The sequence below is a fragment of the Kribbella sp. DT2 genome (genome assembly GCF_049844575.1).
Lineage (GTDB): Bacteria > Actinomycetota > Actinomycetes > Propionibacteriales > Kribbellaceae > Kribbella.
In genome coordinates, this window is sequence record NZ_JBNCLH010000004.1 from 339,988 (window position 1) to 394,505 (window position 54,518).

At 69.3% G+C, this 54,518-nt stretch carries 62 protein-coding genes (1 of these 62 running past the window's edge); 30 read left to right on the forward strand and 32 right to left on the reverse strand.

Translation table 11 applies throughout. From position 1 onward, the window contains the following. Both ACLQ2O_RS19590 and ACLQ2O_RS19595 read right to left on the reverse strand, forming a co-directional pair. Positions 1 to 927 (reverse strand): hypothetical protein (locus ACLQ2O_RS19590; RefSeq protein ID WP_425833313.1); only part of this gene is annotated, 927 nt, incomplete at its 3' end. Then, positions 927 to 1,490, reverse strand: coding sequence for a hypothetical protein (locus ACLQ2O_RS19595; protein ID WP_425833315.1), 564 nt, complete (start codon positions 1,488 to 1,490; stop codon positions 927 to 929). The genes ACLQ2O_RS19595 and ACLQ2O_RS19590, both read right to left, overlap by 1 nt. A 357-nt stretch (positions 1,491 to 1,847) precedes the next feature. Here ACLQ2O_RS19595 and ACLQ2O_RS19600 point away from each other — a divergent pair, with 357 nt between their 5' ends. Together ACLQ2O_RS19600 and ACLQ2O_RS19605 are read left to right on the forward strand one after the other, a co-directional pair. Continuing rightward, positions 1,848 to 3,152, forward strand: coding sequence for a molybdopterin-dependent oxidoreductase (locus tag ACLQ2O_RS19600; RefSeq protein WP_425833317.1), 1,305 nt, complete (start codon positions 1,848 to 1,850; stop codon positions 3,150 to 3,152). Continuing rightward, positions 3,149 to 3,607, forward strand: coding sequence for a hypothetical protein (locus ACLQ2O_RS19605; RefSeq protein WP_425833319.1), 459 nt, complete (start codon positions 3,149 to 3,151; stop codon positions 3,605 to 3,607). Before ACLQ2O_RS19600 ends, ACLQ2O_RS19605 begins: the two co-directional genes overlap by 4 nt. Here the strand turns inward: ACLQ2O_RS19605 and ACLQ2O_RS19610 are convergent. Then, entirely contained in the window at positions 3,544 to 4,374 is an 831-nt protein-coding gene (locus ACLQ2O_RS19610) for a 3-keto-5-aminohexanoate cleavage protein (protein ID WP_425833321.1), read from the reverse strand. The two genes, ACLQ2O_RS19605 and ACLQ2O_RS19610, sit on opposite strands and share 64 nt — an antisense overlap. Positions 4,375 to 4,468: 94 nt before the next feature. Here ACLQ2O_RS19610 and dtd point away from each other — a divergent pair, with 94 nt between their 5' ends. Beyond that, a complete protein-coding gene (dtd, locus tag ACLQ2O_RS19615) occupies positions 4,469 to 4,894 on the forward strand; it encodes a D-aminoacyl-tRNA deacylase (RefSeq protein ID WP_425833323.1) in 426 nt (141 codons plus the stop codon). Between the two features lie 127 nt (positions 4,895 to 5,021). Here dtd and ACLQ2O_RS19620 read toward each other — a convergent pair whose 3' ends face one another. The 7 genes from ACLQ2O_RS19620 to ACLQ2O_RS19650 form a co-directional block, all read right to left on the reverse strand. Then, complete coding sequence (locus ACLQ2O_RS19620; RefSeq protein ID WP_425833325.1) at positions 5,022 to 6,245, reverse strand: choice-of-anchor P family protein; 1,224 nt, start codon at positions 6,243 to 6,245, stop codon at positions 5,022 to 5,024. Positions 6,246 to 6,465: 220 nt separating this feature from the next. Then, positions 6,466 to 6,762, reverse strand: coding sequence for a DUF1416 domain-containing protein (locus ACLQ2O_RS19625; protein WP_132189096.1), 297 nt, complete (start codon positions 6,760 to 6,762; stop codon positions 6,466 to 6,468). Between the two features lies 1 nt (position 6,763). Then, positions 6,764 to 7,612, reverse strand: a complete 849-nt coding sequence (locus ACLQ2O_RS19630; RefSeq protein ID WP_425833328.1) for a sulfurtransferase — start codon at positions 7,610 to 7,612, stop codon at positions 6,764 to 6,766. Then, positions 7,609 to 8,082 (reverse strand): DUF4395 domain-containing protein, encoded by a 474-nt coding sequence (locus ACLQ2O_RS19635; protein WP_425833330.1) that lies wholly within the window; start codon positions 8,080 to 8,082, stop codon positions 7,609 to 7,611. Before ACLQ2O_RS19635 ends, ACLQ2O_RS19630 begins: the two co-directional genes overlap by 4 nt. A gap of 300 nt (positions 8,083 to 8,382) precedes the next feature. Continuing rightward, entirely contained in the window at positions 8,383 to 8,832 is a 450-nt protein-coding gene (locus tag ACLQ2O_RS19640; RefSeq protein WP_425833332.1) for a thioredoxin family protein, read from the reverse strand. Between the two features lie 46 nt (positions 8,833 to 8,878). Next, entirely contained in the window at positions 8,879 to 9,328 is a 450-nt protein-coding gene (locus ACLQ2O_RS19645) for an HIT family protein (RefSeq protein ID WP_425833334.1), read from the reverse strand. A 72-nt stretch (positions 9,329 to 9,400) separates the two neighbouring features. Then, complete coding sequence (locus ACLQ2O_RS19650) at positions 9,401 to 10,624, reverse strand: M12 family metallo-peptidase (RefSeq protein WP_425833336.1); 1,224 nt, start codon at positions 10,622 to 10,624, stop codon at positions 9,401 to 9,403. A gap of 134 nt (positions 10,625 to 10,758) precedes the next feature. Between ACLQ2O_RS19650 and arfB the strand changes: the two genes are divergently transcribed. The 4 genes from arfB to ACLQ2O_RS19670 all read left to right on the forward strand — a co-directional run bounded on the left by arfB (position 10,759) and on the right by ACLQ2O_RS19670 (position 13,967). Continuing rightward, positions 10,759 to 11,184, forward strand: coding sequence for an alternative ribosome rescue aminoacyl-tRNA hydrolase ArfB (gene arfB, locus ACLQ2O_RS19655; RefSeq protein ID WP_425833338.1), 426 nt, complete (start codon positions 10,759 to 10,761; stop codon positions 11,182 to 11,184). Positions 11,185 to 11,197: 13 nt separating this feature from the next. Next, on the forward strand, positions 11,198 to 12,232 hold the full coding sequence (locus ACLQ2O_RS19660; protein WP_425833340.1) for a hypothetical protein: 1,035 nt from the start codon (positions 11,198 to 11,200) through the stop codon (positions 12,230 to 12,232). Between the two features lie 249 nt (positions 12,233 to 12,481). Beyond that, entirely contained in the window at positions 12,482 to 13,003 is a 522-nt protein-coding gene (locus ACLQ2O_RS19665) for a hypothetical protein (protein WP_425833342.1), read from the forward strand. Between the two features lie 187 nt (positions 13,004 to 13,190). Next, complete coding sequence (locus tag ACLQ2O_RS19670; protein ID WP_425833344.1) at positions 13,191 to 13,967, forward strand: class I SAM-dependent methyltransferase; 777 nt, start codon at positions 13,191 to 13,193, stop codon at positions 13,965 to 13,967. A gap of 732 nt (positions 13,968 to 14,699) precedes the next feature. Here ACLQ2O_RS19670 and ACLQ2O_RS19675 read toward each other — a convergent pair. Further along, complete coding sequence (locus ACLQ2O_RS19675) at positions 14,700 to 14,939, reverse strand: MoaD/ThiS family protein (protein WP_425833346.1); 240 nt, start codon at positions 14,937 to 14,939, stop codon at positions 14,700 to 14,702. A gap of 161 nt (positions 14,940 to 15,100) precedes the next feature. On the opposite strand from ACLQ2O_RS19675, the gene ACLQ2O_RS19680 reads away from it, so the two are divergent. After that, positions 15,101 to 15,814: a winged helix-turn-helix domain-containing protein gene (locus ACLQ2O_RS19680; RefSeq protein WP_425833348.1), complete on the forward strand. Its 714-nt coding sequence runs from the start codon at positions 15,101 to 15,103 to the stop codon at positions 15,812 to 15,814. Between the two features lie 218 nt (positions 15,815 to 16,032). Next, complete coding sequence (locus ACLQ2O_RS19685; protein WP_425833350.1) at positions 16,033 to 16,344, forward strand: hypothetical protein; 312 nt, start codon at positions 16,033 to 16,035, stop codon at positions 16,342 to 16,344. A 148-nt stretch (positions 16,345 to 16,492) separates the two neighbouring features. Here ACLQ2O_RS19685 and ACLQ2O_RS19690 read toward each other — a convergent pair whose 3' ends face one another. After that, on the reverse strand, positions 16,493 to 18,160 hold the full coding sequence (locus ACLQ2O_RS19690) for a bifunctional metallophosphatase/5'-nucleotidase (protein ID WP_425833352.1): 1,668 nt from the start codon (positions 18,158 to 18,160) through the stop codon (positions 16,493 to 16,495). 222 nt (positions 18,161 to 18,382) lie between these two features. On the opposite strand from ACLQ2O_RS19690, the gene mshD reads away from it, so the two are divergent. From mshD to ACLQ2O_RS19720, 6 genes are all read left to right on the forward strand, one after another. Further along, entirely contained in the window at positions 18,383 to 19,300 is a 918-nt protein-coding gene (gene mshD / locus ACLQ2O_RS19695) for a mycothiol synthase (protein ID WP_425833354.1), read from the forward strand. A 211-nt stretch (positions 19,301 to 19,511) separates the two neighbouring features. Continuing rightward, positions 19,512 to 20,117: a DUF6318 family protein gene (locus ACLQ2O_RS19700; protein ID WP_425833356.1), complete on the forward strand. Its 606-nt coding sequence runs from the start codon at positions 19,512 to 19,514 to the stop codon at positions 20,115 to 20,117. A 44-nt stretch (positions 20,118 to 20,161) separates the two neighbouring features. After that, on the forward strand, positions 20,162 to 21,004 hold the full coding sequence (locus ACLQ2O_RS19705; protein ID WP_425833358.1) for a PKD domain-containing protein: 843 nt from the start codon (positions 20,162 to 20,164) through the stop codon (positions 21,002 to 21,004). A 227-nt stretch (positions 21,005 to 21,231) separates the two neighbouring features. Next, positions 21,232 to 21,834 (forward strand): DUF6318 family protein, encoded by a 603-nt coding sequence (locus ACLQ2O_RS19710; protein WP_425833360.1) that lies wholly within the window; start codon positions 21,232 to 21,234, stop codon positions 21,832 to 21,834. 488 nt (positions 21,835 to 22,322) lie between these two features. Next, complete coding sequence (locus ACLQ2O_RS19715; protein ID WP_425833362.1) at positions 22,323 to 22,748, forward strand: PKD domain-containing protein; 426 nt, start codon at positions 22,323 to 22,325, stop codon at positions 22,746 to 22,748. Further along, entirely contained in the window at positions 22,748 to 23,320 is a 573-nt protein-coding gene (locus ACLQ2O_RS19720; protein WP_425833364.1) for a DUF6318 family protein, read from the forward strand. Before ACLQ2O_RS19715 ends, ACLQ2O_RS19720 begins: the two co-directional genes overlap by 1 nt. Before the next feature lie 171 nt (positions 23,321 to 23,491). Here ACLQ2O_RS19720 and ACLQ2O_RS19725 read toward each other — a convergent pair whose 3' ends face one another. Beyond that, entirely contained in the window at positions 23,492 to 24,550 is a 1,059-nt protein-coding gene (locus ACLQ2O_RS19725) for an alpha/beta hydrolase (protein ID WP_425833366.1), read from the reverse strand. Between the two features lie 87 nt (positions 24,551 to 24,637). On the opposite strand from ACLQ2O_RS19725, the gene ACLQ2O_RS19730 reads away from it, so the two are divergent. The 8 genes from ACLQ2O_RS19730 (at position 24,638) to pstB (ending at position 33,871) form a co-directional block, all read left to right on the forward strand. After that, on the forward strand, positions 24,638 to 26,797 hold the full coding sequence (locus tag ACLQ2O_RS19730; protein ID WP_425833368.1) for an RNA degradosome polyphosphate kinase: 2,160 nt from the start codon (positions 24,638 to 24,640) through the stop codon (positions 26,795 to 26,797). Between the two features lie 30 nt (positions 26,798 to 26,827). Further along, complete coding sequence (locus ACLQ2O_RS19735; protein WP_425833370.1) at positions 26,828 to 27,706, forward strand: NUDIX hydrolase; 879 nt, start codon at positions 26,828 to 26,830, stop codon at positions 27,704 to 27,706. A gap of 150 nt (positions 27,707 to 27,856) precedes the next feature. Beyond that, positions 27,857 to 28,330, forward strand: a complete 474-nt coding sequence (locus tag ACLQ2O_RS19740; protein WP_273482675.1) for a bifunctional nuclease family protein — start codon at positions 27,857 to 27,859, stop codon at positions 28,328 to 28,330. Positions 28,331 to 28,406: 76 nt separating this feature from the next. Beyond that, positions 28,407 to 29,639: a hypothetical protein gene (locus ACLQ2O_RS19745; RefSeq protein ID WP_425833373.1), complete on the forward strand. Its 1,233-nt coding sequence runs from the start codon at positions 28,407 to 28,409 to the stop codon at positions 29,637 to 29,639. 215 nt (positions 29,640 to 29,854) lie between these two features. Then, a complete protein-coding gene (gene pstS / locus ACLQ2O_RS19750; RefSeq protein WP_425833375.1) occupies positions 29,855 to 30,991 on the forward strand; it encodes a phosphate ABC transporter substrate-binding protein PstS in 1,137 nt (378 codons plus the stop codon). Between the two features lie 110 nt (positions 30,992 to 31,101). Beyond that, complete coding sequence (gene pstC, locus ACLQ2O_RS19755) at positions 31,102 to 32,157, forward strand: phosphate ABC transporter permease subunit PstC (RefSeq protein ID WP_425833377.1); 1,056 nt, start codon at positions 31,102 to 31,104, stop codon at positions 32,155 to 32,157. Further along, positions 32,154 to 33,074, forward strand: coding sequence for a phosphate ABC transporter permease PstA (gene pstA, locus ACLQ2O_RS19760; protein ID WP_425833379.1), 921 nt, complete (start codon positions 32,154 to 32,156; stop codon positions 33,072 to 33,074). The genes pstC and pstA overlap by 4 nt, the downstream gene beginning before the upstream one ends. 20 nt (positions 33,075 to 33,094) lie before the next feature. Further along, positions 33,095 to 33,871, forward strand: coding sequence for a phosphate ABC transporter ATP-binding protein PstB (pstB, locus tag ACLQ2O_RS19765; RefSeq protein ID WP_425833381.1), 777 nt, complete (start codon positions 33,095 to 33,097; stop codon positions 33,869 to 33,871). Between the two features lie 69 nt (positions 33,872 to 33,940). On the opposite strand, the gene ACLQ2O_RS19770 is transcribed toward pstB, so the two are convergent. Next, positions 33,941 to 34,384, reverse strand: coding sequence for a DUF2752 domain-containing protein (locus tag ACLQ2O_RS19770; protein ID WP_425833383.1), 444 nt, complete (start codon positions 34,382 to 34,384; stop codon positions 33,941 to 33,943). Positions 34,385 to 34,504: 120 nt separating this feature from the next. On the opposite strand from ACLQ2O_RS19770, the gene ACLQ2O_RS19775 reads away from it, so the two are divergent. Then, positions 34,505 to 35,353 carry an RDD family protein gene (locus ACLQ2O_RS19775; protein WP_425833385.1) on the forward strand — a complete coding sequence of 283 codons (849 nt, stop codon included), beginning with the start codon at positions 34,505 to 34,507 and terminating at the stop codon, positions 35,351 to 35,353. An 87-nt stretch (positions 35,354 to 35,440) separates the two neighbouring features. Next, positions 35,441 to 36,106, forward strand: a complete 666-nt coding sequence (locus ACLQ2O_RS19780; protein ID WP_425833387.1) for an RDD family protein — start codon at positions 35,441 to 35,443, stop codon at positions 36,104 to 36,106. A gap of 61 nt (positions 36,107 to 36,167) precedes the next feature. Here the strand turns inward: ACLQ2O_RS19780 and ACLQ2O_RS19785 are convergent, their stop codons facing one another. From ACLQ2O_RS19785 to thiC, 5 genes are all read right to left on the reverse strand, one after another. After that, positions 36,168 to 36,722, reverse strand: a complete 555-nt coding sequence (locus ACLQ2O_RS19785; RefSeq protein WP_425833389.1) for a hypothetical protein — start codon at positions 36,720 to 36,722, stop codon at positions 36,168 to 36,170. Between the two features lie 46 nt (positions 36,723 to 36,768). Next, positions 36,769 to 37,368 carry a transposase gene (locus tag ACLQ2O_RS19790; RefSeq protein ID WP_425833391.1) on the reverse strand — a complete coding sequence of 200 codons (600 nt, stop codon included), beginning with the start codon at positions 37,366 to 37,368 and terminating at the stop codon, positions 36,769 to 36,771. 176 nt (positions 37,369 to 37,544) lie between these two features. After that, positions 37,545 to 37,988, reverse strand: coding sequence for a hypothetical protein (locus tag ACLQ2O_RS19795; RefSeq protein WP_425833393.1), 444 nt, complete (start codon positions 37,986 to 37,988; stop codon positions 37,545 to 37,547). A gap of 122 nt (positions 37,989 to 38,110) precedes the next feature. After that, positions 38,111 to 38,353 (reverse strand): hypothetical protein, encoded by a 243-nt coding sequence (locus ACLQ2O_RS19800; protein WP_425833395.1) that lies wholly within the window; start codon positions 38,351 to 38,353, stop codon positions 38,111 to 38,113. 80 nt (positions 38,354 to 38,433) lie between these two features. After that, positions 38,434 to 40,062: a phosphomethylpyrimidine synthase ThiC gene (gene thiC / locus ACLQ2O_RS19805; RefSeq protein ID WP_425833396.1), complete on the reverse strand. Its 1,629-nt coding sequence runs from the start codon at positions 40,060 to 40,062 to the stop codon at positions 38,434 to 38,436. 325 nt (positions 40,063 to 40,387) lie between these two features. Here thiC and ACLQ2O_RS19810 point away from each other — a divergent pair, with 325 nt between their 5' ends. Both ACLQ2O_RS19810 and ACLQ2O_RS19815 read left to right on the forward strand, forming a co-directional pair. Then, positions 40,388 to 41,128: a lysophospholipid acyltransferase family protein gene (locus tag ACLQ2O_RS19810; protein WP_425833398.1), complete on the forward strand. Its 741-nt coding sequence runs from the start codon at positions 40,388 to 40,390 to the stop codon at positions 41,126 to 41,128. 192 nt (positions 41,129 to 41,320) lie between these two features. Next, positions 41,321 to 41,857: a hypothetical protein gene (locus tag ACLQ2O_RS19815; protein ID WP_425833400.1), complete on the forward strand. Its 537-nt coding sequence runs from the start codon at positions 41,321 to 41,323 to the stop codon at positions 41,855 to 41,857. On the opposite strand, the gene ACLQ2O_RS19820 is transcribed toward ACLQ2O_RS19815, so the two are convergent. The 9 genes from ACLQ2O_RS19820 to ACLQ2O_RS19860 all read right to left on the reverse strand — a co-directional run bounded on the left by ACLQ2O_RS19820 (position 41,854) and on the right by ACLQ2O_RS19860 (position 48,395). Next, the gene (locus tag ACLQ2O_RS19820; protein WP_425833402.1) at positions 41,854 to 42,090 is read right to left on the reverse strand and encodes a hypothetical protein; all 237 of its coding nucleotides are present in this window, start codon (positions 42,088 to 42,090) and stop codon (positions 41,854 to 41,856) included. The two genes, ACLQ2O_RS19815 and ACLQ2O_RS19820, sit on opposite strands and share 4 nt — an antisense overlap. Before the next feature lie 13 nt (positions 42,091 to 42,103). Beyond that, positions 42,104 to 43,249 carry an anion permease gene (locus ACLQ2O_RS19825; RefSeq protein ID WP_425833404.1) on the reverse strand — a complete coding sequence of 382 codons (1,146 nt, stop codon included), beginning with the start codon at positions 43,247 to 43,249 and terminating at the stop codon, positions 42,104 to 42,106. Between the two features lie 70 nt (positions 43,250 to 43,319). Further along, positions 43,320 to 44,318, reverse strand: a complete 999-nt coding sequence (locus ACLQ2O_RS19830; protein WP_425833406.1) for an anion permease — start codon at positions 44,316 to 44,318, stop codon at positions 43,320 to 43,322. Positions 44,319 to 44,320: 2 nt separating this feature from the next. Then, positions 44,321 to 44,953, reverse strand: coding sequence for a DUF47 domain-containing protein (locus ACLQ2O_RS19835; protein WP_425833408.1), 633 nt, complete (start codon positions 44,951 to 44,953; stop codon positions 44,321 to 44,323). Between the two features lie 138 nt (positions 44,954 to 45,091). Then, positions 45,092 to 45,400 carry a DUF202 domain-containing protein gene (locus tag ACLQ2O_RS19840; RefSeq protein ID WP_425833410.1) on the reverse strand — a complete coding sequence of 103 codons (309 nt, stop codon included), beginning with the start codon at positions 45,398 to 45,400 and terminating at the stop codon, positions 45,092 to 45,094. Then, complete coding sequence (locus ACLQ2O_RS19845; protein WP_425833412.1) at positions 45,397 to 45,732, reverse strand: YidH family protein; 336 nt, start codon at positions 45,730 to 45,732, stop codon at positions 45,397 to 45,399. Before ACLQ2O_RS19845 ends, ACLQ2O_RS19840 begins: the two co-directional genes overlap by 4 nt. Next, entirely contained in the window at positions 45,729 to 46,961 is a 1,233-nt protein-coding gene (locus ACLQ2O_RS19850; RefSeq protein WP_425833414.1) for a glycoside hydrolase family 3 N-terminal domain-containing protein, read from the reverse strand. The genes ACLQ2O_RS19845 and ACLQ2O_RS19850 overlap by 4 nt, the downstream gene beginning before the upstream one ends. A gap of 25 nt (positions 46,962 to 46,986) precedes the next feature. After that, on the reverse strand, positions 46,987 to 47,472 hold the full coding sequence (locus tag ACLQ2O_RS19855) for a MarR family winged helix-turn-helix transcriptional regulator (protein WP_425833416.1): 486 nt from the start codon (positions 47,470 to 47,472) through the stop codon (positions 46,987 to 46,989). Continuing rightward, positions 47,451 to 48,395 (reverse strand): DMT family transporter, encoded by a 945-nt coding sequence (locus tag ACLQ2O_RS19860; RefSeq protein WP_425833418.1) that lies wholly within the window; start codon positions 48,393 to 48,395, stop codon positions 47,451 to 47,453. Before ACLQ2O_RS19860 ends, ACLQ2O_RS19855 begins: the two co-directional genes overlap by 22 nt. A gap of 37 nt (positions 48,396 to 48,432) precedes the next feature. On the opposite strand from ACLQ2O_RS19860, the gene ACLQ2O_RS19865 reads away from it, so the two are divergent. Beyond that, the gene (locus tag ACLQ2O_RS19865; protein ID WP_425833420.1) at positions 48,433 to 49,065 is read left to right on the forward strand and encodes a TetR/AcrR family transcriptional regulator; all 633 of its coding nucleotides are present in this window, start codon (positions 48,433 to 48,435) and stop codon (positions 49,063 to 49,065) included. On the opposite strand, the gene ACLQ2O_RS19870 is transcribed toward ACLQ2O_RS19865, so the two are convergent. Both ACLQ2O_RS19870 and ACLQ2O_RS19875 read right to left on the reverse strand, forming a co-directional pair. After that, entirely contained in the window at positions 49,062 to 49,718 is a 657-nt protein-coding gene (locus ACLQ2O_RS19870) for an ion channel (RefSeq protein ID WP_425833422.1), read from the reverse strand. The two genes, ACLQ2O_RS19865 and ACLQ2O_RS19870, sit on opposite strands and share 4 nt — an antisense overlap. After that, positions 49,702 to 50,223, reverse strand: coding sequence for an acyl-CoA thioesterase (locus tag ACLQ2O_RS19875; protein ID WP_425833424.1), 522 nt, complete (start codon positions 50,221 to 50,223; stop codon positions 49,702 to 49,704). Before ACLQ2O_RS19875 ends, ACLQ2O_RS19870 begins: the two co-directional genes overlap by 17 nt. 118 nt (positions 50,224 to 50,341) lie before the next feature. On the opposite strand from ACLQ2O_RS19875, the gene ACLQ2O_RS19880 reads away from it, so the two are divergent. Beyond that, entirely contained in the window at positions 50,342 to 51,265 is a 924-nt protein-coding gene (locus tag ACLQ2O_RS19880; RefSeq protein ID WP_425833426.1) for a hypothetical protein, read from the forward strand. A gap of 25 nt (positions 51,266 to 51,290) precedes the next feature. Continuing rightward, positions 51,291 to 52,703: a pyridoxal phosphate-dependent decarboxylase family protein gene (locus ACLQ2O_RS19885; RefSeq protein WP_425833428.1), complete on the forward strand. Its 1,413-nt coding sequence runs from the start codon at positions 51,291 to 51,293 to the stop codon at positions 52,701 to 52,703. 28 nt (positions 52,704 to 52,731) lie between these two features. On the opposite strand, the gene ACLQ2O_RS19890 is transcribed toward ACLQ2O_RS19885, so the two are convergent. Further along, the gene (locus tag ACLQ2O_RS19890) at positions 52,732 to 53,400 is read right to left on the reverse strand and encodes a fasciclin domain-containing protein (RefSeq protein WP_425833430.1); all 669 of its coding nucleotides are present in this window, start codon (positions 53,398 to 53,400) and stop codon (positions 52,732 to 52,734) included. Positions 53,401 to 53,553: 153 nt separating this feature from the next. Further along, a protein-coding gene (locus tag ACLQ2O_RS19895) for a molybdopterin-dependent oxidoreductase (protein WP_425833432.1) crosses the window boundary here: on the reverse strand, positions 53,554 to 54,518 show its 3' portion. 583 nt of this gene lie beyond the right edge of the window; only the last 965 of its 1,548 coding nucleotides appear in the window; the start codon falls outside the window, past its right edge — the gene reads right to left on this strand; it ends in the stop codon at positions 53,554 to 53,556.

Sequence of the window (54,518 nt, forward strand, 5' to 3'; positions counted from 1 at the left end):
CTGCAACTCAGCAGCCGGCTCGTTCACACCCTGGCCATCACGGGCAGCCTCTGCTTCCGCGGCGGCCGTCGCCTCGTCCACACCCTGGCTAGCGCGGTCAGCCTCAGCCTGCAACTCAGCAACCGGCTCGTCCGCACCCCGGCCGTCCTGATCAGCCTCGGCCTGGGGGGCGGTCTCTGGCTGGTTCTGGCCGTCGCGGTCGGCGCCGGCCTCTGGCTGGCCTGCGTCAGGGCCGTCCAGGCCCTCTGCGGCTACGACTGCTGCGGCGGGGACTGCGTCGGCTGCGTCCGGGCCCTCGCGGCGTTCGCCGTCTTCTTCCCGAGCTTCGGCCTCGCGGGTCTTCTCGCGGTCCTCGGCGGTCTGCTCGGCCTCGTCGGCTTTGCGTTCGGCGGCCTCGGCGGTCCCTTCGGCCTCGGTGGTCTCGCGTTCGGCGTCGACCGCGCGGTCGACTTCGCGGTCGGCCAGGTCGCGCTCGCGGTCGGCCAGGTCGCGCTCGCGGGCGTCGGGGATGCGGTCGCCGTCGAGGTCGCTCGGGTCGGGGCCCAGCTCGTCGTCGGCCAGGGCGCGGTCGATCAGGCCGTTCATGAGCTCACGCCGCTGCACGTCGGTCAGTGAGTCGAGCTGGGCGCGGTGCTCCGGGTGGTTGCGCAGGTGGACGAGCACCGCCTCGGTCATCGCCCGGCGTTCGTGAAGGTCGAGGCGCCGATCCTGCTGCTCCTCGACGACGCGCTCGTCGACCTGGGGCCCGTTGTTCGACGGGCCGCTCCCGCCCGGCGCGTCGATCTGCGGCGCGCGGCCCGCCTGGCGGTCGCGACGCCGGCCCCGGAGCAACCTCCGGGCCAGCGCGAACGTCCTCCGCACTCCCCGCATGGCCCCCTTCACCGCGTGGTAGAGGTCCATGAAGACCTCTTCCTCGATCGACGCCATCAGGCCACCTCGCTCGCGTAGACGGAGTAGGCGAATCCGGCGGACGGATTCGCCTCACCCGGCAGCAGCCGGGTGGCGTACAGATGGATCTCGGCGCCGGGCCGCAGCCACACCGCCAGGTGCCGGCGCCGTTCGCGCCACTCGGCGGGGATCCGCGGGTCGTCGCCGGGCCCGACGAACACCGGGTCGCCCCAGTGCTGCCGCGCCAGCGTGAGCTGGCCGGGCCAGTGGTCGTCGACCAGGTCCTCCACGTCGGCGACCTCCTCGGCGGCGATGTCGTACGCCGACCAGGTGCCTCGCGGGCTCTCCGGCAGTACGGCGTCCGGCAGCACGAGCATGACGGTCTCGCGCGGCGTGACCAGCCCCCACGCGTACTCGTTCGGGTCGATGGCTCCGGGCGCCCAGGGCCGCCAGCCGGTCGCGGCGACCGCGCGCGCGACCAGTGCCCGGATCCCGGCCAGGCCGGTGTCGGGCGGGCCCCACAGCCGGCTCCAGTCGTCCACCTCGGCGAGGTCCGCCATCGCGCGCACGTCCTCGTCCGGCGACCGCAGCTGCGTCCTCACTGACCTTCTCCTCTCCGACCCCACGACTTCCATCGCCCTGTTCGGCATCCCCAGAGCTGGACCACTCTCAGGTTATGCCGAAACGGTGCCAGCCGTTCCGACGTATCCACAGGCTCCCCGGATCCCATTCCCGAGGGGCCTTCGCCGACCGGCGCCCCGGCCCGCGCGACCAACCACCCTTGCACGCTGTCCAGCCCCTCGCGACCCGCCAAAACCTGCAATCCGACAACAATCCGGCCGCGCCCCGCCAGCCCCGGCCCCGATCCGTCCACGACCCGTAAGCCGCCGTACAGGCCGTTCGCGGGCGGTAACCGCCACAGCACCGCCGAGCGGCACCGGACGCGTTCTGATGGAGAAATGAAGCTCCCGAGCCCTCCGCAGCCGGCGTTCAGGTCCGCGTTGCACCACCCCCGGGTCGCGACCGTGGTCGGCCGCTGGCTGGCGGTCGCCGTCGTGGTCTGCTTCCTGACCGGCCTGTTCAGCCACTTCCAGCAGGCGACGCCCGGCTGGCTGCACATCCCCACCCGCCCGGCGTCGCTCTACCGCGTCACGCAGGGCCTGCACGTGCTCAGCGGCACCGTGGCGATTCCGTTGCTGCTGGCAAAGCTCTGGACCGTCTACCCGAAGCTCTTCGAGAAGCCTCCGTGGCCGCCGAGCCGAGCCGCGCTCGCCACGCTCCTGGAGCGCCTGTCGATCCTGGTCCTGGTCTCGGCGATGGCGCTCGAGCTGTTCATCGGCTTCCTCAACACCCTGCAGTGGTACCCGTGGCCGTTCCCCTTCAAGGAAACGCACTACGCGCTCGCCTGGATCATCATCGGCGCCCTGCTCGTGCACCTGGCCGTCAAGCTCCCGCTGATCCGCGCCCACTGGAGCAGAACAGCAGCAGACCGTACGCCGTACGCGCCGCTGGAGGAGCAAGCCGCAGAGGCGCCGAAGCCGGAGCCGGCCGGCCTTCCGCCCGCGCCGGAGACGGACACGGCCGGCCTCCCGGCCGCGCCGGAGACGGAGCCGGACACGGCGCCGGCCGCGCCCGAGCCCGCGCACACCAGAGACTCCCTCCCCGCCGAGGTCACCGGGCTCAGCCGCCGCGGCCTCTTCCGCACCGTCGCCGGCGCCGGCGCCCTGGTCGGCATCGTCTCGGTCGGCCAGTCCGTCCCGGCCTTCGGCCCGATCGCCGTACTCGCACCCCGCAAGCCCAACTTCGGCCCCCAAAGCCTGCCGATCAACCGCACCGCCCATGACGCCGGCGTCGTACCGGTCGGCGACGACTGGCGCTTCACCATCAGTGGCCCTCAGCAACTTTCCTGGTCGCTCGCCGAGCTCAGGTCCCTGCAGCAGAGCCACTCCGACCTCCCGATCGCCTGCGTCGAGGGCTGGAGCCAGGGCGCCAGCTGGGAGGGCGTCCGGATCCGCGACCTGCTCCGCCTCGCGGGCGCTCCCGACCACTCGACCGTCCGCGTCGTCTCGATGGAGAAGGGCGGCTTCTACGCGACGAGCGAACTGCCGCCCCAGTTCGCCGCCGACCCGCTCACGCTGCTAGCGCTGAAGCTCAACGGCTCCGACCTCGATCTCGACCACGGCTTCCCGGCGCGGATCATCGCACCCAACCGCCCCGGCGTACTGCAGACCAAGTGGGTCCACCGCCTGGAGGTACTCGCATGAGACTCGTCCGCGTAGCAATGGCAGCCGTCGGTGTCGGACTCGGTCTCTGGGGGCTCCGCCTTCTCCTGCAGAGCCTCAGCATCGACGCCCTGATCCGCCTGCCGCTCTGGCTCGGCGGCGCCGTCCTGGCCGACGACTTCCTCCTGGTCCCGTTGACCGTCACGGCCGGCTGGCTCCTGACGCGTTGGTCGATCGGCCCCGGTCACCACCGCACGATCGGCGCCGTCCGCACGACCGCCCTGTACGTCGGGATCACGACCCTCGTCGCGATCCCGCTGCTGGTCCGCCAGGGCAAGGGCGTCAACCCGACCGTGCTGCCGCGCGACTACCTGCGCGACTGGTTGTTGCTAGAGGCCACGATCATCGTCGTCGGCGTGATCGTCGCGGTCGTTCAGTCCCGGCGGGCGACGTTCAGCAGCTCGCGCGCGGCGTCCGGCGACATCGGCGGCCGCTGAGCCAGCGTCGTCAGGGCGGCGGCGCGGTCCACGAGTTCCGCGTTGTGCGTGACCGGCTGCCCCTTCGCCAGGGTCAGGGTGTCTTCCATCCCGACCCGGAGGTGTCCGCCCATCGACAGCGCCGCCAGCGCGACCGGCAACGTCGTCCGGCCGACCCCGGTCGCCGACCACGACGTCACCGCCTCCGGAAGACCGTTGACCGCGGCAACCAGCGCCTGCGGCGTACCGGGCATGCCGCCGGGAACGCCCATCACCAGGTCGCAGTGCACGCGGCCGCCGTACGGCAGACCGAACTTGTCGAGCAACCGGTTCAGCGCGGCGACGTGACCCAGGTCGAACAGCTCGAACTCCGGTACGACGTGCCGCTCCTGGCTGAGCCGGTAGAGGTCGGTGACGAACGGCCACGGGTTCATGAACACGTCGTCGCCGAAGTTGACCGTGCCCATCGTCAGCGAGCAGGAGTCCGGTGTCGCCTCGAGGACGCGCAGCCGGTGCTCGAACGGGTCGGTGACGGCGCCGCCCGTGGACAGCTGGACGATCAGCGCGGTGTTCTCGCGGACCGCCGCGACGGTCTCGGTCAGCCGGCCGAGGTCGAGCGTCGGCCGGTGGTCGGCGTCCCGGATGTGGATGTGGATCATCGCGGCCCCGGACGCCTCGCAGCGCTTCGCGGTCTCGACCAGCTCGTCGAGCGTCGTGGGCAGCGCCGGGCAGTCCGCCTTCGCGGTCTCGGCACCGGTCGGGGCAACGGTGATCAGCGTCGACGTCATGGACGAATCGTGCCAGATGTCGGCGTTGAACGGGAGATTCGGTCGTGAATCACCCCGAGGACCGGACGATTTACGGAACGGCAGACTGGGATCCATGAGAGCAGTGGTGCAACGAGTCACGGACGCGTCGGTCGAGGTCGCGGGCGAGGCGGTCGGCGCGATCGATCAGCCCGGCCTGGTGGTGCTGCTCGGCGTCACGCACGACGACACCGAGGAGAAGGCCAAGGCGCTGGCCGCGAAGATCTGGACGCTGCGGATCCTGCGCGACGAACGCTCGGCCGCCGACGAGCAGGCGCCGATCCTCGCGATCAGCCAGTTCACCCTGTACGCCGACACCCGCAAGGGCCGGCGCCCGTCGTGGAGCGCGGCCGCTCCCGGCCCGGTCTCCGAGCCCTTGTACGACGCGTTCTGCGCGGCCCTGGAGTCGCTCGGCGCGAAGGTCGAACGAGGCCGCTTCGGCGCGGACATGAAGGTCCAGCTCACCAACGACGGCCCGGTCACGCTGATCCTCGACACCTGAGCACGGCGTACCGGCGTACCGCACAAGAAAACAGCCCCGGCGCGGATCCGAAGATCCGGCCGGGGCCGTTCTGGTGCCTGTCTGGATCGGTGAGGTTCGACTCAGTCAGGGAGGGTGTGTGGCTGGATCAGCCGATCACACCGGCGGCCGAGTGGCCCACGACAACCTTGGTGTTCAGGCTGTAGACGTCGATCACCAGGGCGTTGACGGAGATGTAGCGGCTCTGACGCAGGACCTGGTTGAAGGTCAGCTTGGCGATGCCGGGGATCTCCAGCTCGGCGTTCTCACCGGTCTTGACCGGGTAGACCTTGTTGCCGACCTTGATCGAGGCGATGGTCGAGTGCGAGTTCAGACCGACCTTGCCGTCCTTGGTCTTCCACGCGGACGCCGAGGACTCGATGGCGCCGATGGACAGGTTCGCGACCTTGACACCCGCGACGTGCGAGCTGAAGTCGACGTAGGACTTGTTCGGGCCGATGTCGCCCTTCTTGGTGGTGAACGCGGCGCCGACGTAGGCGACCTTCGGGATGTTCACCTCGCCGACCGCGACGCGGTCGGTGCGTCCGCCAGTGCCCTGGCAGGTGGCCTGGTAGGAGGTCGGGCCGGACTTGACCAGCTTGTCCACGTTCGCCTTGGTCGCGAACGCGTCACCGATGACCAGCGCGGTGGCCGGCTTGGTGACCTCGGCGCGGGTCTTCAGCACCGCGACGTCGACACCCTCGGGGATGTAGCGGTTCCTGACGGTCGCGTGCAGCACGACGGCCTGCGCGTAGGAGTAGATGCCGGCGTCGGTCTTCACACCACCGACCCGGTTCAGCACGATGTAGCCCAGGCCCGGAACGGCGACCTTGGTGTTCGGCTTGGCCTTGAGCAGCGACTGGACGTTCACGGAGCCGATCCGCACGCTGGCAAAGGTGGTGCTGCCGGTGTAGTACGTGACGCCGTTCTTGATCCACGCGGTGGTCGTGGTCTTGGCGCCCTTCAGGTGCAGCAGTGAGCCGACCCGGATGTCGGCCGCGGTGGCGGTCGAGGTCACACCGTTGCCGCGCTTCTCCGCGAAAGCGAAGGTGTCGGTGGTGACGGTCTTGGCGACCGTCTGGTTGTTGACGTTCGCGGTCGCCAGGTCGTTGCGCGACTTGCGGTTCGCGTCGGTGGTGCAGCTGATCTCGGCCTTGACCTGCGGGCCGCTGGCAACGATGCCGCCCTGCACGTCGGTGCCGATCGAGTAACCGTTGTAGCCGTAGACCGGTGACGCGTTCGCCGAGCCCGAGGTGAGCGCGATCGTCGAAGCTACGCCGACAACCGCGGCAACGCCCACGGCAGCGAGCTTCTTGTTGATGCGGGGCTTCATTAAGACTTCTTCTCCCTGAGTGATGACGTGACCCAAACTCCGGGCCAGGACACAGACACAACTCAAGTGGTCGCAGTAGGTAACGAGCCGCAGCAGGTCCGTTACCAAACCGTGACAAATAACCAGACATACCAAAGAACTGGAAACAAATTCTTTCAATAGAAGAAGGACCCGAGCGCGCAAGGCCCGGGCCCCTCAGGGTCGATCAATGTACAGAGCGTCAGACCGCGACGGCCACCTCGGCCACCTCGCCGTACTGCGCGACGACCTGGCGGTCGACCGGCTCGGCCTTCGGCGCGAGCGTGCGCAGCGTCCAGCTGCCCGGGGCGGCGAAGAACCGGAAGTGCCCGGTCGCCGACGTCGGGACCTCGGCGGTGAACTCGCCGGTGGAGTCCAGCAGCCGCACGTACGCGCCGCCGACCGGCTCCTCGCCGCGCAGGACCTGGCCCTGGATCACGGCTTCCTTGTCGATGTCGACGCCCTTGAGGTCAAGGCCGCCCTTCTTCGCGCCGCACATGTCAGGCCTCGCCCGGCTCGTCGCCGAGGGCAACCGGTACGCCGACCAGCGAACCCCACTCGGTCCACGAACCGTCGTAGTTCTTGACGTTCTCCTGGCCGAGGATCTCGTGCAGCACGAACCAGCTGTGCGCCGAGCGCTCGCCGATCCGGCAGTACGCGATGGTGTCCTTGCCGAAGTCGACACCGGCGTCCTCGTACAGCTTCTTCAGCTCGTCGTCGGAGCGGAAGGTGCCGTCGTCGTTGGCCGCCTTGCTCCACGGGATGCTGGCCGCGGTCGGGATGTGCCCGGCGCGCTGGGCCTGCTCCTGCGGGAGGTGGGCCGGGGCGAGCAGACGGCCGGCGTACTCGTCAGGGCTGCGAACGTCCACCAGGTTCTTGACGCCGATCGCCTCCTGCACCTCGTCGCGGAAGGCGCGGATGGTGAGGTCCGGCTCCTTGGCGGTGTACTCGGTGGCGTCGCGCTTGACCGCGTCGTCGGTCAGCTCGCGGCTGTCCAGCTCCCAGCGCTTGCGGCCGCCGTCGAGCAGGCGGACGTCGCCGTGGCCGTAGAGCTTGAAGTACCAGAACGCGTACGCCGCGAACCAGTTGTTGTTGCCGCCGTACAGCACCACGGTGTCGTCGTTCTTGACGCCGCGCTCGGACAGCAGCGCCTGGAACTGCTGCTGGTTGACGAAGTCGCGCCGTACCTGGTCCTGGAGGTCGGTCTTCCAGTCCAGCTTGATCGCACCGGCGATGTGGCCGGCGTCGTACGCCGAAACGTCCTCGTCGACCTCGATCAGCACGACGTTCTCGTCGGACTTGTGCTCCTCGACCCAGTCGGCCGAGACGAGAGCGGATTCCCTGCTCATGTGTGCTGCCTCTCAGTTGGTAACAGCGAAGTGTCACGGTTTGGCGTACGAATGCGTTGGATCAGCAGATAGGCCTCGCACCCGAGGCACAGCCCCACCGCCGCGTTCACGAACGCGGCGACCAGGGCGAATCCGGTGGCGACGATGCCGAGCAGCTCGGCGCCGCTGAGGTAGCCGATCAGGCCGAGCACGGCGAAGACCAGCCCCACCAGCTGGGCGAACCGCGGCGGCGCCGCGTCCTCCAGCTCCTTGGGCGGACCCAGCCTGGGCCGGACGAGTCGCTTGAAGAGCTGCCCGTACGGCGACGCCTGGACGCCGAACGCGACCGAGATCGCGAACACGACGGCCTGGACGGCCAGCGGCCACGGGTTGTTCAGGATCAGCGTCAGGGCCAGGACGACCGTCGTCAGCGCCGCGGCGAACCGGAGTCCGCGCGGGTCGACCTGTGGGGTGACCGGTTGCTGGGACATACGAACTCCTCGACAAGGAGCTGGATCGAGACTTGCCCGCCCGACGTTCTGCGGGAGGCGACGTACATCCGAACCGTGCTCAGCTGCCGGTTCCGGAGCGCTCGGGACGCCGCCTGGTCAGGGGCGGCGACACAGGGACGAGCGCATGCGGCAGTTGTCCACTGCCCTGCGCTTGGTCAGCCATGTCGTGTAAGCCACGTGTCGAGAGTACGGAAACGCCGAGGACCCGCCAGTCGTGGTCCCACTTCGTGAGACAACTGATCACGATGTGGAAGGGGTGAATCGGTTCAGTCTGGCTTCTCAGCCGGCCTGTTGGTCGACGGCGACGCCCAGCGCGGCGATCACGTCGGCCTTGCGCGGCGCGCCACTGGCCCGCGTGACCGTGCCGCCGGCGGCGTCGAGCACCAGGACGGTCGGCGTCCGCAGGATGTTGAGCCGCCGGACCAGCTCGAGGTTGGCCTCGGCGTCGATCTCGACGTGCCGGACGCCGTCGACCATGCCTTCCACCTCGGCCAGCACGCGCCGGGTCGCCCGGCAGGGGGCGCAGAACGCCGAGGAGAACTGCAGCAGCGTCGCCCGCTCGCCCAGCTCGGCACCGAGGTCGTCAGCCGTCAGCTGATCGCCGTTGTCCACCGCTTGCCTCTCCACCACCCGCGTCGCGCGGAAGCGTCCGTCGTACCAGGTCTTGAGCACGCTCAGCAGCACCCCGGCGACGACCGCGGCGGCCAGCACGACGATCCCTGTACTCACAGCATTCGAGAGTACGCCGCTGCACTTTGGGATCCACGGGCCTGTTTCAGCTCGTGGACATCAGCACCGCCGCCAGCAGGCTCCTGGGGTCGCCGTCCAGCTGGTGCGTGGACCTCCCCGTCGGCCACGGCAGGGTGTCGTCGCCGTCGCCGGGATACCTCGGTACGACGTGAAAATGCAGGTGATCGAGACTGCGCCCCGAGCCGGGCCCGGACGCGTTGAGCACACAGACCCCCGTCGCGCCGAGCGCATCGACCATCGCCCGAGCGACCCGCCGTACGAGCTCGCTCGTTGCCGCCAGGTCGTCCGGGCCGACGTCGAGCACGCCCAGATCACAGTGCCGGCGCGGTACGACGAGGGTGTGGCCGGGCGCGATCTCCGAGCCGGGCAGGGGTGAGAAGGCAACGGCAGCCTGCTCCTTCGCGACCCACTGGGCGGAATCGGTGGCGAGCAGGTCGCAGAAGACGCAGTCCATGGCGAGCAGTCTGGCGGTCACGCGACCGGATCGCGCGGGATTTCCAGGGCACGTCGCCGGTCTTCGCGGACCGGCGACGTGCTCGCGTCCGGACTACGCGCGGAACGCCGCGACGGCCGCGGCGCGGGTGGTGAGCACCCGAGCGTTGTCGTGCTTGCCGGCGGTGCCCATCCGAGCACCGTTGTAGGTGACGCGCGGGTTCGACCAGTAGTTGATCCGCGGGCAGCCGCCGGTGCAGTCGTAGGCCATCACCGTGCGCCAGTCGCCGGCGGTCCCGGGCTGGTGCTGGTAGCCGTGGCCGTACGGGTAGGCGGTGTTGGTGGAGTTGAGCGGGTCGTGCAGCGCGCCGAAGTTGTGGCCGATCTCGTGCGCGAAGGAGTAGTTGCCGGTGGCACAGGTCCAGTTGACGACCGAGAAGGCGAAGGTCGCGGCGACGTTGACGTACCCCAGACCGCAGTACGACGGCTCGACGGCGAGCAGCACCACCACGTCCGCGGCCGTCGCGTTCCGGGCCGCGTGCACCTCGTCCATGATCCCGTCGCTGGTCTTCTGCAGCCGGCCGAGGTGATCGGCGCCGGCCGTCTCGGCGTACTGGGTCTGGTGAATGCCGGCCAGCTCGAAGGTGACGGGGACCAGGCTGTTGGCCAGCCCGCGGTTCGACTCCTCGATCGCCAGGTCGGCCAGGGCGTTCACGTCGTCGATGCGCTCCGCGGCCGTGGCCGACACCGCGACCAGGACCCGGACGGTTGACGCCTGCGGAGCCTGCGCCTTCGGTGCCGGGGCGGGCTCGGGCGTCGCGCGGGGGTCGGCGCTGACGGGACTGCGCCGCTCGTCGACCTGCACGACCGCGTGCAGCCCGCTCCGCACCGGAACGAGGCGGTAGAGCTGACCCTCGACCCGGATGCTGCCGGTGACGCGATCACCGTTGCGGACCAGCGCGACGGCGTTCATCTCGTCGATCCGGGCCTCGGCCTTGCCGGACTGCTGGACGGAGGTGCTCAACTCACCGTGCCACGCGCTTCGGCCCTCGCCGGTCGGTCGGGCTTCGGTACGCCGGGCGACCACGTCACGGCCGCCGGGCAACGTGAGCTGCACGGTCTCGCCGGTCAGGGCGTCGGCGTCGACCTTGACGAGCTGGATCGCGGCGGTGTCGGGCAGCTGGGTCAGCGCCTGGAACGTGACGTCGCCCGGCACGGACTTCTGTGCGGAGGCCTGCCACAACGGGCGATCGGCGGGTGCTGCTTGTGATCCGAGGCTGCTGCCGACCAGGAGCGCGACGGCAACGGCGAGGAGGGAAAGGGCGCGCAGAAGTTTCATGGCAGGCCTCACGACGTGGGCGGACGGGGCGGGGTCGCGCTCGCTCACTGTAACTTTCTAACCACTCGATCTCATAGGGCTGGAAGAAACTGCCTAGATGAGCAATCGGGCAGGCCGTCGGGTTGAATGGGGCTGTGGACGGAGGGCTGACGGTGCGCGCCGGGGTGGTGATCCCCGAGGCTGAGCTGGGATGGCGGTTCTCCCGGTCGAGCGGGCCCGGTGGGCAGTCGGTGAACACGGCGGACAGCCGGGTGGAGCTGATCTTCGACCTGGCGGCGACGTCCGCGCTGGGCGAACCGCTCAAGGACCGGGCCCTCGAGCGACTGACGACCCGGCTGGTGGACGGCGTACTGACGATCGCCGCGTCCGAGCACCGGTCCCAGTGGCGCAACCGCGAGGCGGCCCGGGCCCGGCTCGCGAGCCTGCTGCGGGACGCCATCGCGGCACCGCCCCGGCAGCGCCGGGCGACCCGCCCGTCGAAGGGCGCCGTACGGCGAAGGCTGGACGAAAAGAAGCGCCGAGGGGAAACCAAGCGCCTCCGCGGGCGACCCTTCGACTGAGCGGAAGACCGGCGTGCTGGACGGCGCGTACGACCGCGACGCCGTGGTCGGCGCGGGCGGCGTGGGCGGCGCGGGCGGCGTGCTCGGCGCGGGCGGCGTGGCCGGCGTGCTCGGCGTGGCCGGCGTGCTCGGCGTGGCCGGCGTGCTCGGCGTGGCCGGCGTGCTCGGCGTGCTCGGCGTGGCCGGCGTGCTCGCCGTGGCCGGCGTGCTCGGCGTGCTCGGCGTGGCCGGCGTGGCCGGCGTGGCCGGCGTGCTCGCCGTGGCCGGCGTGGCCGGCGTGCTCGGCGTGCTCGGCGTGGCCGGCGTGGCCGGCGTGGCCGGCGTGGCCGGCGTGCTCGGCGTGGCCGGCGTGGCCGGCGTGCTCGGCGTGGCCGGCGTGCTCGGCGTGGCCGGCGTGCTCGGCGCGGCCGGCGTGCTCGGCGCGGCCGGCGTGCTCGGCGCGGTCGGCGTGCTCGGCGTGCTCGCCGCCGTCGCCGCCGTCGCCGACAGGCTCCTGCTGCAGCTCTTTCGGCCGCAGCGGCCGCAACCCCCGCGGCCTCCCCGGCCGCATCGCGAGCTACCTCAGCCCGCGCCGGCTCCAGACCTCGCACGGCCTCTGACGGAACCCCGGCGACCGGCGCCGGGGAGGTCGTCGACGCGGAACAGTTCAGCGTCCCCGTCCAGCGCATGGTCGTCGTCAAGGCTCTTCACCCCCGACAAGGGCGGCGTCCTGATCGCCGTCGCACTCGAGCTCGAACTGACCGACAAGACCGGCCTCGAACCGCCGTACGACCTGATCCGGCTGCTCGACGTCAACGGCGTCAAGCCGGCCGACCCGCCGAAAGGCACCACCAACCTGCGCGACCAGACCCCGAGCCCCCGTGATCGACGCCGTGGTCACCGCGAACCGCGAACCGATCCACCTGCAGAAGATCGGCATCCGCGCCGCCGACGGTACGACGTACGCGGCCGCGAACCGCAGCGGGCTGGACCGTGCCGACCTGAGCCACTTCCACTTCGCGCCCGGCATCCCGGTCGGCGGCCCGGTGGTGGTCGAGATGCCGGCTGATCAGTTGCCTGGAGCAACGTTGCCGGTGCTGGAGAAGAAGATCCTGACCGATCTGGAGCCGTAGGCAACGATCGCGCTGAGGTTCTCGAAGGATCAGCTCGACGGGCTGCGCGAGGACGTCGCGATCCTGAACCCGGCGGTCGAACGATGACGGCCCGGCCGGCGGTGGAACGGTGACCGCCCGACGCGCCCGGCCCGGCTGGATCCGGCAACACGATCGCGCCGACGTCGCTCGTCCTCACGATCCCGTTGCTCGGCTGGTCGTCGGTCCGCAGCGACTACAGCTCCTGGTACGACGCCGAGCCGCGCGACGCGGTGGAGGTCGCGGCCGGCGGTACGTCGTACCAGGACGCCACCTGGTTCGCGACGAGTGTCGAGACCGATCCCCGGGCCGGCCGGACCGGCACGCCGCTGCCCGACGGCACCCCGCGGATCCGCGTGTACTTCCGGCTGCAGGTCGACGACCTCGCCAAGCTGGAGTCGCTCGGCGGCTGCCAGATCCACCTGCGCGCGAACGATGGCCGGACCTGGGACGAGTCGATCCTGGACGACGAGTTCCAGGACCGCCCGACCGGCTGCACCGGCGGTCACGACGACAAGCCGCAGAGCTGGCGCGCTCCGCGGCTCGCGCCGTACTTCCTGAAGCCGGTGGCGGGCAAGCCGTACGAGACGGTCGCGGTGTTCGTCGTACCGGCTGCTGTGGCCGGCGAGGTGCGGCCGACGATCACGTGGGCGACCCGGCTTCCGCAGTACCTGGCACTCCCGAGGTAGCGGCGCTCAGGTCGGTGACGCCTTCCCCTCCGCCTTCGCCGACCGGGTGCACCGGACGGTTGTCGACCCACCGTGGTGAGTAAGGTCCCCGTGCCCTGTGCCACAGCCGCGCAATCTGCCGGGCCCGGAGTCGGCCCACGCCGCAAAATCGAGGTGGCCCCCGAGCGACGAGATGTCACCATCAACCGTGAACGAACGAGCCCTCAGCTTCGGATCCGTCGCAGCCGCCTACGAGCGCTACCGCCCGGGCTACCCACCGGAGCTGGTGGATGCGGTGCTGGAGTACGCACAGGCCTCCGGCTCGCCCAGTACGCCGGTCCGCACGGCCCTTGAGATCGGCGCCGGGACCGGCAAAGCGACCCGTGCGTTCACCGCCCGCGGGATCGCGGTCACCGCCACCGAGCCCGATCCCGCGATGCTCGCCGAGCTTCGTCGCCAAGTCCCCGCAGCGCCAACGCTGCAGAGCACCTTCGAGGACCTCCCCCTCGGCCCGACGTACGACCTGGTCTTCGCGGCCGCCTCCCTGCACTGGACCACCCCAGCAGGCCGATGGGACCGAGCCGCCGCACTCCTCAACCCCCAAGGCACTTTCGCCTCCTTCGGCGGCCCCCTCCACCTCGCCGACCCAGCCGTCGCACAGGCCGTCCTCATCGTCAGCCGCCGCTACCTGGCCGACAACGGCGTCCCGTCCCCCGACGGCACGCCGGAGAACAGCCCCATGCAATGGCCCGGAACCGAACTCCTCCGCTCCCCACTCTTCACCGACGTCCACCAGTCAACAATCGACCGCCGAGTCACCATGCCCGGCCACGAGTACGTCGCCCACCTGTCCACCATCTCGGCGTACCTGCAGCTCCCGGAACCCACCCGAATCCAGGCCCTCACCGAGATCCTCCAGGTCCTCCCCCTAGAGGTAACGATGAACGCCGACCTAACCCTCCACCTGGCCCACCGCACCACGTAGCCCCCGCCAGATCCCAAGCACGCAACACCCCCGCACCCCCTGCCGGTCCCCAGGCACGCCGCCCCGCACCCATCCGGGCTCCCCACACCGCCCAGACCAGAGCCGGGCCGGTTCCTCATACACGCAGCACCACACAACCCTCCACGGGCCCAAGCCCGCAGCACCACCCAGCCCTCGAACCGACAGCACCACGCCCCCGCGGGCCCCAAGCCCACAGCGCTACACAAACCCACCCGGGCCCCAAGCCCAGAGCGCCCACCCGCGCATGCGCAGCCTCCGGCCACGCGCATGCGGGCATCCACCCCCCGCCACCGGCCGCGCTGAGCAGTCCCCCAGCAAGCCTTTCATCGGCAGCCGCCGCCTCAGCCGAAGGCGACCTACCCGGCCGCATCGAAGCGGCCCGCAGCACCACACAGCCCACCCGGTCCTCAAGCCGACAGCACCACGCAACCCCACCCGGACCCGGCAGGCCCACAGCACCCGCCCAAGCACGCGCAGCACCCGGCTACGCAACCGGCATCCACCACCCCTGCACCGGCCGCATTGCGCAATCCCCCGGCAGCCTTTCCAACCGGCCGCCGCGACCTCAGCCGAAGGCGACCTACCCGGCCGCATCCAAGCGGCCCGCAGCTCAGCGTCGTACCGGCTGACTCAGCGTCATACCGGCTGACTCAACGCCGGCAACCAGCAGCACAGCACCACCGAACCCACCATCCAGCAGCGTGCCCTGACTCAGCCCCCAGCGAACGGCGGCAATGCATCGACCAAAGCCCCGTCCCGGAGCGTCGTGGTGAGCTCCACGCGCTCGCCGTCGACCAGGAACGTGCAGATGCCCAGCACCCGGGCCAGCTCCGGCCGGTCGGCCGACACGGTCCCTACGAGCTCCTTGACCGAATCGGCGCGGGCCGTCGCGGTCGACTCCCCGGCCGCGGCGCGCGCGGCGGCGAAGTATCTGATCGTCACTTCCGGCATGTGGAGACGCCTCACTCATCGACAGGTTCCTGGAGTATTATGTCAGCTTGCTGTTCCACACCAGTGTGTCTCGGGCCCCCGGCAATGACGCCGTTGGGGCCTGACGTGCTTCAGGACCGGACCGCTGACCCGCGATCCACCGACCCGCACAAGGAGACAGCGTGAGCACGTTGCTGCTGCTGACGAACGCGCTGCAGGCCTCTACCGAGGTGCTGCCCTCTCTGGCCCTGCTCCCGCACCAGATCCGGATCCTTCCGTCCGAGGTCGCGGCCTTGGTGGACGCGCCCGACGCCGACGCGGTCCTGCTCGACGCCCGCCGTGACCTGGTCACGGTCCGCGGTGTGGCACGGCTGATCCGGACCACCGGTATCGACGTACCGCTGTTCCTGGTCGTCACCGAAGGCGGCCTGACCGCGGTGAACGCCGACTGGGGCGCCGACGACGTCCTGCTCGACACCGCAGGCCCGGCCGAGATCGAGGCCCGCCTGCGACTGGTGATCGGCCGCCTGGCTGCGGCCCGCAACGAGGACCCCGAGACCACGCTGATCCGCAGCGGCGACGTCGTCATCGACGAGGCGTCGTACACGGCGAAGCTGAACGGGCGCGCGCTCGACCTCACGTACAAGGAGTTCGAGCTCTTCAAGTTCCTCGCCCAGCACCCCGGCCGCGTCTTCACCCGCGAGCAGCTGCTCCAGGAGGTCTGGGGCTACGACTACTTCGGCGGCACCCGCACGGTCGACGTCCACGTCCGCCGCCTGCGCGCCAAGCTCGGCCCGGAGCACGAGTCCCTGATCGGCACCGTCCGCAACGTCGGCTACCGCTTCGTCATCCCGCCGACCACCAAGGAGCGGGAAACGGCCGACGCCAAAGTCTGAGTCGAGCCGGTCGCGCACCGCCGGGACCGGCTCCCAGCCACGGCTGTCACCGCGTACGGCGTACCTCAGCAGTCACACCAGTCACACGCGTCCCACATCACCTACTTTCCCGCCCTGCAACGGATCTGACCCCCGACGGGCTGCACAAGATCGGGCTTGGACCGGCGTGTAGCCGGGGTGCTACCTTGCGTATTCGGTCTGTTCACGAAAGGTGACCGATGGCGCACGCTCCGACTTCGCACCGCCGCGGCGGTGCTGCCGCTCATGCATCGCATCGCAGTGATCCGTCCGACGGACCGATCCAGACGACCACCTGGCTGGGCCTGACCTTCGCCATGGCCCTCGGCCTGCTGCTCAGCAGCCGCGCCCACGTCGGCGTGCACGCGGCCGGCATCACGCTGCTGGTGATGCTGGTCCCGCTCACGCTTGCGGTCTTCGGTACCGGCATCCGCCGCGGCCTCGGCTCCGGCCGCGCCGCGCTTTCGACCGGCGTAGCCCTCGCCTTCGTCGTGCTCAAGTTCGTCCTCTGATCGAGGCCGAACCACCAAGGCACACAGGTACGCCGTACGCAGGCAAGCCGCACAACCCCGGGAAGCAACCGCCCGGATCACCTTCAACTGAACGCGATCCGGGCGGCCGCCGTACCGGAGCCTCACCTCACGGCAGGTCCGGACAACGTCACGAGATGCTGATCCGGTCGGTAGCGCCGGGGGTGTACGGGTCGTGCGCGGACAGGTACGACGCGAAGGCGTCGATGTCGAGCCCGCCGAAGAACTTGTCCGTCGCCGTGGTGAAGGCCGGGAACCCGTCGCCACCGTCGGAGAGGAAGTTGTTCGTGACGATCCGGTACGACGTACCGTCGACGATCGGCTGACCGGCGACCTTCACCGACGACGCGACCACCTTCGAGCCGGCCGGAGCGGCCGGGTTGTAGGTGTAGGTGATCCCGGCGACCTGCAGCACCTTCGCCGACGCCGCGTTGGCGCCCGAGAACTGCTGCTCGAGCAGCGCCTTGATCTGCGTCCCGGTCATGTCCATCGAGACCAGGAAGTTGTTGAACGGCTGCACCGTGAACGCCTGCCCGAACGACACCGCTCCACCGGTCGAGGCCAGGTCGGCCCGGATCCCGCCCGGGTTCATGAACGCGACCACCGGCGTCTTGCCACCGGTCACCACCGACGGGTCGGCCAGCTGAGCGTCCGCGATCAGGTTGCCCAGCGGAGACTCCTGCGAGTCGTCCGGCGTCTTGGTCACCGACGGCGTCGTGATGTGCCCGATCACCTTGGACTCGATCGGCGCGACCAGGCCCTGGTACTTGGTGATCAGCTTCGTCAGGTCACGGTTCTTCGGCACGTCCTGGGTGACGATCAGGTTGTTGGCCAGCGTGTTCAGCCGGTCGACGTCCTTGGTCTTGTTGTCGATGCTCAGCCGCACCTGGGTGACGACCTTGCCGAACGACGACGCGCTGGTGACGAGCCGCGGCTTGCCGGCCGGGTCGTTGATCGAGCAGTTGTAGGCGTTGTGGGTGTGGCCGGAGATCACCGCGTCGATCGCCGGGTCGAGGTTCTTGGCGATGTCGGTGACCGGGCCGGAGATGCCCGGGCAGCTGTTGAACGCGCGCGGGTCGCTCGGGAAGCCGCCCTCGTGCAGCAGCACGACGATCGACTCGATGCCCTGCTTGCGCAGCTTCGGCACCAGCGCGTTCGCGGTCTCGACCTCGTCGGTGAACGTCAGCCCCTCGACGCCGGCCTTGGTGACGATGTTCGGCGTCGCCTCGAGCGTCATACCGATGAAGGCGACCTTCTGGCCGCTCTTGAACTTCTTCACCGTGTACGGGTCGAGCAGGGTCTGGCGGGTGTTCTCGAAGAACACGTTGGCCGACAGGTAGTCGAAGTCGGCGCCCTTGAACTTGGCCTTCTTGTCCGGGCAGGAGTTCTGGTTGTTCTGCCCGTCGCCGTCGTTCAGGCAGCCGCCGGTCTGCATCCGGAGCAGCTCGTGCCAGCCCTCGTCGAACTCGTGGTTCCCGACCGAGGCGGCGTCCAGGCCCATCTCGTTCATCGCCTCGATGGTCGGCTCGTCGTGGAACGCGGCCGACAGCAGCGGGGACGCGCCGATCAGGTCACCCGCGGCGACCGTGACGCTCTCCTGGCCCTGCGCCTTCGCCGCGGCACGCAGGTTGTCCAGGTGGGTGGCCAGGTACTCCGCGCCGCCGGCCGGGGTCCCGTTCACGTTGCCGCCGGAACTGGTGGCCGGGTTGGGCGCGAGGTTGCCATGAAAGTCGTTCAGCGCCAGCAGGTTGATCTGGGTGTGCGTCGGCTTCGGTTTGGCCGGTGCCGCCTGGGTCACGGTTCCCCCCGTGGCCAAGCCGAGTGCCACCGCGGCTCCGGCGGCCAGTAGGGCAACCGCCCGCGGACCCCTGAACCACGTCTTGTCTCGTCCTGTGAAGGCCATGTCTACTCCGTTGTAGTTTCGGACCGCAGGGTGTGCGGTGCCGCGAAATTACCCGACACGGAGTGGACCGTCCAAGGACTTGAGGGTGAACTGGGTAGGACCTTTTACGGTATTCACGTGACCCTCGAAGCAGTTCCCTCACCGTTGCCCTCGGCCACCGCGGCCGCCGTCACCCAACTCGCTCGCTCGGCAGCACAGAGCGACGACGTCAATCCGCTGTCCGAGCAGACGCTGCTCCACCTCAACGGCGAGCACCACGGCGACCTGCACGTCCTCGCGTACGCCGGTGAGCCCGCGACCGTCGACGCCACCGGCCTGTCCACCACCTCCGGCGACCTGGTCGGCTACGCCGCCCTCGGCCTCGACGGCTCAGCCGAGCTCGTCGTCGCGCCGGACGCCCGCCGCGAAGGAACCGGTACGGCGCTGCTGCGCACCCTGATCGACCACGGCGGCGCCAAGCTCCGCGTCTGGGCCCACGGCCGCCTCCCAGGCGCCGACGAACTCGCGGCCCACTTCGACCTGGACGTCACCCGCGAGCTGTACTTCCTTCGCCGTACCAGCGCGCCTCTGCCCGCGATCACCTGGCCGGACACCATCGAGGTCCGCCCGTTCGTCCCCGGCCAGGACGACGCCGCCTGGCTGAAGGTCAACGCCGCCGCCTTCGCCAGCCACCCCGAACAGGGCTTGTGGACGGCCGCCGACCTCACCGACCGCTTCCAGCAGGACTGGTTCGACCCCGAGGGCTTCTTCCTCGCCGTCGACCGCGAAACCGGCGAGGTCGCCGGCTTCCACTGGACCAAGATCGAGCACAACGAGGGCGAGGTGTACGTCGTAGGCGTCTCCCCCACCCACCAGGGCTCCGGCCTAGGCAAGGCCCTCACCCTCCAGGGCCTCCACCACCTCCAGGAAACCCGGGGTCTGGAGGCCATCACCCTGTACGTCGACGGCACCAACACCCCCGCCCGGCGGCTCTACGAATCCCTCGGCTTCACCACTGCCACCTTGGACGTCCAGTACGCCCCCAAGCCCCTGTGAACGGTGTCACACCGAAGTCATCCGCTCACATCGCGTCATAGACCGGCCCGAGCCCCGTCCCACCCTCAACCAGGAGCCGTCCGAGCCTCTCACCCCCCAGCCGGGCGGCTCCTGGCCCCAACCCAGTTGTCCACAGGTTGCAGCTTTTCCCATCTCACCGTCCCCCACGGACAGTTACGATCGACCAGTCGACTACGGAGGGCTGACGAACGTGACATTCCGCAACAGGCTGGCGGCCACAATCACTATCGGCCTGCTCACCACAGCCGTGGCAGCCTGCTCCAACGGCAGCCCGGAAGCAGGTCGCCCCGATACGTCCCCACCGCCGTCAACGGTTGATACGACTCCCACGCCCACATCACCGGGCTCAGGTACCAACGCCGTCCCCAGTGCGCCTCCGTCTCGTCCCGCGCCGGCATCAGGCTCGGGCCTGGCCGCCGGGGAGGCCTTCATCGCCTACTACGTGGACCTCCTGAACTACTCGTACGCGACCGGCGACCCGACGCCGTTCATGACCGCAAGCGAAAAGGGCTGCCTCGGTTGCCAGGGCATCGCTGACTACGCCCGCAAGGTCAACGTGAAGAACGGCGGCATCAAGGGTAACTACAAGGACAAGTTGATCGCGGTGAAGGAGATCTACCGCGGCGCGTCAGGACGGCTGGGTGGGTCGGCGACCATCCGATCCGGGACCTACGAGGAGCGGCTGACGCCGAGCGCTTCGCCTGTCCAGCAGACGAGCAGCGACGGGACCATGGAGTTCACGCTCTCGACCAGCTCAGGCGACTGGGTGATGTACGAATTGCAGATCACCGAATGAGGCCGGCCCTTCGAGCTGGCTTCGTCGCGCTCTTCCTGGGGAGCTTGGCAGCGACTTGCACCCTGTTCTTCTCGGCGGGCACATCACTCGATGCTTCAGCGAAGCCGTCGAGCTCGGCGACCAAGGATCCGAAGGTCAAAGGCAAGAAGACGCGCTGGGGAGCAAGTCTCAAGGGACAGCAGCAGACCTTGCGGAGGGAGTTTCCACAGCCAGGTACGCCAGAACGCCAGCTCCCCAAGCCCGCCAAGAAGACCAAATTCGATCTGCCGTCATCATCCACTCGCCGAGTCCCCTTTCGCCTCAACATTGGGATCTGTGGCATGCCGGCTCCCGACGGGGGCGGCCGGATGGGACCGGCTCGCTGTGAGGAAGCTGAGCGGTTGGAGCCGGATCAGCCGACGCCCTCGGTGGCGGCCCGGAGGGATTTGCCTCGCCCCGAGGACGTGACCTGGGAGCAGGTGTTGAGCGAGACCAAGGATGTCGCATTCCCCGGATTGCGGGTGAAGGTGCAACCGGCCGAAAAGACCTTGGTGAACCTGGACACGATCGTCTACACCGACCAGGCAAAGGTTTCCAACACGACCGTGAGGTTGCTGGGGTTCCCGGTGGCGGTCGAAGCGACGCCGATGAGTTACACCTGGAGCTTCGGTGACGGGACGACGCTGACCACAACCACGCCAGGGAAGCCGTACCCGGCCAAGGAAATCACGCACAAGTATGCGAAGCGCGGCTCGGTGCAGGTCAGTTTGACGACCAACTACGGCGCACGGTTCAACGTGGACGGAACGGGCTGGCAGTACATCGACGGCACTGTTCCGATCACAGGCCCCGCCACACCCCTGCTGGTGCAGGAGGCCGTGCCCGTGCTGGTGGATCCGCCGAACTGAGGAGCGCCTCCCGCCGCCGGGGTTCAGGGGTTGAGGGCTGACTTCGAGTAGGCGTGGATTCGGACTTGCGCCGCTCGATCATGGCGCCCAACGCCAGCATGTTGGCGAAGCCGCGGAGCATGGCGGGTCCTGGCCCAAGCAGTTGTCCACAGGTTGCAGCTTTTCCCATCTCACCGTCCCCCACGGACAGTTACGATCGATCAGTCGACTACGGAGGGCTGACGAACGTGACATTCCGCAACAGGCTGACCGCCATCACCACCGGCTGCCTGCTCGCCGCGGCCTTGACCGCCTGCTCAGAGGGCAGCCCGGAAGCGGGGCGTCCGGACACCACCACGCCACCTTCGCCTAGCTCGCCCGAGGCACCGCCGAGCAACACCTCGTCACCGACGGTTGGAGCACCGAGTTCCCCACCTCCCCGACCGACGCCTGCCGCAGGTTCGACTCTTGCCGCAGGCGAGGCATTCATCGCCTACTACGTGAGTCTTCTGAACTACTCGTACGCGACTGGTGACCCGAAGCCATTCATGGCCGAAAGCGATCAGGGCTGCCTCGGCTGCAAAGCGCTCGCTGGCTACGTTCAGAAGGTCAACGCACGCAATGGCGGCCTCACGGGTGACTACGGGGACAAACTGCAGGCGGTCAAGGAGATCTACCGCGGTGAGGCCGGGAAAGTGGGCGGTTCCGCCACTCTTAAGTCGGGCGATTTCGTGGAACGGGCCAACCCCAGTGCGTCACCGGTGACCAAGAAGAGCGCGACCGGCATGTTGGAGTTCACCCTGGCGCCTTCGGGTGGCAACTGGGTGATGTTCGAAATGCAGATCAACTGATGCAGGCGCCACTTCGATCGTGGGCCGTGCTGACGTCGCTGGTAGTCGTCGGGACCGTGAGCATCGTCGTGGGGTCCGTAGAAGCTGCGGTCGGCACGCCCGCCGAGCCATCAGGAACGGCGACTAAGAAGCCCTCGGGGTCTTCCACCAAGAAAACTGACATCGACGCGAAACCGTCCCGGTGGGGAGTTGTCCTGGGCGGCCACGGGAAAGAGGCCGGGCGGCTTCCTGGAAAGCATGCGAAGCCTCCCCCCGAGCCTGAGAACGACTATCCGAGAAAGAGCCCGACCCAACCCGCTGGAGAGTCGAAACGGCGGGCTCCCTTCCGCCTGAACATCGGAATCTGTGGGATGCCAGCCCCCGATGGAGGCGGGCGGATGGGGCCTGCTCGTTGTCAGGAGGCCGAGCGGTTGGAGCCGGACGAGCCGACGCCATCGGTCGCAGTTACGCAGTTGCCTCAGCCGGAGGATGTCACCTGGGAGCAGGTGTTGAGTGAGTCCAAGGATGTCGCGTTTCCCGGGTTGCGGGTGAAGGTGCAGCCGGCCGAGAAGACTTTGGTGAACCTGGACACGATCGTCTACACGGACCAGGCAAAGGTGTCCAGCACGACAGTGACGTTGCTCGGGTTCCCGGTGCTGGTTGAGGCGACGCCGATGAGTTACACGTGGCGGTTCGGGGACGGGACGACGGTGACGACCGAGTCGCCGGGGAAGCCGTACCCGGCGAAGGAGATCACGCACAAGTACTTGAAGCGTGGAGCGGTGAGCGTCACGCTGACGACCAACTACGCGGCCAGGTTCAACGTGGACGGAACGGGCTGGCAGTACATCCAAGGCACCGTGCCGATCACAGGCCCCGCGACACCCCTGCAGGTGCAGGAGGCTGTGCCGGTGCTGGTGGATCCACCGAACTGATGGCAGGTCTTGGTAGGTCTGTTCGGGTGGGCGCCGCTGTGCTCGCGGGCTGGTTGATCACTGGACTTCTTGGTTGCTCCGCGAGTGGCTCTGGAACGGATCGGATAGTCGCCGCTGGGCCGTCGACGCCATCTGGCGTGGCGGTGGCACCTGAACGTCCCGGGAGGGCTGAAGGACTGACGTTGGCGGCTGCCGAGGAGTTCGTCCGCTATTACAGCGACCTGTTGAACTACGCGTCCGCCACGGGCGACACCGCTCGCTTGCTGGGTGAAAGTGACACGGGGTGCGAGAACTGCAAGAGCTACGCCGATTTCGTCAAGAAATCCAACGCCGCGAACGGACTGCTGACCGGGGACTACCGCGAGAAGGTCGGTGATGTCGCTGAACTGGTGCGCGGTGTGCACGGGCGAGTGGGCGGTTCAGCGACGATTCAGGTCGGTCGGTACGTCAGCCGCCAGACGGCAACCGCGTCTCCGTTCACGAGCGAGGCGACGAAGTACAACCGCAAGTTCGCCCTGTCGGCTCGAGGGCAGAGATGGGTCATGTTCGAGATGCAGCTCGTCGAGCAATGACATCGCCGACGATCTACCAGGAACAAATGATCCGGAAGCCTCAGGTGCAGCGCTCGGTGCTGTGTACTTTGCCGGCCGCGCTGCGATGCACATGCAAATGGCTCCACCGGTGAGAGACCTGGCGCCTCTTCTCCGACCTCAGCTGGTGGCCGACCCCGTCGATAGCTGAGGTCAGGGGTTGAGGGCTGACTTCACGTGGGCGTGGATTCGTAGTTGCGCCGCTCGGGTGGCGCCGCCCAGGGCCAGCATGTTGGCGAAGCCGTGGATCATGGCGGGTTCCTGGTGGAGGGTCGTGGGGACGCCGGCGGCAGTGAGGGCGGCGGCGTAGTCGTTGCCTTCGTCTCTCAGGGGGTCGAAGCCGGGGGTGACCACCAGGGCTGGGGCCAGGCCCTCCAGAGATCCGAAGAGCGGGGAGACTCGCGGGTCGGGGCGGAGCGACGGGTCGGGGGTGTAGTGCTCTCGGTACCAGAGGATCTCTTCCTCGGTGAGGAAGAAGCCTTCGGCGAAGAGGTCTCGGGACGGGCGGCGGCCGACGAGGTCGACGGCGGGGTAGAGGAGGAGTTGCAGCGCGGGCGGTGGGATGTCGCGGGCGACGCACTGCTGGGCGACCACGGCGGCGAGGTTGCCGCCGGCGGAATCTCCGCCTACGGCGACCAGCGAAGGGTCGGCGCCGAGGTCCTCGGCGTGCTCGACGGCCCAGCTGAAGGCGGCGACGGCGTCCTCGGCTGCGACCGGCGCGGGTGCCTCGGGGGCGAGGCGGTAGTCGACCGACAGGACGCGGACTCCGGCTTCGACAGCGACGTCGCGGCAGTAGGCGTCGTGGGTGTTCAGGTCGCCGACGACCCAGCCGCCGCCGTGGAAGAAGACGAGCAGGCCGCGGCCCGCCGTACGGGGGACGTAGAGGCGGGCACCGAGTTGACCGTCGGCGCCTCGGACGGTGAGTTCGGTCACGCGCTGGACCTCGCGCGGCGGTCCGGCGACCAGGGCGGTCCCGCGGAGCAGACCGGCGCGGGCCGCGGCGACCGACTTCGGAGAGCCACTGCCGGGGAGCAGGGCCTCTAGCCGGAGCAGGAGCTGCAGGTCGGGGTCGAGAACGTTGCCGTCGATCTCGATCGGGGCGCCGGCCAGGCGGTGGCGGACCGCCGCGGGCAGGGCGTAGACCGGGGTCAGGGCATGGCCCTGGACCGCCTTCTGGGCGGTTCGGAGCAGCGCGTCCACTCGTGGGTTCACAAAGAGTGACGCTAGCAACAACCGGCGCCATCGCGCAGACACGACCCTGACATGCCTGCCAACACCTGCAGTTCACCAAAGGATGGGATGCTGGTCAGCGTGGCAGGAGACTTGTTGGCGTCGCACAACCGGGAGTACGACGTCGAGCCCCCGTACGACATCACGGAGGCCGGCGACCTTCCCGAGGACAGGTTCTCGGACCGCGAGCTGAGCTGGCTGGCGTTCAACCAGCGGGTGCTCGAGCTGGCCGAGAGCGACCGCGTGCCGTTGCTGGAGCGGGCCAAGTTCCTGGCCATCTTCGCGAGCAACCTGGACGAGTTCTACATGGTCCGCGTGGCCGGCCTGAAGCGCCGCATCGCGGCCGGCGTCGCCGTCCGGGCCGCCAGCGGGCTGATGCCGCGCGAGGTGCTCGACCGGAGCCTGAGCCGCAGCCGCGAACTGATGGACCGTCAGGCCGAGACCTGGCGCAAGGTCGTGCTGCCCGCCCTGGTCAAGGAGGGCATCGACATCCTCCGCTGGGACGAGCTGGAGCACGCCGAGCGCGAGGCGATGACCCAGTTCTTCAAGGACCGGGTCTTCCCGGTCCTGACCCCGCTCGCGGTCGACCCGTCGCACCCGTTCCCCTACATCTCCGGCCTGTCGCTCAACCTGGCCGTCGTGGTCCGCAACCCCGACTCCGGCGGCGAGCACTTCGCCCGGGTGAAGGTACCGCCGCTGCTGCCCCGGTTCGTGAAGGTCGCCGAGGGCCGGTTCGTCCCGCTGGAGGACGTGATCGCGACGCACCTCGGCCAGCTGTTCCCGGGCATGGAGGTGACCCAGGTCCACACCTTCCGGGTCACCCGCAACGAGGACCTCGAGGTCGAGGAGGACGACGCGGAGAACCTGCTCGCCGCGCTCGAGAAGGAGCTGCTGCGGCGCCGGTTCGGCCCGCCGGTCCGGCTCGAGGTGGAGGAGTCGATCGACCCGAAGGTCCGCGCGCTGCTGGTCTCCGAGCTCGGCGTCACCGAGGCCGAGGTGTTCGAGGTGCCGGGCCCGCTGGACCTGCGTGGCCTGTTCGACATCGCGTCGCTGGACCGCGCCGAGCTGAAGTACCCCGGCTTCGTCCCGTCGACCCACCCGCACCTGGCCGAGGTGGAGACCTCCAACCCGGCCGACATGTTCCACGCGCTCAAGCAGCGTGACGTACTGGTCCACCACCCGTACGACAGCTTCTCGACGAGCGTGCAGCGGTTCATCGAGCAGGCCGCGGCCGACCCGCACGTGCTCGCGATCAAGCAGACCCTGTACCGGACCAGTGGTGACTCCCCGATCGTCGACGCGCTGATCGACGCCGCCGAGGCCGGCAAGCAGGTGCTGGTCCTGGTCGAGATCCAGGCCCGCTTCGACGAGCAGGCGAACATCAAGTGGGCCCGGCAGCTCGAGCACGCCGGCTGCCACGTCGTGTACGGCGTGATCGGGCTGAAGACGCACTGCAAGCTGTCGATGGTGGTCCGCGACGAGCCGGACGGCCTGCGCCGCTACGCCCACATCGGCACCGGCAACTACCACCCGAAGACGGCCCGCCTGTACGAGGACCTCGGCCTGCTGACCAGCGACAAGGTCGTCACCGAGGACATCGCGCACCTGTTCAACCACCTGTCCGGCTTCGCCCGCAGTACCGGCTCGCGTCGCCTGCTGGTCGCCCCCCAGTCCGTACGCCGGGGCCTGCTGGACCGGATCGAGCGGGAGGTCCAGCACCACCTGGCCGGCCGCCCGGCCCGGGTCCGGATCAAGGTGAACAGCCTGGTCGACGAGGCCCTGTGCGACGCCCTGTACCGCGCCTCGCAGGCCGGGGTCCCGGTCGACCTGTGGATCCGGGGCATTTGCACGCTTCGGCCCGGCGTACCGGGACTGTCGGACAACATCCGCGTCCGCAGCATCCTCGGCCGGTTCCTGGAGCACAGCCGGGTCTTCTGGTTCGACAACGGCGGCGAGGCCGAGGTCTGGATCGGTTCGGCCGACCTGATGCACCGCAACCTGGACCGCCGGGTCGAGGTGCTGGTCCAGCTCAAGCAGCAGGACCAGATCAACGAGCTGCGCGAGCTGTTCGACTTCGGCTTCGACGAGCGGACCGGGTCATGGTGGTTGCAGCCCGACGACACGTGGCAGGCCCGGCTGACCGGTCCGGACGGCGAGCCGCTGCGTGACCTGCAGGAGCGGCTGATCGCGACCCGCGGCCGGCGCCGCCAGGCCGACGTCCAGGCCTGACCCGAGAGCCGACCCCGAAGGCTGGAGACCATGAGCAACCCGGCGACCGTGATCGCCGCGGGTGGTGTCGTGTGGCGGGAACGCCGCGGCACGCGCGAGATCCTGCTGGTGCACCGCCCCCGGTACGACGACTGGTCGCTGCCGAAAGGCAAGCTGACCGCGCACGAGCACGTGCTGTCCGCGGCCCGGCGCGAGATCGAGGAGGAGACCGGCCTGCGGGTCGTGCTCGGGCCGTCGCTCGGCGTCCAGCGCTACGACGTCCGCAAGAACGGCGGGACCGTGCCGAAGCTCGTGCACTACTGGTCCGCCGAGACCCGCGGCGACGGCGAGTTCGTCCCGAACGACGAGGTCGACCGGGTCGACTGGCTCCCGGCCGACGAGGCCGCCGAGCGGCTCAGCTACCCGCGCGACGTGGACATCCTGCGGAACCTCGAGCACGCCGTACCGGTGGTCGCCACGCTGGTCGTCCTGCGGCACGCCGAGGCGATCAAGCGCAAGGACTGGGACGGCGACGACACGGACCGCCCGCTGACGGCTCACGGCCGAGTCACGGCCGAGCGTCTGGTCGACGTACTGGCTGCTCTGGGGGTGGACCGGGTCCGCAGCAGCGACGCGGAGCGGTGCGCGACGACGGTCACGCCGTACGCCGCGGCGATCGGCCGCAAGATCCACCTGCACCCGGAGATCTCCGAGCGCGGGTTCGAGGCGGACCGGCACGCGGTGAACGGGCTGGCCGGGACCGCCTGGAAGCACGGCCACGTCACCGTCGTCTGCTCGCACCGGCCGGTGCTGCCCGCGCTGGCCCGGGAGCTCGGGCTCCCGGTCGGCAAGTTCTCCCCCGGCGCGTTCGTCGTCGCGCACCTGCTCGCGGACGGCCGGGTGGCCCACGAGCGCTTCGGCGCGCCCTAGAGACTGTGACTCCGAGCGACCCCGCCAATGCAAAGAGATCGTCACAGTCGGGGTCGCCGCCGAGTGTGGCTGGCCCTGCCGGGTATGTTCCTACCGAGGAAACCGGCGCCCTACCGGGAGCCGGCGGCACGGAGAGGCCGGGACCGCACCATGACATCGATGCGCGAACTGACTCTGATCGGGATCCGGATGGAGTCGCCCAACCGGGCGCCCGTGATGATGCTGCGCGAGACCGAGGGCTACCGCTACCTGCCGATCTCGATCGGCTCGGTGGAGGCGACCGCGATCGCCTACGAGGAACAGGGGCTGCGCCCCTCCCGGCCGCTGACCCATGACCTGATGCGCGACCTGATCGAGGCGTTCGGGGTGCACATCGAGGCGGTCGAGATCGTCGAGCTGCGCGACGCGGTCTTCTACGCCGAGCTCGTGCTGGCCAACGGCGCCCGCGTCTCGGCCCGGCCGAGCGACTCGGTCGCGCTGGCGGTCAGACTCGGTACGCCGATCCGCTGCACCGAACAGGTGCTGCGCGAGGCGGGCGTGGCCACGCCCGAGGAGGAGCAGGCCGAGCTGGAACGGTTCCGCCAGTTCCTCGACGGGGTCGCGCCGGAGGACTTCTCCAGCTGAGCAGGTCGGGCGTGCGCTAACCTCTGCGTGCGCCGGCGGCAGGGGTGACCACCGGGCTTCAACCTGGGGACCCTCGATGCGTATCCGCCGTACCGTGATCGCCGCCGGCCTGGCCGTTGCCGCCGTCGCCGCGATCACCACTTCCGCCGCCGCTGCCGGCCCTACCGCACCGACCGGCGTGAAGCTCGCCTGGGCCGACGCGACCCAGCAGCAGATCCGCGTCACCTGGACGGATGCGGGCGAGGCCAACAAGGTGCAGTTCGTCGGCGAGGCGTTCGGGGCCAAGGACATCGCCAAGATCGCGGCCGACGCACCGAACGAGCTGCTTGTTCCCAGCGACAGCATCTACGGCGGCAACCGGGCGACCTTCACCGTCGCCTCGGTCGACAGCGCCGGCACGGCGGGTCCCGTGGCGAAGTCGGTCGAGTTCGACACGTCGGCGCCCGACGACGTCCCGATCACGTACGCCGACCCAAGGGCGGACGGCTCGCTGTTCGTCTCCTGGCACGATGCCGTGCCGCAGTACGACTACAACCCGAAGGACCCGTTCGACGGCCCCGGGCCGGTGCGCTACTCGATCGTGAACCTGAACGGTGGCGCCGAGACTCCGGTACCCGGCAACCTGCGGTTCGCCGTCGTCAAGGCCCGGCCGCGGCCGTACTACGTCTCCGTGCGAGCGGAGAACCTCTGGGGCCCGTCCAACACGCGCGCGTTCACCTTCGACCAGACGGCCATCACCGGTGGCGCGATCCCCAGCTCGGCGGCGTACGGGCACCTGCTGACCGTCAGTGGCACGACCGGCAACGTGCAGCAGCACATCGCGCTCCAAGCCCGGGATTCCGCGAGCAAGCCGTGGGTCACACTCACCAGCACCTACTCCGGGTTCGACGGCGTCTTCCGCCTCCAGGCGCCCTCCCCCGGCGCCCGGCAGTACAGGCTCCTGGCCCCCGCGTGGAAGCGCTCGGACGCGGCGGCCCTCGAGTACGCCACCGGCGTGACCACCTCACTGACCCGGCACTCGATCGCGACCGCCAAGTTCAGCGCGAACGTCGTCACGCTCGGCCAGAACGTCACCGCCACCCTGGCGATCGCGCCCGCGACCAACGTCCGCACCACGCTGCAGCGGTGGAACGGCAAGGCGTGGGTCGGGGTGAAGGACCTGATCCTCGCCCAGGGCAAGTCCAGCTACACGTTCAAGACGACGGCCCGCGGCACCTCGGCGTACCGGTTCTTCATCCCCAGTACGACGTACGGCGGCCGGGCGATCACCTGGACGACGTCGGCATCCCTTCCGCTGGTCGTGCGCTGATATCGGACCGTGACCAACGGGCGCTTGAAATCACTCAGCGTCACGGCTCTTAACTCAGTTCATCTGTTGTCCTTCTCACGGCACGCCAGTCGTCGCGAGCGCTACGGGAACCGTTCACCGCTCGTTCATCCGCGACGGACCAGGCAGTCACTTGGTCTCTTTACCGTCTGTGGCAGATCACAAAGTCTGAATTCCCGCAGAAGGGCAACACTCTCGTGTCCGTCAATCGCCTGCTCCGCGTCGGCACCGTCGCCGTGGCTTCCCTCGGCGTCCTCGCTCTGAGCGCCTGTGGCAGTGACCCGGAGCCGTCGGGCTCCTCGACCCCGTCAGGTTCCGACTCGGCCTCCACCGGTGGCGCCGAGTGCCCCGAGGGCACGCTGAACGCCGAGGGATCCTCGGCGCAGAAGAACGCCATCGAGGAAGTCATCGCCAAGTACAACGAGAAGTGCGCCGACGTCACGGTGAACTACAACCCGACCGGCTCCGGTGCGGGCATCAAGCAGTTCAACGCCAGCCAGGTCGACTTCGCCGGTTCCGACTCGGCGCTGAAGACCGAGGGCGCCGACGGCGGTGAGTCCGAGGCGGCCGCCGCGGCCAAGCGCTGCCAGGGCAGCCCGGCACTGAACCTGCCGATGGTCATCGGCCCGGTCGCGATCGCCTACAACGTCGACGGCGTCAGCAAGCTGATCGTCGACGGCCCGACCGCCGCGAAGATCTTCCAGGGCGTCATCAAGACCTGGAACGCGCCGGAGATCGCCAAGCTGAACCCGGGCGTCACCCTCCCGTCGGCTCCGATCGCGGTCTTCTTCCGCTCCGACGAGTCCGGCACCACCGAGAACTTCACCAAGTACCTCGAGGCGGCCGGTGGCGGCGCCTGGACCGGCAAGCCGGCCAAGAAGTGGACCGGCACCGGCGCCGGCAAGGAGAAGTCGGCCGGTGTGGCCGAGGGCGTCAAGAGCACCAAGAACTCGATCACCTACGTCGAGTGGTCCTACGCGGTCGACAACAAGCTCGGCATCGCGCAGGTCGACTCCGGCGCCGGCCCGGTCGAGCTGACCGCCGAGTCGGCCTCGAAGGCGCTGGCCGCGGCCAAGCCGGCCGGTACCGGTGCGGACCTGTCGCTGAAGCTGGACTTCGCCAGCAAGGCGGCCGGAGTCTACCCGATCATCCTGGCGACGTACGAGATCGCCTGCAGCAAGGGCCTCCCGGCCGAGAAGACCGCGCTGGTGAAGAGCTTCCTGACCTACTTCGCCAGCACCGAGGGTCAGGCCTCGCTGACCGAGCTGAACTACGCGCCGCTCCCGGAGGAGCTGCGGACCAAGGTCGACGCCGCCATCCAGGGCATCAGCTGACCTGCGAAGACCGCAGTACGTGATGCGAGCCCCGGCTTCCCTCCTACGGGCAGCCGGGGCTCGCCTCGTCACCGGAGATCCCTACCACCCCGGCGCTTGGAGCAGCACCCATGAGTAGTACAGACGGCACGGCCCCGCCCACCGGCCAGCCGCGGGACGACCAGCAGGTCGACCTGGGACCGGTCGGCCACCTCGGCGACCGGTTGTTCGCCGGCCTGGCCCGCGGGTCGGGCGCGCTGGTGGTCCTGATCGTCGCGTTCGTCGGCATCTTCCTGCTGGCGCTGGCGATCCCGGCCCTCACCAAGAACGACAGCAGCTTCCTGTTCTCCCGGATCTGGGAGCCCGGCGCGGTGCCGCCGCAGTTCGGTATCGCCGCGCTGTTCTACACCACCGTGATCAGCTCGATCATCGCGATGGCGATCGCGGTCCCGATCGCGGTCGGGGTGGCGCTGTTCACCACGTACTACGCACCGAAGCGGCTGGCCGCGCCGGTGTCGCACGCGATCGACCTGCTGGCCGCCGTACCGTCGATCATCTACGGCCTGTGGGGCATCTTGTTCTTCGCCCCGATCCTGCGGCCGGTGATCAACGGGATCGGTTCGGCGCTGGGCTGGATCCCGCTCTTCGAGAAGCCCGTCACCGACAACGTCGGCGTGGTGTTCACCGCGTCGGTCGTGCTGGCGATCATGATCCTGCCGGTCGTCACCGCGATCAGCCGGGAGATCTTCGCCCAGACGCCGGTCGCGCACCGCGAGGGCGCGCTGGCGCTCGGCTCGACCCGCTGGGAGATGATCCGGATGGCCGTCCTGCCGTACGGCCGCTCCGGTGTGGTCAGCGCCTCGATGCTGGGCCTCGGCCGAGCGCTCGGTGAGACCGTCGCCGTCCTGATCATCTTGTCGGTGCCGAACGGCAACGACCCGTGGAACTCCTCGATCTTCGCCGGCGGCGAGACGTTCGCCTCGAAGATCGCCAACAACGCCGCCGAGTTCGACACCCCGGAGAAGACCGGCGCGTACATCGCGGCCGGTCTGGTCCTGTTCGTGGTGACCTTCCTGGTCAACTCCGCCGCCCGGCTGATCGTGGCGCGCAGCGGTCCCGGTGGGAAGCGCACCCGCAAGGTCCGCCGGGTCGGCGACAAGCCGCAGAACGAAGGAGCAGGGCTGTGACGACTCTCGCGGCGAACAAGCCGGCCTACGACGGCAAGACGCTCGACCTGACCGGCAAGTCCGGCGCCCGCGCGTTCCGCAACACCCTGGCCAGCGTGCTGATCACGCTGTGCTTCCTGGTCGCGCTGATCCCGCTGATCTGGATCCTGTGGACCGTGATCAGCAAGGGCTACAGCCTGCTGCTGGACGGCGGCTGGTGGAGCGAGTCGCAGCGCGGCATCACCGTACGGCGTGAAGGCGGCGGCGCGTACCACGCGATCATGGGCACGCTGATCATGTCCCTGATCACCGCGCTGATCGCGGTCCCGATCGCCATCCTCGGCGCGATCTACCTGGTCGAGTACGGCAAGGGCACCCGGGCCGCCAAGGTGGTCAGCTTCATGATCGACATCCTGACCGGTGTCCCGTCGATCGTGGCGGCGCTGTTCATCTACGCCGTCTGGATCACGGTGTTCGGCTTCAACCGGGTCGGTTTCGCCGTCTCGCTGTCGCTGGTGCTGCTGATGCTGCCGGTCGTGCTGCGCTCCACCGAGGAGATGCTCAAGCTGGTTCCCGACGAGCTGCGCGAGGCGTCGTACGCGCTCGGGGTGCCGAAGTGGAAGACGATCCTCAAGGTGGTCGTACCGACCGCGTTCGGCGGCATCATCACCGGCGTGATGCTCGGCCTGGCCCGCGTGATGGGTGAGACCGCGCCGCTGCTGATCCTGGTCGGCTACTCCAAGAACATCAACCTGAACCCGTTCGACGGGTTCATGGGCGCGCTGCCGACGATGATCAACCAGGACCGGACCGAGCTGGCGCTGCAGCCGGCCGCGGACCGGGTCTGGGCGGCCGCGCTGACCCTGATCCTGCTCGTCCTCCTGCTCAACCTGCTGGCGCGCGTGGTCGCGCGGTTCAGCATGATCAAGTCCAAATAGTCGAGAGGTACTGAACCGAAATGGCAAAGCGCATCGAGGTCAGCGGCCTCAACGTCTACTACGGCGACTTCAAGGCCGTCGAGGACGTGTCGATGACGATCGAGCCCCGCTCGGTCACCGCGTTCATCGGCCCGTCGGGCTGCGGCAAGTCCACCTACCTGCGGACCCTGAACCGGATGCACGAGGTGATCCCCGGCGCCCGCGTCGAGGGCAAGGTGTTGCTGGACCAGCAGGACCTGTACGCCACCGGGATCGACCCGGTCGCGGTCCGCCGCGTCGTCGGCATGGTGTTCCAGCGGCCGAACCCGTTCCCGACCATGTCGATCTTCGACAACGTCGCGTCCGGCCTGAAGCTGAACGGCGTCAAGGACAAGAAGAAGCTGACCGAGGTGGTCGAGAAGTCCTTGCACGGTGCCAACCTGTGGAACGAGGTGAAGGACCGCCTCGACAAGCCGGGCGCCGGACTGTCCGGTGGTCAGCAGCAGCGGCTGTGCATCGCCCGCGCGATCGCGGTCGAGCCCGAGGTGATCCTGATGGACGAGCCGTGCTCGGCGCTGGACCCGATCTCCACGCTGGCGATCGAGGACCTGATCGAGAAGCTCAAGGACCGCTTCACCGTCGTCATCGTGACGCACAACATGCAGCAGGCGGCCCGGGTCTCGGACCAGACCGCGTTCTTCAACCTGGCCGCGACCGGCAAGCCCGGCCGGCTGATCGAGATGGGCCCGACCAAGCAGATCTTCTCCAACCCGACCGAGAAGGCGACCGAGGACTACATCACCGGCCGCTTCGGCTGAGCTGCCGTTCCTGGAAGGCGCCGCGGGCAACGACTTCGCCCGCGGCGCTTTTCGTTGCCTGGAAGGGATCTAGACCAGGTTCCGCAGTACGCCGTACAGCATCATCACGCCCAGGAACACCATCGGCACCGTGCGCGCGAACCGCGCGCCCGGACGCGGCCGGGGCAGACGGAACCAGCCGAGCCGCTCCAGCGTCCATGCCAGCAGCAGGTAACCGACCACCAGCGCGACGACCGGGAGCACCACGAACATGGGCGGGTTGTACGGCCAGGCGCGTGCCACGTCGCCCTCGAGCAGGGCAGCGGCCATCCGCGTCGTCCCGCAGAACGGGCAGTTCAGCCCGGTGACGGCGTGCAACGGGCACGGCAGGCCGATCCGTCCGCCCGACAGTCCGTTGACCGCGGCAAGTACCGCGCCGCCGGCCAGGACCGCCGCCAGGCCACGCACCCGGCGGTCCAACGGCTCGCACGTGGCGGTGCCGGGCTTGATGCCTCTAGGGTGTGCCGGATGCATGGATCCACGGTAAACCGTCTCGGTGCCCGTGATCCGGACTCTCCGGAGCGGTGCGTGGCCGGTGAGCCCCAGACTCGCTAGCCTGCAATGACTCCTCAACGAAGATCAGAAGGGATCGTCGTGAGCACTCCGACGCCACCACCGGGTTTCGACCCCCAGGACCCGAACCAGGGCAACGGGGATCAGGCACCGGACCAGCCGGGACAGTACGGTCAGCAGCCGGGCCAGTACGGCCAGCCGCCCCAGGACCAGCCCGGCGGTTACCCGGGGCAGCCGGGCCAGTACGGCCAGCAGCCTGGGTACGGTCAGCAGCCGGGCCAGCCTGGATACGGCCAGCCGGGCCAGCCGGACTACGGGCAGCAGCCCGGGCAGTACGGCCAGCAGCCGGGTCAGTACGGGCAGCCGCAGCAGCCGGGCGCGTACCCGGGTCAGCCGGGTGGCCAGTACGGCCAGCAGCAGCCGGGTCAGCCGGGTGGGTCCTCCTACCCGTCGTACCCGCAGACCGGCGCGACGCCGTACGGTCAGCAGCCCTACGGCGGCTACGGCTACGGCAACCCCGGCGGTGAGCTGGCCACCTGGCCGGTCCGCGTCGGCGCCTCGCTGATCGACGGCATCATCATCGCGATCCCGTCCTGGATCGGGAACCTGATCTCCGGCGTCGGCGACGGTGGCAGCGGGACGACGATCATCGGCCTGCTGCTGAGCCTGGTCGCGCTGGGCCTGTGGATCTACAACCGACTCGTCCTGCAGGGCCAGACCGGCCAGAGCTGGGGCAAGAAGGCCCTCGGCATCAAGCTGGTCTCCGCCGACACCGGCCAGAACGTCGGCGTGGGCAAGGCGCTGCTGCGAGAGATCACCCACATCCTGGACGCCCTGCCCTGCTACCTGGGCTACCTGTGGCCGCTGTGGGACGACAAGAAGCAGACGTTCGCGGACAAGATCAACACCACGTACGTCGTCAAGCTCTGACCTCGTACCGTCTGCGCTACCGGACGCCGTGGCCTCTACCGGCCACGGCGTTCTGCTGTCCCCGCAGGTGCTGCAGAAAGGACTGTTGTGAGCACCCCTCCGTTCGACCCGAACCGCCCGCAGGACCGGCCGCCGCAGTACCCCGTCGTACCGGGGCAGCAGCCGCAGCAGCCGGGCCAGTACGGCGGCCCGCCGTCGCCGTACCCGGGCCAGCCCGGGTACCCGAACCAGCCGGCGTACCCGAACCAGCCGGGCGGCTACGGCCCCGCCCAGCAGGGCTACAACCCGTACGGGGGTGGCGGCGGCTATGGCTACAACTACTCGTTGCCGGGCCAGCTGGCCAGCTGGGGCTCCCGGGTGCTCGCGTCGATCGTCGACTCGATCGTCCCGATCATCGTGATCGTGGTCGGCGTGATCACCGCGCTCGCGATCAGCGGTGACAGCGACGAGCTGAGCAACGCCGGCGGCGCGGCGATGGTGATCGGGTACCTCGCGTCGATCGTCTTCCAGATCTGGAACCGGGTGGTCCGGCAGGGCCGCACCGGCCAGTCGCTGGGCAAGAAGGTCGTCGGCCTCAAGGTGGTCGCCCCCGAGACCGGCGCGCTGATCGGCTTCGGCCGCAACTTCGGCCGCGAGGTCTGCGCCTTCATCTTCAACCAGTTCTGCTTCCTGAACGTGCTCTGGCCGCTGTGGGACGACAAGCACCAGACCTGGCACGACAAGGTCGCGTCGGACATCGTCATCAAGCTCTAGGGTGTGTCTCCGAGGTGCCGTGCCGAGTGCCGCGCAGTAGGCGAGAATTGGGAGACACGCCCTAGTGGGACAGCGGAAGACCCGCGCAGGTGACTGACCAGAGCACGCTGGTGAACGTGCCGATGATGAACCGCTCCGCCACGGCCTGTGGCGTGACGGAGGCCGGCTGGTCCGGACTGCGGAGCTCGGGGTACCGGGCGAGGCCCTTGATGGCCAGCACGATCGCCAGTCCCTCCGGCCAGCCGGCCACCATCGAGCCGTAGATCGCGCCGCGCTCCAGCGCACCGATCAGCGCGCCACCACGCAGCACCTCGCCGGCCTGCTGGGTCGACTGGGACCTGGTGTTGTTCCGGTCGACCAGGGACAGGACGGACGTCGTGAGCGGGCCACCACCGGCTACGGCCAGGCAGCCTGAGACCAGGAGCAGCACGTTCCACCAGCCTTCGGGCCAGCCGGTGATGCCGTCGCCGGCCAGCAGGATGATGCCGTCCGCGACCAGGCAGGCCAGCATGACGCCGTTGACCACGATCTCGCTGATCGACCCGGCCGGCAGGATCCACGCCACCACGGCAAGGATCAGCCCGACCGCGGTGAGCACCAGTACGGCGGCCGTCATGCGGCCACCCCTGAGGCAAGGAGAACGGCCGCGAGGTCAGCGGCCGTCATGCAGCGGCACCCGGTGCGAGCAGCTCGGCGGCGAGCAGCCGCCCTCGTTGTTCCTCGGCGAAGCCTGCCGCCTGGGCCCGCTGGGTCACCGCCGACTGACTGATGCCGAGCTTCACGCCGATCTCCCGGCGGGTCAGCCCTTCGGCCAGCAGGTCGGCCACCGCCCAGCCGCGCTCGCTACGGCGTCGTAGTACGGACGCCATCAGCCAGAGCACGCTCTCCACCTGGTCGGCCAGCCGCGGGTCGTCGCCGACGACGTTCACGTGGTGGGGACTCGACTTGGCCTTGGTGACGGCGGTCCGGGCGTTGAAGAACGCCGTACCGCTGCCCGCGCGCGTACTGCGCGGGAGCGGCTGCTCGACCGCGCCGATCCCCAGGCCGATGTGCCAGCTGTCGGCGCGGATCAGCTGCACGATCACCTCGACCGTCGCGCGCGCCTCGGACAGCACCCCCTGCACCTCGTCGCCCGCCGTTCGCTCGAACTTGCGCAACAGACCGATCCGGCGCGGCCGCCGGTTCAGCGTGTTCAGCAGCTCGGGTACGAGATCACTCGCGCCGCCGCTGCCCCGCTGATCTACCGTGAGAACGAAGACCACCGCCCTGCACCTCCTTCTCCGACGCAGATTAAGGCTACAGTCTTATTCACGTAGAGTGAAGGAAAAAACCTGAACCGGTTCGCCCGATCACTCCCAGTGACCGCCCCGCAGGCTCACCGATTCCCCAATTCTCCGCTCAAAACGGTCCAGTCCGCCCACCGACTCACCGCCCGACTTCACTCGGAGTCAGGATTCCCCAGCACCTGAATCCCGCCCTCGACGGCGATCGCCAGCCGAACCCCGTCCGGGTGCAGAGCAGCCACCGGCGACGGTTCGTGCTCCACACCGAAGCAGGTCTGCCGGTCGGTGACCTCGATCTCCGGCCACTCCGCCAGCACCTCGCCGGTCGCGACGGACAGCACCCGCGGGTACCCGGACAACGACACGAGATTGTTGCCCTTCCCAAGCACCGTCCCGAGCGGACGCTCGCTCCGGTACCGGTGGCCCCAAGCCGACTTGCCGAACGACCAGACCCCGAACATGCAAGGCCCCAGCACAGCCCGCTCCCCGGAGTCGTAGCCCGTGGCAACCACCACCCGATCGGCATCCAGCCAGCACCCCGAGACAACCTCGGCGACCTCCGCGACGGGCAGCACCAGGTCGCCGTCACCGTCGAGCACACCCGGTACGACGAGCGCACGGCGCAGTAGTAGCTCCGGTCGAGCTCCCGCATCAGGCGTCCGTGCTTCAGTACAAGGGCTTTGGTCCCGCGCTCGCCGTACAGGACGGCGTCAGGAGCACGTCAGCTCTCGCACAGGAACGGCGCGCGCCGGCCGCCCGAGTGGTACTCGTACGTGCGGCCGCCGGCGCTGAGGATGATGCGGCTGCCGTTGGTGAGGACCTGGGCGTACATCATTCCCGGCTGCGGGCACCCGAGGCTGCTGTCCGGCCAGGTGACCTCCTCGGAGCTGACGAGGGTGATCTCGTCGACCGGGACTCCGGCGCGTTCGGCGAGGTCTGACTTCGCCTGGTCCAACGGCGTCATGGCGGGCTCCTGTGCGGCCGGGGATGGGAGTTGCCATCGTAGGGCGGCCCCGAGCATGTTGCCCGGGGCCACCACAACGATCAGTCCGCGAGCGGCAGGTAGAGCAACTTGTCGTGCGCCTTGAAGCTCTCCGACATCTCCGCGAAGCCGGCCTCGATGGCCTCCTCGGAGTCGAGTCCCTTCTCCGCGGCGTACTTGCGGATGTCGGCCGTGATCCGCATCGAGCAGAACTTCGGGCCGCACATCGAGCAGAAGTGCGCCGTCTTCGCGGGCTCGGCCGGCAGCGTCTGGTCGTGGTACGAGCGCGCCGTGTCCGGGTCCAGCGAGAGGTTGAACTGGTCCTCCCACCGGAACTCGAACCGTGCCGTCGACAACGCGTCGTCCCAGTCCTGCGCGCCCGGGTGACCCTTGGCCAGGTCGGCCGCGTGGGCAGCGATCTTGTACGTGATCACCCCCGTCTTCACGTCGTCACGGTCCGGCAGCCCGAGGTGCTCCTTCGGCGTCACGTAGCAGAGCATCGCCGTCCCGAGCCAGCCGATCTGCGCCGCGCCGATCGCACTCGTGATGTGGTCGTACGCCGGAGCGACGTCGGTCGCGAGCGGTCCGAGGGTGTAGAACGGCGCCTCGCCGCACAGCTCTTCCTCGAGCCGCACGTTCTCCGCGATCTTGTGCATCGGGACGTGCCCGGGACCCTCGATCATCACCTGGACGTCGTGCTCCCAGGCGACCTTCGTCAGCTCGCCCAGCGTCCGCAGCTCCGCGAACTGCGCCGCGTCGTTGGCGTCCGCGATCGACCCCGGCCGCAGCCCGTCGCCGAGCGAGAACGTCACGTCGTACACGCGCAGGATCTCGCAGAGCTCCTCGAAGTGCGTGTACAGGAAGGACTCCTGGTGGTGCGCGAGACACCACGCGGCCATGATCGACCCGCCCCGCGACACGATCCCGGTGATCCGCCGCGCGGTCAGCGGCACGTACCGCAGCAGGACGCCGGCGTGCACGGTCATGTAGTCGACACCCTGCTCGCACTGCTCGATCACGGTGTCGCGGTAGACCTCCCACGACAGCTCGGTCGGGTCGCCCTTCACCTTCTCCAGCGCCTGGTAGAGCGGCACGGTGCCGATCGGGACCGGGGAGTTGCGCAGGATCCACTCGCGGGTCTCGTGGATGTTCTTGCCGGTGGACAGGTCCATCACCGTGTCCGCGCCCCAGCGACTGGCCCAGACCAGCTTCTCGACCTCTTCCTCGATCGAGCTGGTGACGGCGGAGTTGCCGATGTTCGCGTTCACCTTCACCAGGAACTTCTTGCCGATGATCATCGGCTCGGACTCCGGGTGGTTGTGGTTGGCCGGGATCACCGCGCGGCCGCGGGCCACCTCGGACCGGACCAGCTCCGGGTCGACACCCTCGCGGACCGCGATGTAGCGCATCTCCTCGGTGATCGTGCCGGCCCGGGCGTGCGCCAGCTGGGTCAGCCGGTCCCGCCCGCCGACCCAGTCCTCGCGGATCGCCGGCAGACCGGCCTGTACGTCGATCTCAGCGGCCGGGTCCGTGTAGGGCCCGGAGGTGTCGTACAGGTCGAAGTGCTCGCCGTTGGTGAGGTTCACCCGGCGTACGGGGACGCGGAGGTCGCCCCGGTAGATCTTCTCCGAGCCCGAGATCGGGCCGGTGGTGACGGTCGGGCGAACGGAGTTGTTGCCGATGGTTGTCACGATGCTGCTCCCTACGCCGGAATTACCCGGACAGGTTCGGCGGTCGGCGGCACCGGTTCGCCCAGCCCGGCCGGACCTCTCGGTCCACCGGGGGTGCGCAGTCCAGCCGCCCTCTCAGCCCGCTGCAGCGCGAGCTCCCGCGTTTCGACTTTCCGCCGCCCACGATAGCCAACCCACGGTGTACTGCGTACGGGATCCCGCGCGTCGCCGGCCTTCCACCCATCGCCACCCCCACGGAACACCGTTCGAGACCGGCGTGCCGGGTCCGCCGCCGGGGGGTTGACGCGTGATGCAAGTCCTTGACGCCGGCCGGTAGCGTCGAGCCATGCGAGACATTGTCTACCCGCCGGTGATCGCCTTCGCGAAGACCGCGTTCAAGGTGCTCGACCTGAAGTTCACGATGGTCGGCACCGAGCACGTGCCGCGGACCGGCGGGGCGGTGATCGCGCTCAACCACATCAGCTACGTCGACTTCGTGATCGGCGGCTTCGGTGCGCAGCCGAGCAAGCGGCTGGTCCGGTTCATGGCCAAGGAGGTGCTGTTCCGCAACCGGTACTCCGGGCCGCTGATGCGGGGCATGCACCACATCCCGGTCGACCGCGACGCCGGCTCGGCGTCGTACCGGCAGGCGCTGAGCTACCTGAAGAACGGCGAGATCGTCGGGGTCTTCCCGGAGGCGACGATCTCGCGGTCGTTCGAGCTGAAGGAGTTCAAGACCGGGACGGTCCGGATGGCCGCGGCGGCCGGCGTACCGGTGATCCCGATGATCCTGTGGGGCACCCAACGGATGCTGACCAAGGACCACCCGAAGGACTTCTCCCGGCACCAGAACGTCTCGATCACCGTCGGGGCGCCGATCCCGGTCACCCGTCAGGACGACGCGACGGAGGCGACCGAGCACCTGCGGACCACGATGGCCGGGATGCTCGACACGACGATCCGGGCCTACCCCGAGCAGCCGGCCGGTGCCTGGTGGCTGCCCGCCTCGTACGGCGGGGGCGCGCCGACGCCCGAGGAGGCCGAGCGCCTCGACCAGGAGGAGCTGACCAAGCGCCGTAACCGCTGACCTGGCGCGAAAGGCAGCCGCCCGGCTGTTGCGTCCGCGGACAAGACCTTGACCCCGGGCGGACTCGGGAGTACCAAGAACCTTTGATTGTCGTGCTGGACCTGGGGGGTCCCTCTCGGCGACGGTCGACGGCACCTCGCGCCACGCGGGGCGCCGGCTGACGGTTCCAGGCGGGTCGGGGGAAGGTTTGTGGTGTTCGATTCCGAGGAGTTGCACCTCTTCGAACCGGGGCGGTTGAAGGTCGCTCCTCAGATCGCGGAGGAGATCCCGGACGCCGGGGTCTTCTTCCTGTCCTGGGCGACCCAGGAGCTGCGCGCTGACCAGGCGCGCGAGATCGAGTCCGCGGTGAACGGCCGGCGCTGCACCAACGGCTGGTTCCCGCTCGGCAGCCTGAGCAGCGTCACGCTCCGCGGCTTCCGGCCGGGCCCGCTGACCTACCTGGCGCGGATGACCGCCGAGGACCCGGAGATCCTGCGCCGCTGGGCCACCCGGGCCCTGCCCGACCACGGCCGGACGGGCGAGGCGAAGCGGCGGATCGACGAGACGTCGAACCACCTGCTGCTCAGCCAGGGCCACGCGGCCGCGGCGACCTGGGTGGTCGCCGTACGGCCGCAGGCGTACCTGGACGTCGGACTGCTCGGTGACAAGCTCTACGCGACCTGGGACGCGTACCTGAACTCCCTGCGCCCCAAGGACATGGCCAAGGCCGTACGGCGCTGGAACCGCTAGCTGTGGAACTGCGGGACGATCAGGTAGAGCCCGTAGAGCACCGCCGCGACGCAGGCCAGGAAGCAGAGCCCCGCGACAGCCGTGTCCACCGGTGAGACCGACCGCTTCTCGTCCACGGCGACCGCTCGCCGCGACAGCGCCGTCACGCCGAACGCGAACAGCACCGCCACCCCGACGCCGAAGAGCAGGCTGACCACCGCGACCTGTCCGAGCGCACTCCAGTCGATGTGCATCCGCTGACTCCTCTCAGGCTGCCGGCACCGACGACGGCGGCGGCGTCGTCGTCGTACCGGGGTACTCGTTCACGTTGCCGGAGGTGACCGGCTTGCGGCGCGAGGCCATGTAGATGGCGAGCCCGGCGACGGCGGCAACCACCGCGATGATGGCCACACCGCCGTTGCCCGAGTTGGCGACGCGGCCGCTCAGCGCACCGACCACCGCAGCGGCCGGCAAGGTGAACAGCCAGGCCAGCGCCATCCGTCCGGCCACCGTCCAGCGGACCTCGGCGAGGCGCTTGCCGAGGCCGGCGCCGAGGATGCTGCCCGAGCAGACCTGCGTGGTCGACAGCGGGAAGCCCAGGTGCGACGACGCCAGCAGTACGGCGGTGGAACTGGTCTCCGCGGCGAACCCCTGCGGCGACTCGATCTCGGTCAGGCCCTTGCCCATCGTGCGGATGATCCGCCAGCCGCCCAGGTAGGTGCCCAGGGCAATCGCCAGGCCGGCCGAGCCGATCACCCACAGTGGCGGCCGGGAGCCCGGCGCGAGCGTGCCCGAGGTGATCAGCACCAGGGTGATGATGCCCATCGTCTTCTGCGCGTCACCGGTGCCGTGCGCCAGCGAGACCAGCGAGGCCGACGCGATCTGGCCGGCCCGGAACCCGTCGTCGACGGTCTTCTTCCGGCCGCGCCGGGTGATCGTGTAGGCCAGGTAGGTGCCCAGCAGCGCGATCACGCCGGCGATGATCGGCGCCGCGACGGCGGGGACGACGATCTTCTGCACGACGGTGCCGAAGTTGACCGCGCCGCTGCCGGCCGCGATCCAGGTGGCCCCGATCAGGCCGCCGAACAGCGCGTGCGACGACGAGCTCGGCAGGCCGAGGTACCAGGTCAGCAGGTTCCACAGGATCGCGCCGACCAGGCCGCCGAAGATGATCGGGACCGTCACCTTCGCGTCGTCGACCAGCCCGCTGGAGATGGTCTTGGCGACCTCGGTCGAGACGAACGCCCCGACCAGGTTCAGTACGGCGGACAGACCGACGGCGACCTTGGGTCTGAGCGCGCCGGTCGCGATGGAGGTGGCCATCGCGTTCGCGGTGTCGTGGAAGCCGTTGGTGAAGTCGAACACCAAAGCGGTGACGATCACCACGATGACGAGGAACGACAGATCCATCACGATCACATCCCGGGAGGGCGGCGTCAGGAACGCATCGGACGCTAATCCTTCCGGGTGAACCGGGCGTGAACTACTCGAGGATCCAGTGCGCCAGCCAGTAGCACGCCGCCGCCACCACGCCGGCCGCCGGGATGGTCAGCACCCAGGCGGTGACGATTCCCTTCGCGACACCCCACCGTACGGCGGACAGCCGCTTGGTCGCGCCGGCGCCCATCACCGCGGAGGTGATCGTGTGCGTGGTCGACACCGGGGCGTGCAGGCCGATCGCCATCACGTAGAGCACGGTCGCGGCGACCGCCTCGGAGGCGAAGCCGCGGGCCGGGTCCAGGTGGATGATCCGGCGGCCCAGCGTCCGCATGATCCGCCAGCCACCGGAGTAGGTGCCGAGCGAGATCGCGGTCGCGGCGGAGATCTTCACCCAGATCGGGATGCCCTGACCGGGCTGGACGTGACCGGTGCTGAGCAGGGCGAGGAACATCACGCCCATCGTCTTCTGGGCGTCCTGCAGGCCGTGCCCGAGCGCCATCGCGGCCGCGGACAGCGACTGGGCCAGGCGGAAGCCCCGGGTGGTCTTGCCGGGGTTTCTGCGCCGGAAGATCCACAGGATCGCGGTCATCAGCGCGAACGCGCCGAGGAAGCCGATCGCCGGGGACAGCACCATCGGGATGACGACCTTGTCGACGATGCCCGACCACAGCACGACGCTGGTCGAGGCCAGCCCGGCGCCGACCAGGCCGCCGATCAGCGCGTGCGACGAGGAGCTCGGCAGGCCGAAGTACCAGGTGATCAGGTTCCAGGTGATGGCACCGATCAACGCCGACAGCACGATCACCAGGCCGTGCTGGCCACTGGGGGTGACGATGATGCCCTTGCCGACGGTGTCGGCGACCTCGGTCCCGAGGAAGGCGCCGAGGAAGTTCATCACCGCTGCCATCAGCAACGCGACCCGGGGCGTCAGCGCCCGGGTCGAGACGGAGGTGGCGATCGCGTTGGCCGCGTCGTGGAAGCCGTTGGTGTAGTCGAAGATGAGCGCGATCGCGATGACCGCGATGACGAGCGCGAGCTCCACGCTCAGCTCTCCTTGACGGCGATCTGCTCGACCGTGTTCGCGACGTGCTCGAACGCGTCGACGGCGTCCTCCAGCAGGTCGATCACGGTCTTCACCTTCATCACCGTCAGCGCGTCGAACTCACCGCTGAACAGCTTGGCGATGATGCGCCGGTGCACCGCGTCACCGGTGTTCTCCAGCCGGTTGATCTCGATCCAGTACTCGGCCAGGTCCTTCATCGTGCGCAGCCGCGGCATCGTCTCCGAGGTCAGCGCGGCCATCCGCTGCAGGACCTCGATCTGCTCGGCGACCTCCGCCGGCAACGACTCCAGGTTGAACAGGTGGATCGAGTCGACGGCCTCTTCCATGAAGTCCATCACGTCGTCCAGGTCGGACGCGAGACGGTAGATGTCCTCACGGTCGAACGGCGTGACGAAGGTCGAGTTGACGCGGCGGATGATCGAGTGGGTGGTCTCGTCGGCCGCGTGCTCGGCATCCTTCATCTGGGCGGCGATCTGGTGACTGGCCGCCAGACCGGTCCCCGCCGTACTGCCGAGCAGGTCGGCCAGGATGCGGGCTCCGTCGACGAGGTGGTTGGCGGACTCGGTGAAAAGGTCGTAGAACGTCGGGTCGTTCGGACGCAGACGTAACGGCACTTCAAGCTCCGGGTGAACGAGGGACAAACCGTGAACATGCTAGGGGCAACGGACCGTTGAGCTGACATCCGTCCTGGCAAGGTACCGCGAGATTGTGAACACATTGACTCAGCGCGACCAATCCGTGACCAGCCGGTGTCAGCGAGTGACCACCGCGTAGAGGTCGAACAGCCCGACCAGCAGGACCAGACCGGCGGCCGCCTGCAGCACTCTTTCCTTGCCCAGAAAGCCCGGCGGCCGGGAGTCGGCCGCCTGCCGGTAGACCGCGCTCACGGCGGCCCAGCAGGCCAGCGCCAGGACGACGACCACGACGCCGAGCCCGGTCCGGACTCCCGACGTCCCGTGCCCGGACGCGAGCAGGAGGACCCCGTTGGCGACCAGGCCGAGGGCGGTCCGCCGCCAGGCGAGCAGCGTGCGCTCGGGCTGCAGACCGGGGTCGCGGGTCATCGCCACAGGCTGAACAGCAGGCCGACCAGCCCGACCACCACGATCGTTGCCCCGAGCATCAACGGCAGGCGGGTCACGGGCAGCCGCCCGCCCTGCCGCATCGCGGTCAGGTTCGCCTGCCAGCGGCGGAAGGCGCCCGCGGTGGTGACCAGCCCGGTGAGGACGAGCACGATGCCGATGATCCTGGCCGGCCAGCGGTCCGGGCCGAGATCGAGGAACTGGACCGCTGACAGGCCGCCGGCATAACAGGCGAGTGATGTCCGCAGGTAGGCCAGGTACGTGCGTTCGTTGGCCAGGGTGAACCGGTAGTCGGGTTCTTCCTCGGGGATCACCCGCAGCTCACCAGTGCCCGGCTCTGCTTCAGCGCGAGGACCCGGCGCACACTGGCGTCGACCTTGGCGGCGAACGCCTTGTCCTGCTGGGCCTTCGCGACCACGGCGTCGACCATCGCCGAGGTCAGCGACGCCTTCGCGGTGATCACCACGTCACCGCCCGCGGCGATGAACAGCGTCGCCCGGTCACCGGCCGGCACGGAGGCCACCTCGGCGGCGGCTCCGACGTCGTCGGTGATCACCACCCCGTCGTACTGGAGATCGCCGCGGAGCATGCCCTGGATGATGGTCGGGGAGAAGACGGCCCGGTTGGTCTTGTCGATCTTGCTGTAGGTGACGGTCGAGACCATCACCAGGTCGCTGCCCGCCTTGATCCCGGCAGCGAACGGCGCCAGGTCGGCGTCGCCGCGGACCGTGACGGAGTCGACGACACCCGAGGAGAAGTCGGTGTTGCCGCGGACCCGCCCGAGGCCCGGGAAGTGCTTGACCGACGTCATCACCCCGGCGGCGTCCATGCCCTTCACGAACGCGGTGACGTGCTCGCCGATCGGGCCCGGCGTACTGCCGTAGTTGCGGTCCAGCGCCCCGATCGGCGCGTTGTCGTCCCCGAGCGACTTCGGTACGACGTCCCCGACCGGCGCGAGGTCGAGGTTCACGCCCGCCTGCTTGAGCTGCTTGGCCCACAGGGTGGCCTGGCTGGTGAGCTTCTCCGCGGACCAACCGGCCTGGACCGTCGCGGCCGGGATCCGGTCGAAGCCGGAACCCTTGAGCCGCTGGATCTTGCCACCCTCCTGGTCCGCGGCGACGAACGGCTTGATCCCGTCGACCGTGGCCGCGGCGGTCGCGGCGGCCGTCGCCGTACGGGTGTGACTGAGGCTGCCACCGTTCCCCATCAGCAGGATGCCGCCCGGCTTACGACTCCGTACGACGGTGCGCTCGTCCGACGTCATACCGGTCGCGCTGATGCCCGTCATGATCAGCTGCGCCGCGCGCTCCCGCACGGTCAGCCCGGCCAGCTTCTGGTCGAGGCAGCCGGCCGGCGGCGTGCTGGACGGCGTACTGGGTGGCTGCGACGACGGTGTGGACGGCGGCGGAGTGTCCGTCGGCGGGATCGTCGCCGACGACGAGGGGGCCGTGCTGGGCCCTGCCGTCGGCGAGCTCGAGTCGGAGCATCCGGCCAGAAGGAGTGCGGTGGCTGTGACTGCGGCGACGCCCTGGAAAGTCTTCATCGACGCCCATTGTGACCGACAGGCCTCAGCTGGGCGCCCAGGCGGGACTGTCCTCGCTGCCACCGGAGTCGCGAACCAGGGCGGCGCAGATGTCGTGCAGCTGCTGGACCTGCTCGTCGGTCAGCGGGTCGAAGACCGCCGAACGGACCGTCTCGACATGCCCCGGCGCGGTCTCCTTCAGCTTCGCGCGGCCCGCGTCGGTGAGGATCGCGACCTGACCGCGACGGTCGGACGAGATCCCCTCACGGCGGACCCAGCCGACCTGTTCGAGCCGGTTCACCGCGTGCGAGAGACGGCTGCGGGACCCGAGGGTGGCGACGGCGAGCTCGCTCATCCGGAGCCGTCCGTCGGTGGCGTCGGAGAGCCGGACCAGGATCTCGTAGTACGTGTGCGGCATCCCGGCGTCGCGCTGCAACTGCTGCTCGATCCGCCCGTTGACCACCCGCTGCGCCGCGATGAACGCACGCCAGGCCTGCTGCTCTTGCTCGTTCAGCCACCGCGGTTCCGCCATGACCGCAGCGTAGCCATCTCGGGGTCGCTTTGCCGGGGGTTCGGCCAACGAATCAGCAGGACGGCGATCGCGCAGACGCCGATCCCGAGGACGGCGAGCAGACCGATCGTCTCGTGGAACATCAGGTAGGCCAGCACCATCGTGGTCGGCGGCACGAGGTAGAGCAGGGAGCTGACGCGGGTCGCGCCGGACAGGCGGAGGTTGACCAGGTACAGCCCCCAGCCGCCGGTGGTCGAGAGGACGACCAGCCAGACCGCGGCGCCGTAGAAACCCAGCTCGTGCGGGACGGTCATCTGCTGGGTCACGGTGGCGAAGGTCAGGAAGAGGACGCCGGAGACCAGGCTTTGCAGGCAGAGCGCGTCGAGGAGGTGGGCCTTCGGCCGGCGCTTGCGTTCGAGGCACGTACCGGCGGCGAGGCCGAGCAGTCCACCGAAGGGAAGCAGGAAGAGCAACGGTGATCCGTGGCCCAGGTCATCGGCAACGACCAGGCCGACCCCGCCGAGGCCGACCAGCAGGCCCGCCCACTGCAGCGGTGACACGCGTTCGCCGAGCAGGGGTCCGGCGACGGTGGCGATCAGGATCGGCTGGAGCGATCCGATCAGGGCGGTCAGACCGGCGGGAATGCCGTGGTCGATGCCGGTGAAGATCAGGCCCAGGTAGACGAACTGGGTCAGGAACGCCATCGCGACGTGGGTCAGCACGTCCGCGCGGCTGATCCTCGGCCGGCGGATCGCGAGGACCAGGGCGGCGACCGCGCCGGCCAGCAGGAACCGCCAGGCGAGCAGATCGACTGCCGAGCTGTACGTCGTACCCCAACGGGCGCCGATGAAGCCCGAGCTCCAGAACACGACGAACCCGGCTCCCGCCAGCAGCGGGATCATCGTGGTTCTTCGTGGAACCGGGAGGACTTCCGTAGCGGTCATGCCTCGAAGTAACCACACCGGTCGGTATACTGTCAGTATGGTCGATCAGCAGCTGAGATCCGCCCTGCTCGTGGAGCGCAACGGGACCGACGTCCCGGTCAAGCCGCTGACGCCCGCCGGGGAGCGGATCCTGTCGGCGGCGTCGACGTTGTTCTACGCCCAGGGCGTGCGCGCGGTCGGCGTCGACGCGATCGCGGACGCCGCCGAGGTGACCAAGAAGACGCTGTACGACCGGTTCGGCTCGAAGGACCGGCTGATCGCGGCGTACCTGGAACGGCGGAACCGCCAGTGGCACGCGTTCCTCGACGACCAGCTCGCCGAGCGGAAGCCCACCGGGCCCGAAGAGGTGATCCTTGCGCTGTTCGCGGCCCTGAGCGACTGGATGGAGGAGTCGCAGCGCGGCTGCGGGTTCATCAACGCGAGCGTCGAGCTGGCGGCTCCCGATCACCCCGCGATGGCGGTGATCGTCGGGCAGAAGCAGTGGATGCGGGCGGAGTTCGTCGCGCAGGCCGAGCTGGCCGGGCTCGACCAGGTGGACGAGCTCGCGGACCGGTTGCTGCTGCTGCACGAGGGAGCGCTGGTCAGCTTCCGGATCGCGGCCATGCCGCACGCGCCCGAGGTCGCTCTTCGGGCGGCCAGGGATCTGCTCGCTTCCTGGCCGCGCCGCTAGCTCTTCTTGGCGACCGTGAGGCCGACGAGCCGGGAGACGACCATCGCGACGTATCCAAGACCGGCCAACTGCTCGAGCATGACCACGGACCGCGCCCAGGACTTGATCGGGACGATGTCGCTGAGCCCCGTGCTGGACAGGGTGGTGAAGCTCAGGAACAGCAGCTCCATCCACGTCCGGTCCTGCTGCGGGTTGACCGCGGCGGTGAAGCTGCCCGGGTCGAAGGCCTGAACGACCACGAACACGTACGCGAATCCCCACGCCACCAGCGTGAACGTCGCGCCGGTCGCGTAGAGCTCGTCGACGCTGACGTCGTGGTCGGACAGCATGTACCGCAGCAGGCTGTACGCCGCGTAGAAGTAGAACGCCGCGTGGAACGCGCCGGAGATCGGCACGATCGCGTCGGTCGGGCGAAACGCGTCGACCATCGACAGGACCACCGCCGGGATGCCCAGGCAGACGCTGACCCAGGTGAGACCGGGGGTCGAGCGGACCGAGAAGACCGCCAGCACCAGGACGACGATGCCGAGCGTCTCGAACGCCACCCGCCCACCGCGCGATCCCTCCATCGCGGGATAGATCAGTACGCCGAGCAGCTGGACGACCAGCAAGATGGCCGACGGGTGCCGCCGCGCGCTAGTGAACAACGTCATCGAGGTCCTCGCGGGAGGCGATGATCGCCTTGCGCCGGGCCAGCCGGTGACTGCGCCGGATCTCGGCCTCACGCATCCGGCGCCGGTCCTCGTCGTTCTCCGGCTCGACCTGCGGTACCGCCCGCGGCTGACCGCCGGCGTCGACGGCCACGAACACCAGGTACGCCGTGGCGACGTGCACCTGCGGGCCGACCGAGTCCCAGCGGTCCGCGGTGATCCGGACCCCGATCTCCATCGAGCTGCGGCCGGTCCAGTTCACCTGGGCGGTGAAGTGCACGACGTCGCCGACCCGGACCGGGACCAGGAACTGCATCTCGTCCATCGACGCGGTCACCGCCGGACCGCCCGAGTGCCGGGCCGCGACCACGCCGGCGACCGAGTCGACCAGCGTCATGATCACGCCACCGTGCACCGTGCCGAGCAGGTTCGTCTCGTTCTGCGCCGTGATGTGCGACAACGAGAGCCGGGCCGCCGACGACGGCCGCGACGCCGGGGTGTCCGACATACCTCACACTCCTAGGACTCGACTGCGGGCAGGATAACCGCCGGGTTGTCCACAGCCCGCGAACTCGTCGCGTCCAGGCGCCCGAATCCTCGTACTTTCTTTGGCGAGGAGGTACTTCATGACCATCCAGCATCCACCGGAACGGGCTTCAGGCAACGACTCTGCCCTGGCTCCGCTGACCGGGGCGCAGGCGGCCCATCTCGTCCGGCTGTCCCTCGACGCCGCCGGCGAGCGCGGGCTGCGGGCGACCTTCGACGGGACCGACGCCCTGCTCCTGGCGCCGGGACCGCTCCTGCCCAATGTCCGATCCAGCATGGTCGCCGGTCTTGGCAACCTTGCCCGCATCGTCGCCACCGAACATCCGCACCGTTGGCCCCAACTGGTCAGCGACCACTTCGACCGCCTCGGCGAGCACCTCAGCCACGGTCCACCCGCACCACCCACCGACCCGGTCCGCGACCTCGTCGCCCGACTCGTGCCCACCAGCTCGCTCCCACCGGACTGGACGGCCGGCACGCCCGAGTTCCTGCCCGGACTACTTGCCGTACCGGCGACGCACGACGAGGGCGTCGTCACCCTCCACCTCGACCCTGCCGACTTCGGCATGACCCGTGCCGACGCTCTCGACGCGGCCTTGGCCAACCTCCGCCGTCTCCCCGACCGGCTCGAGTCCGTCGACCACGACGGCGCCACCCTCGCGGTCATCGGCGGTTCCAGCTTCGCGGCCTCGCGTGCTCTGGTCCTCGACACGGTCCTGCGCGAGACCCTTCACGTCGAGAACCCACCGCACGGCGTGCTCGTCGCCCTGCCTGCCCGCGGTCTGCTGCTCGTGCACGTCGTCACCGACCTCTCGATCCTGCCCGCCCTGGCCGTCATGCTCGGCCTCTCCCTCCGCGCCTACTCGGTCCAACCCGGCCCCCTGACTCCGTGGATCCAGTACGTCACCGGCTCGCGCTGGCGTCCCGCGACCACCCAGCCCGCGGACCTCGAGGCCATCCACCTCACGCCGGTTCTGCAAGCCCTGACGCGCACTCTCAGCTGATCCATGACCTCCACCCCTCGACCGAATGGGACAGTCGGACCATGCAGCCTTCGTCGCACTCGCACCAGCTCTTCACCCGCGCGGCAACGCACGCCGCCGCCTTCGCGACTCCCTCGCCGAACGACCCGTCAACGCTGCCAGGTCCTACCCGGAGGTCCGCGCCGACTTCCGCCGACCACTCGGTGACGAGGGCAGGCCGGCCTCCGAAGTGATCGACGAGCTGATCGCTGTCGCCGACCCCGGAATCGTCGCGAGCGCGGGCCCGCGCTACTTCGGATTCGTCGTCGGCGGCGCTCTCCCCGCCGCGACCGCGGCCGAGATCCTCGCCGCCGGCTGGGATGAGAACGCCTGGAACAGCGTGCTCTCCCCCGCCGCGGCCGCCGCCGAGCAAGCGGCCGCCGACTGGCTGAAGGAACTACTCGGACTCCCTCCGGCCGTTTCGGCCGGGTTCGCCACCGGCGCGCAGTCCGCGAACACGATCGCCCTGGCCGCCGCCCGGAACCACGTGCTCGGCCTGGCCGGCTGGGACGTCGAAGGCGACGGCCTGGCCGGAGCACCTCAGGTCCGCATCCTCGCGGGCGAGGAACGCCACGCCACGATCGACCGTTCGCTGCGACTCCTCGGCTTCGGCTCCCGCTCCCTCGAGCTCGTGCCCGCGGACTCCAACGGCGCGATCGACCTCGGCGCGTTGCGGGCCCGGCTGGCCGACCACACCGGCCCGCTGATCGTCTGTCTCCAAGCAGGCAACGTGAACACCGGTGCCGCGGACCCGCTCGGCGCTGCCTGCGATCTCGTCCACGAGCACGGCGGCTGGGTCCACGTCGATGGCGCCTTCGGTCTCTGGGCAGCGGCGAGCCCCAGCCTCCGCGACCAGGTCAGCGGTGTGGAACGCGCGGACTCGTGGGCCTGCGACGGGCACAAGTGGCTGAATCTCCCGTACGACAGCGGTTTCGTCTTCTCCGCCCATCCCGCGGCGCACGCGAACGCCCTGGCCTACAGCGCGTCGTACCTGGTCGCCTCGGGTGAACCAGAGCCAGGTGACTATGCCATCGAGTCCTCCCGCCGCGGCCGCGGGCTGGCCGTCTGGGCAGGCCTGCAGGAGTTGGGCCGCACGGGGGTTCGCGATCTCGTCGACCGCTGCTGCGGCCTGGCCCGGTCCTTCGCCGACCAGCTGAGCGCCGCTGGGTACGAGATCGGCAACGACATCGTGCTCAACCAGGTCCTCGTCTCGTTCGGCTCGGAAGACGAGACCGACCGGGTGATCGAGGAGATCCAGCGCTCCGGCGTCTGCTGGATGGGCGGTACGACGTGGCGCGGCCGGCGCTACCTGCGGATCTCCGTGTCGAACCACCTGACGACCGAGGCGGACGTCACGGTGTCGGTGCGGGCGATCATTGCCGCCGGCAATGGAACTGGGCGGCGCCACCATGAAAGGTGACACCGCCCAGGTCAGTGGTGAGCTGCGATCAGCTCATCGGGGGCATCAGGACGGTGTCGATCAGGTAGACAGTCGCGTTGGCCGTCTTCACACCGCCGCAGATCACGTTGGCGTTGTTGACCTTCAGGTTCTGACCCGAACCGGTCACGGTCAGCTCCTGCTTCTCGGCCGTCGCGTGCTTGCCGACGACCGCGGTCGCGTCGAGCTGACCCGGGACCACGTGGTAGGTCAGGATCTTGGTCAGCAGCGCACTGTCGGTCTTCAGCGTGTTGATCGTCGCGGCCGGGATCTTCGCGAACGCGGAGTCGACCGGCGCGAACACGGTGAACTCGTCGCTGTTCAACGTCGAGACCAGGTTGACCTTCGGGTTCAGCTGCCCCGACACCGAAGCGACCAGCGTCTTCAGCAGCGGGTTACCCGCAGCAGCCGAAGCAACCGGCGCGGCAGCCATACCGTCGATCGAACCAGCGCCGGTGGCGTTGGCCTTCGCGTAGTCCGCACACCCCGGGCCGACCAGACCCGACATGTTGTCAGCCGACGGCGACATGCTCGGCTCGGTCGAGGTGGACGTGGAGGCCGACGGCGTGCTACCGCTGCCGCTGTCGGCGTTGTCGTCGCCACCGCCACAGGCAGCCGTTGCGAAGAGCAACGAAACGGCGGCGGCCGAGATGGTGACGCGCTTCAGGGTGTTCGACATGACGATCGTTCTCCTTTGGATGGTGCTGCTTCGGTACTGAGAGGTGTGGTGCTGAAAAGGGTGTTGCTGGAAGTCCGTGCACATCTCGCGCGCTCGAGACCGCAGTGGAGCGGGGGCGGGCCGGCCAGTGCTTCGGCCGTCCGGCGGCATCGGTTACTCGACCATCACCACCGTGTTGTGCAGCCCGCTCGACCCGTTGGGCCGGGGCGCGGCACGATCGGAGGTCTGCACCTGTCCGGTCTTGTCGGTCGCGCGGACGGTGAGCGTGTGGTTGCCGGAGGTCGCGTCCCAGCGGAAGGTCCACTGCCGCCAGATGTCGATGCCTGCCTCGTCGGCGAGCTTCGCCTCCTGCCAGGGACCGTCGTCGACCTGGACCTCGACCTTCGCGATCCCGCGGTGCTGTGCCCAGGCGACTCCGGCGGCGACCGCAGGCCCCGGCTTGACCCGGGCGAACCCCTTGGGCACGTCGATCCGCGAGGACGTCTTGATCGGCGCCTCGACGGACCAGCCGCGGTCGGTCCAGTAGGCACTGAAGTCGTCGAACCGGGTGACCTCGAAGTCCACGATCCACTTGGTCGCGGACACGTAGCCGTAGAGGCCCGGGACGACCATCCGCACCGGGAACCCGTGCTCGAACGGCAGCGGCTCACCGTTCATGCCGACCGCGAAGATCGCGTCCCGTCCATCGGTCAGCGCGGTCAGCGGCGTGCCGATGGTGAGCCCGTCGACGCTGGTCGACTTCACCGCGTCCGCACCGGCCTGGACTCCGGCCTCGCGCAGGATCTCCGCGATCGGTACGCCGATCCAGCGGGCGTTGCCGACGTACGGGCCACCGACCTCGTTGGAGACACAGGTCAGCGTGATGTCCCGCTCGATCAGGCGTCGTTCGAGCAGATCGGCGAAGTTGAGCCGGATCTCCTGGTCGACCATGCCGTGGATGCGCAGCTCCCAGTTCCGCGGGTCGACCTTGGGAACGGTGAGCAGCGTGTCCACCCGGTAGAAAGACTTGTTGGGCGTGGTGAAGGGGCTGACGCCCGCCGCATCCGCGGCTGCTCCGGCCGGCAGAGCCTTCGCCCGGCTGGCCGGGACCGGCAGCCGGATCCCGCGCCGAGTCGCTT

Coding starts and splice junctions, on each gene's coding strand:
- ACLQ2O_RS19600 (WP_425833317.1), top strand. CDS start 1,848: ATGAAGCTCCCGAGCCCTCCGCAGCCGGCGTTCAGGTCCGCGTTGCAC.
- ACLQ2O_RS19605 (WP_425833319.1), top strand. CDS start 3,149: ATGAGACTCGTCCGCGTAGCAATGGCAGCCGTCGGTGTCGGACTCGGT.
- ACLQ2O_RS19610 (WP_425833321.1), bottom strand. CDS start 4,374: ATGACGTCGACGCTGATCACCGTTGCCCCGACCGGTGCCGAGACCGCG.
- dtd (WP_425833323.1), top strand. CDS start 4,469: ATGAGAGCAGTGGTGCAACGAGTCACGGACGCGTCGGTCGAGGTCGCG.
- ACLQ2O_RS19620 (WP_425833325.1), bottom strand. CDS start 6,245: ATGAAGCCCCGCATCAACAAGAAGCTCGCTGCCGTGGGCGTTGCCGCG.
- ACLQ2O_RS19625 (WP_132189096.1), bottom strand. CDS start 6,762: ATGTGCGGCGCGAAGAAGGGCGGCCTTGACCTCAAGGGCGTCGACATC.
- ACLQ2O_RS19630 (WP_425833328.1), bottom strand. CDS start 7,612: ATGAGCAGGGAATCCGCTCTCGTCTCGGCCGACTGGGTCGAGGAGCAC.
- ACLQ2O_RS19635 (WP_425833330.1), bottom strand. CDS start 8,082: ATGTCCCAGCAACCGGTCACCCCACAGGTCGACCCGCGCGGACTCCGG.
- ACLQ2O_RS19650 (WP_425833336.1), bottom strand. CDS start 10,624: ATGAAACTTCTGCGCGCCCTTTCCCTCCTCGCCGTTGCCGTCGCGCTC.
- ACLQ2O_RS19675 (WP_425833346.1), bottom strand. CDS start 14,939: ATGCCGGAAGTGACGATCAGATACTTCGCCGCCGCGCGCGCCGCGGCC.
- ACLQ2O_RS19685 (WP_425833350.1), top strand. CDS start 16,033: ATGGCGCACGCTCCGACTTCGCACCGCCGCGGCGGTGCTGCCGCTCAT.
- ACLQ2O_RS19720 (WP_425833364.1), top strand. CDS start 22,748: ATGGCAGGTCTTGGTAGGTCTGTTCGGGTGGGCGCCGCTGTGCTCGCG.
- ACLQ2O_RS19730 (WP_425833368.1), top strand. CDS start 24,638: ATGCTGGTCAGCGTGGCAGGAGACTTGTTGGCGTCGCACAACCGGGAG.
- ACLQ2O_RS19735 (WP_425833370.1), top strand. CDS start 26,828: ATGAGCAACCCGGCGACCGTGATCGCCGCGGGTGGTGTCGTGTGGCGG.
- ACLQ2O_RS19740 (WP_273482675.1), top strand. CDS start 27,857: ATGACATCGATGCGCGAACTGACTCTGATCGGGATCCGGATGGAGTCG.
- ACLQ2O_RS19745 (WP_425833373.1), top strand. CDS start 28,407: ATGCGTATCCGCCGTACCGTGATCGCCGCCGGCCTGGCCGTTGCCGCC.
- pstC (WP_425833377.1), top strand. CDS start 31,102: ATGAGTAGTACAGACGGCACGGCCCCGCCCACCGGCCAGCCGCGGGAC.
- pstB (WP_425833381.1), top strand. CDS start 33,095: ATGGCAAAGCGCATCGAGGTCAGCGGCCTCAACGTCTACTACGGCGAC.
- ACLQ2O_RS19770 (WP_425833383.1), bottom strand. CDS start 34,384: ATGCATCCGGCACACCCTAGAGGCATCAAGCCCGGCACCGCCACGTGC.
- ACLQ2O_RS19785 (WP_425833389.1), bottom strand. CDS start 36,722: ATGACGGCCGCCGTACTGGTGCTCACCGCGGTCGGGCTGATCCTTGCC.
- ACLQ2O_RS19800 (WP_425833395.1), bottom strand. CDS start 38,353: ATGACGCCGTTGGACCAGGCGAAGTCAGACCTCGCCGAACGCGCCGGA.
- ACLQ2O_RS19810 (WP_425833398.1), top strand. CDS start 40,388: ATGCGAGACATTGTCTACCCGCCGGTGATCGCCTTCGCGAAGACCGCG.
- ACLQ2O_RS19820 (WP_425833402.1), bottom strand. CDS start 42,090: ATGCACATCGACTGGAGTGCGCTCGGACAGGTCGCGGTGGTCAGCCTG.
- ACLQ2O_RS19840 (WP_425833410.1), bottom strand. CDS start 45,400: ATGACCCGCGACCCCGGTCTGCAGCCCGAGCGCACGCTGCTCGCCTGG.
- ACLQ2O_RS19850 (WP_425833414.1), bottom strand. CDS start 46,961: ATGAAGACTTTCCAGGGCGTCGCCGCAGTCACAGCCACCGCACTCCTT.
- ACLQ2O_RS19855 (WP_425833416.1), bottom strand. CDS start 47,472: ATGGCGGAACCGCGGTGGCTGAACGAGCAAGAGCAGCAGGCCTGGCGT.
- ACLQ2O_RS19860 (WP_425833418.1), bottom strand. CDS start 48,395: ATGACCGCTACGGAAGTCCTCCCGGTTCCACGAAGAACCACGATGATC.
- ACLQ2O_RS19865 (WP_425833420.1), top strand. CDS start 48,433: ATGGTCGATCAGCAGCTGAGATCCGCCCTGCTCGTGGAGCGCAACGGG.
- ACLQ2O_RS19870 (WP_425833422.1), bottom strand. CDS start 49,718: ATGACGTTGTTCACTAGCGCGCGGCGGCACCCGTCGGCCATCTTGCTG.
- ACLQ2O_RS19875 (WP_425833424.1), bottom strand. CDS start 50,223: ATGTCGGACACCCCGGCGTCGCGGCCGTCGTCGGCGGCCCGGCTCTCG.
- ACLQ2O_RS19880 (WP_425833426.1), top strand. CDS start 50,342: ATGACCATCCAGCATCCACCGGAACGGGCTTCAGGCAACGACTCTGCC.
- ACLQ2O_RS19885 (WP_425833428.1), top strand. CDS start 51,291: ATGGGACAGTCGGACCATGCAGCCTTCGTCGCACTCGCACCAGCTCTT.
- ACLQ2O_RS19890 (WP_425833430.1), bottom strand. CDS start 53,400: ATGTCGAACACCCTGAAGCGCGTCACCATCTCGGCCGCCGCCGTTTCG.